Origin of the sequence: Thauera terpenica 58Eu (genome assembly GCF_000443165.1) — a bacterium.
GTDB lineage: Bacteria > Pseudomonadota > Gammaproteobacteria > Burkholderiales > Rhodocyclaceae > Thauera > Thauera terpenica.
In genome coordinates this window covers 1-56328 of record NZ_ATJV01000045.1, presented here as the reverse complement: position 1 = coordinate 56328, position 56328 = coordinate 1, and the positions used below count along the sequence as shown (strand labels likewise).

The window sequence follows — 56328 nt, the reverse complement described above, 5'->3', positions numbered from 1 at the left end:
CTGCGATCGAACAGGCGCACACCCAACACCTGCTCCAGTTCCTTGATGAGACCACTGAGGGCCGACTGCGTGATGTAGAGACTCTCTGCCGCGAGCGTGAAGCTTCCGGTGCGGGTGACGGCGAGAAAGGCGCGTAACTGCCGCAGCGTTACATTCATTGGCTTATCCGATAAGTGGATCTGAAAAAGTCGTTGGAATGATAAAGCGTTTTCCAATCTAATGGCGCTGTCACTTATGCAGCAATAAACAAAACGCACCTCCCCCGTCGGAGAGGCTGCGCAGGATAGAGGAGACCGCAATGACCCCGATCGTAAAAAAAATTCATCACGTGGCGTACCGCTGCAAGGATGCGCTGGAAACCGCGCGCTGGTACGAGAAACACCTGCACATGAAGCTCATCCTGTCGATCGCCGAGGATGCCGTGCCCTCGACCGGTGAGGCTGACCCCTACATGCACATCTTCATGGACGCCGGCATGGGCAACGTGCTTGCCTTCTTTGAACTGCCGACGTGCAAACCCATGGGGTGCGACCAGAACACCCCGGCCTGGACGCAGCATCTCGCCCTCGAGGTGGATTCGATGGAGACGCTGCTCGCCACGAAGGCGCGCCTCGAATCCGAGGGCATCCAGGTCGTCGGCCTCACCGACCACGCACTTTTCCAGTCGATCTACTTCTTTGACCCGAACGGCCATCGTCTCGAGCTGGCCTGCAACACCAACCTGCCCGGCATGCTCGAAGCGCTCGACAAGGTCAAGTGGGAGATGCTCGAGGAGTGGGCCCGGACGAAGAAAGCGCCCAAGCATGCAGCCTGGATGCACGACGGCAGCTACAAGGAGATGTTCAAGTGAAACTCGCCACCCTCAAGCAAGGCGGCCGTGACGGCACCCTGGTCGTCGTCAGCCGTGATCTCAAGCGCTGCGTTCCGGTGCCGTCGATTGCCCGCACCCTGCAGGCCGCACTCGATGAGTGGCAGTCCTGCCAGCCGCAGCTGCGCCAGGTCTACGAGGCCCTGAACAGCGGCGCAGTCGAGTCACAGCCCTTCGATCAGGCCGCCTGCGCCTCGCCGCTACCGCGCGCCTATCAGTGGGCTGACGGCTCGGCCTACATCAACCACGTCGAGCTGGTGCGCAAGGCACGCAACGCCGAAATGCCACCCTCGTTCTACACCGATCCACTGATGTACCAGGGCGGTTCGGACAGCTTCATCGGGCCGCGTGACGCGGTGCTTGCCGACGAGAGCTGGGGTATCGACTTCGAGGCCGAGGTGAGCGTTGTCACCGGTGACGTGCCGATGGGCGCCACCCCCGCCGAGGCGGCAAAGGCCATCCGTCTGGTGATGCTGGTGAACGACGTCAGCCTGCGCAATCTGATTCCCAACGAGCTCGCCAAGGGCTTCGGCTTCTTCCAGTCCAAGCCGGCTTCGGCCTTCAGCCCGGTCGCGGTCACCCCCGACGAGCTCGGCGAGGCCTGGAAGGACGCCAAGGTGCACCTGCCGCTGGTGGTGCACCTGAACGACAAGCTGTTCGGCAAGCCGGAAGCGGGCGTCGACATGACCTTCGACTTCGGCCAGCTCGTCGCCCACGTGGCGAAAACCCGCGAACTGGAGGCGGGCTCGATCATCGGCTCAGGCACTGTCTCCAACAAGCAGGGCGGCCTGTGGGGTTCATCCATCGATCACGGTGGTGTCGGCTACTGCTGTCTTGCTGAGGTGCGCACCTACGAGACGATCGAGCAGGGCAAGCCGAGCACGCCCTTCATGGTCGATGGCGACGTGGTCCGTATCGAGATGTTCGATCGCGACGGCCGCAACGTGTTCGGCACGATCGAGAACCGGGTGGCGGCGCGCAAGGGCTGAGGCAATGAAGCTTTACACCTACTTCCGCAGTTCGGCAGCCTACCGCGTGCGGATCGCCCTCGGCCTCAAGGGGCTGGACTACGAGGCAGTACCGGTTCATCTGGTACGCGACGGCGGCGAGCACCGTCGGCCCGAATATCTGGACCTGAACCCGGCCGGCCTTGTGCCCACTCTGGAAGACGCGGGGCAGGTGCTGACGCAATCGCTCGCCATAATCGAGTATCTGGACGAGACCCATCCCCAGGCGCGGCTGCTGCCCGAGGGAGCGCTCGATCGGGCGCGCGTACGCGAGCTCGCCCACATGATCGCCTGCGACATCCACCCGGTGAATAACCTGCGGGTGCTGCAGTACCTCGGGCACGTGCTTGGAGCGACTGAAGCACAGCGCAATGCGTGGTACCGCCACTGGGTGGGGCTGGGCCTTGCCACCGTGGAGAGCCGACTCGCGCGCGACGCGCGCACCGGGCCATTCTGCCATGGCGACCGACCGGGGCTGGCCGACTGCTGCCTCGTGCCCCAGGTGTTCAACGCGCGGCGCTTCGACTGCGATCTCTCGGCCATGCCGACGGTGTGCGACATCGTCGCCCGCTGCGAGGAGCTTGAGGCGTTTCGACGCGCGGCACCCATGGTGCAGCCCGATGCCGAGTGACAGCTGGCTGACATTTTCTGTAACGGCAGCGGTCCGGGCGCGTCGCAAGCTGCGCCCGGAAGCGGATTGCCATACAAACGAGTTGCATGAATGAAGACTGATCAAGCCCTGTGGACCCCATCGCCCGAGCGCATCGCCTCGGCCAACGTCACCGCCTTCCGCCTGGCGGCGGAGAAGCGCTGGAGCGTTGCGCTGCCCGACTACGCAGCACTCCAGGCTTGGTCGGTGGCGCACCCGGAGCAGTTCTGGGTCAGCGTCTGGGAGATGGGCGAGGTCGTCGGGCACCGTGGCGAGCGCGTGCTGGTCGATGGCGAACGGATGCCCGGCGCGCAGTGGTTCCCCGACGCGAAGCTCAACTTCGCCCGCAACCTGCTGCGCTCGCGCGATGCGCACGATGCGATCGTGTTCTGGGGCGAAGACCGGGTGATGAAGCGCATGAGCCACGGCGAGCTGTACCGCGCCGTCGCCCACTTCGTCGCCGCGCTACGCGAGATGGGTGTGAAGAAGGGCGACCGCGTCGCCGCCTACATGCCCAACATGCCCGAGACCGTGATCGCCATGCTGGCCGCGACGAGCATCGGTGCGATCTTCACCTCGGCCTCGCCCGACTTCGGCGTGCAGGGCGTCCTCGATCGCTTCGGCCAGACCGAGCCCAAGGTGCTGATCGCCTGCGACGGCTACTACTACGGCGGCAAGACCGTCGACGTGCTCGACAAGCTGGGCGAGATCGTCGGTCAGCTGCCCTCGGTCCAGCGGGTGGTCGTCGTGCCCTACGTGCATCACGACCACGATTTGTCGCACGTGCCGCATGCGCGCATGTACGCCGACTTCATCGCCCCCTTCCACTTCGTCGATGACATCGAGTTCGCCGAGCTGCCCTTCGATCATCCGCTCTACATCATGTACTCCTCGGGCACGACGGGCGTACCGAAGTGCATCGTGCATTGCGCCGGCGGCGCGCTGCTGCAGCACCTCAAGGAGCACAAGCTGCACGGCGACGTGAAGCCGGGCGACCGCGTGTTCTACTTCACCACCTGCGGCTGGATGATGTGGAACTGGCTGGTCTCTGCGCTCGCCGCCGAGGCCACGCTGCTGCTCTACGACGGCTCGCCGTTTGCCGGCGACAACCAGATCCTGTTCGACTACGCCGACGCCGAGGCCATGACTCACTTCGGCACATCGGCGAAGTTCATCGACGCTGCCGCCAAGTTCGGCCTCAAGCCGCGCGAGACGCACAAGCTCGACACCGTGCGCGCGATGATGAGCACCGGCAGCCCGCTGGTGCCCGAAGGCTTCGACTACGTCTATCGCGACATCAAGGCCGACCTGCAGCTGTCGTCGATCTCGGGCGGCACCGACATCATCTCCTGCTTCGTGCTCGGCAGCCCGGTGCTGCCGGTGTGGCGCGGCGAGATCCAGTGCCGCGGCCTCGGGCTGGCGGTGGACGTCTGGGACGACGACGGCCGTCCGGTGCGCGGCGAGAAGGGCGAACTGGTGTGCACCAAGCCCTTCCCGGCGATGCCGTCCGGCTTCTGGAACGACGCCGACGGCAGCAAATACCAAGCCGCCTACTTCGATCGCTTCCCCAAGGTCTGGTGCCATGGCGACTTCTGCGAGATCACCGCGCACGGCGGGCTGGTGATCTACGGCCGCTCGGACGCCACGTTGAACCCAGGCGGGGTACGCATCGGCACCGCGGAGATCTATCGCCAGGTCGAGAAGCTGCATGAAGTGGTCGAAAGCCTGGTAATCGGCCAGGACTGGCCACCGCAGAACCCCAACGACGTGCGCGTGGTGCTGTTCGTGAAGCTGCGCGACGGGCTGGTGCTTGACGACGACTTGGTCAAACGGATCAAGCAGACCATCCGCGACAACACCACACCGCGCCATGTGCCGGCGAAGGTGCTGCAGGTGGCGGACATCCCTCGCACCAAGAGCGGCAAGATCGTCGAACTGGCGGTGCGTAATGTCGTGCATGGCCGTCCGGTGAAGAACCGGGAGGCGCTGGCCAACCCCGAGGCGCTGGCGCACTTTTGCGATCGTGCAGAGCTTGCCGGGTGAGGTGCTGCCGGCAACGTGCAGTGCGCTGCCGGAACCCACGGAGAAAGACATGTTTTTCGATCGTATGACTCGCGTGGTCACGCGAATGCTGGAGGTGGTGATCGTCGTCAGCCTTGCGCTGATGGCGATACTCGTTTTCGGCAATGTAGTCCTGCGCTACGGGTTCGACTCCGGGCTGGCGGTGTCGGACGAGCTCGCCCGCCTGCTGTTCGTGTGGGTGATCTTCCTCGGCGCCATCCTCGCTTCGCGGGAGCATGCCCATATCGGCCTCGATGCCTTGGTGCGCAGGCTGTCACCGTTCTGGAAGAAGGTCTTCATCTGCCTCTCCGGCACGCTGATGCTCGGCTGCTGCGCGCTGTTCGTGATCGGGGGGTGGTCGCAGACAGTCATCAACCTCGACAACACCTACCCGGTGCTCGGCATCTCCTACGCGTGGCTCTACGCGGCGGCCGTGGTGTTCGGGATCGGCATGGCGATCAGCATCGCCTACAACGTCTTCGATGCGGTGACGCGCCCGCATACCCCCGCGGAACTTGTCCTCATCCGCGATATGGAGGATCGCATCGGCGAGGAGATGGTCTTGCTGGCCGACGCGGCCGAAGCCTTCGAACACAACAAGCGCAAGGAGAACTCGAAATGACCGCAGCCGTATTCCTGAGCGGTCTGCTCGGAGCGATGCTCCTGGGCATGCCGATCGCCTTCGCCGTGCTGATCAGCGCCGTGCTGCTGATGCTCTTTCTCGGCGAATTCGATCCACAGGTCGTCGCCCAGAACGCGATTGGCGGTGCCGACAACTTCGTCCTGATGGCCGTACCCTTCTTCATCCTCGCCGGCGAGTTCATGAACGCGGGCGGCCTGTCGCGCCGGATCGTGGACATGGCGATGGCCTTCGTCGGCCATCTGCGTGGCGGCCTCGGCTATGTCGCCATCCTCGCTGCGCTGGTGCTCGCCAGCCTGTCCGGTTCGGCGGTCGCCGACACCGCAGCGCTCGGCGCCCTGCTGGTGCCGATGATGCGTGAAGCGGGCTACAACACCGAGCGCGCCTGCGGCCTCATCGCCGCCGGTGGCATCATCGCACCGGTGATCCCACCCTCGATCGGCTTCCTGCTGTTCGGCGTGGTCGCCAACGTCTCCATCACCCAGCTGTTCATGGCCGGCATCGTGCCGGGCGCGATGATGGCGATCTCGCTGGTGGCGGCATGGTGGTGGGTGTCGCGCCGCGATTCGTTCAACCCGGCGCCCAGGATGCCGTGGATCGGGCGCATCGGTGTTCTCGGCCGCGGGGTGTGGGCGCTGATGATGCCGGTGATCATCATCGGGGGTCTGAAGATGGGGGTGTTCACCCCCACGGAGGCCGCGGTCGTCGCCGCCTTCTACGCGCTCTTCGTCGGCGTGTTCGTCTATCGCGAGCTGAACCTGAAGTCGATCTATCACTGCCTGCTGATCGCAGCACGCACGTCGGCGGTGGTGCTGATCCTGGTGGCGATGGCGATGGTGGCGTCCTACATGATCACGATCGCGGACGTTCCGGGTCAGATCGGTGCCTGGCTCGAGCCGATTGCCGACCGCCCCGGGATGCTGGTCTCTGCGATGCTGCTGATCGCGTTCGGGCTGGGAATGGTGCTCGATTTCATCCCGATTGTCCTCGTCCTGACCCCGGTGTTCATGCCGATCATCCGGGCTGCAGGCGTGGATCCGGTCTATTTCGGTGTCGTATTCATCATGACCGTTGCGATCGGCATGATCACCCCGCCGGTAGGTGTGGTGCTCAACGTGATCGCCTCCATCGGCAAGGTCTCCATGGAGCGTGCGGTGCGCGGCGTGCTGCCCTTCCTCGCCGCCGAGGCCCTGATCGTGATCCTGCTGCTGCTGTTCCCTGCATTTGTCACCGTGCCCGCAGGCTGGTGGCGCTGATTCAAACCGTGTCGTTATCGTCGTTCCAGAAGGAGGAGACTTCCATGAAAAGCAATCTGAAAACCACAATCCTTGCCGCCGCGATGGCGTGCAGCGTCATGCTGACCGGCCCCGCCGCTGCGCAGGAAATCACCGCCAAATTCTCCGTCACACTACCGGAGGCTTCGCATCAGGGCCAGGGCGTGGCCAAGTTCGTCCAGCTCGTCAAGGAGCGCAGCCAGGGCCGCATCGAGATCAAGCCCTACTACAACGCTGCCCTCGGTAACGACGTGCAGGTCACCTCGGCCCTGCAGGGCGGGAGCATCCAGTTTGTGGTGCCGCAGACCACGACACTGACGGGCATGATCAAGGAGTTTGAGGTGCTTGATTATCCCTTCCTGTTCGACAGCGAGCAGGAGGCCGAGGCGGTGCTGGATGGTGCCGTCGGGCAGCGCCTGCTGGACACCTTGCCGGAGAAGGGCCTGGTGGGCCTGGCATTCTGGGAAAACGGCTTCTTCAACTTCACCAATTCGCGTCATCCGATCGCGAAGCTGGAAGACTTCAACGATCTCAAGCTGCGTGCCGTGCAGGCCAAGATCTCGCAGGAATCGATCAAGACACTGGGCGCGACGCCGGTCCCGCTCGCGGTGCCCGAACTCTTTACCGCGCTCGAAACGCGCACGGTCGACGGCCAAGGCACACCTGCAACCGTCACCACCGCCCTGCGTCTCGATGAGGTGCAGAAGTACCTATCGAAGACGCGCCACACCTATGGCGCATTCATCCCGCTGGTCAGCAAGAAGTTCTGGGACAAACTGTCCGAGGACGACCGCAAGCTGCTGTTGCAGGCTGCAATCGATGCGCGCACGTATCAACGCGGTGTGGCGCGAGATCAGGACAGAGACGCGCTCGCGAGGATGGCCGCCAAGGGGGTCGCGATCAACGAAGTGAGTCCCGCGGAGCGTACCCGCATGCGCGAAGCATCCAAGCCGATCTGGGATGCGTTCGCACAAGGCAGCATGGTGGAGGTCTTGCAGGCCACCCAGGCTGAAATCGCCAAGGTCCGTAAGTAAGGGCCAGTAAGGGCCTGCACACGCCGCGCGGGGGCATCGCTTCGCCGATGCCCCCGCGCGGCGTTCACCCCGGATCCTTGATCGGGCTGAGGGAAGAGGCGATGGCCTGAATGACGGGCTGGAAGCGCTCGTCCACATCTCGCAGCCAGCTCAGGTTCACTTCGTATTTTGGCAGCCCTTCACGCAGGCGAATGGCACGTACGCTGCCCGGCTCGATCGTTTTCAGCAGGCATGGATGGGGTACGAGACAGAATAGGTCGCTACTCGCCACGAGGGTGAGCAGGATGTGATAGTCGTGACACTGCACGACCACCCGTGGGGGCGGCAGCTTGCGGACCTGGTGGGCTTCCTCGATCACATGGCCGACCGTGCCCGGATTACCCGCGACGGCCCAGCGCGCGTCGCAGATGTCCTCGAGCGTGGTCAGGGCGGGCACGGGATGCCCGGCACGCACATAGACCGTCGGCTCGCTGGTGTGCAGTTTTCGCCATTGCAGATCGGCCGTGGCTTCCCTGCGCCCATGGGGCGCGATGATGAGGTGCAGGTCGCGCTGCCTGAGGCGGCTCATCAACTCGGGCGCGCTGCCGCTGATCAGCTGCAGGAATCCCTCCGGGCGGTGTGCATGCCAGACCTTCTCGATGCTGGGACCGTACAGGAGGGCGGATGCTGGCGCGAGACCAATGCGCAAAGCTGCACCGTCCGTAGTCGAGTGGTCGTCGCGCGCGTCACCGGGAGTCTCCCTGAGGGCGTCCAGTTCGGCCTGGAATCGGGTGGCCGCGTGCACGACCCGATAGGCCTGTACGTTCGGCACGAACCTGTGACCGCTCCTCTCGAACAGTCTTACCCCTAGCGTCCTCTGCAATTCGGTGATCGCCTTCGACACCGCTGGCTGGCTGACGCCTGCTTGGCGCGCGGCGGCGACGAAAGTGCCGTGCTCGAGAATGAGCTCGAGATACCTCAGCTGGGTTCTGAGCATAACCAAGACGTTATGAATAGGATCAGCAAATTATTGCACTCCATAAGTCCGAATAATACCTTTCCATTCGGGCACCGTCAGATCAAAAGCCCACCCCGACACCCCGGAGAGAGAGAGAGAGAGACATGCTGCGTAAATTCATTACCACCACCCTGATGGCCGCCGCCATCACCGCCGTTCCGGCTCAGGCCGAGACCAAGCTCCTTTTCAACGTCTTCGTCCCGCCCGGACACTTCATGCACGAAGTGCTCAAGGGGTGGGCGCAGGACGTCGAGAAGGTGACCGAGAGCCGCGTCGATATCGAGTTCGCAGCCGGCAGCCTGGCGCCTCCGCCGCAGCAGCTGCAGGGGGTCGCATCCGGCGTGTTCGATGTCGCCTTCGCGATCAACCCCACGATCAAGAGCAAGGCGCCTTTGCTCGAAGTGTCCTCGCTGCCCTGGCTGGTGAGCGATGCGGAGGCTGCCTCGGTCGCCGCCTGGCGCATTTACGAGAAGCACTTCGCCTCCAGGAACCAGTTTCCTGATGTGCATCTGCTGTCGGTTTTCAACTTTTCCGGCGGACAGCTCTACAGCACGACGGACACGCCGATCAATTCGCTTGACGAGTTGAAGAGTCGCAAGATGTGGGCCCTCTACGGCGAATCGGCAGACCTGCTGAAGAACCTCGGGATCAGCCCAATCACCAGCCCCGCCGTACAGGTCAGCGAGTCGGTTTCGCGCGGTGTGGTCAATGGGTACTTCGGCCTGATCCTCGAGAGCGTGATCGACTTCAAGACTGCGCCATACACCAAGTCGATCACGCTGTTTCCGCTTGGTGTGACCTCGTCGGGCTTCTCGATGTTCATCAACAAACGCAAGTGGGGCTCGATCAGCGAGGCAGACCGCAACGCGATCATGAAGCTCTCGGGCGAGGCACTGGCGCAGCGCGTAGGCAAGGCGTCGAAGGCGGCATCTGCAGCAGCGCTGTCGCAGCTGAAGGCGGATGGAATTCAGGTCATCGAAGCCGATCCCCAGTTCTACGCCGAGCTCGAGCGTGCCGCCACGCCTTCGTACGAGCAGTTCGAGCGCACTGCCGAGAAGGCGGGGCTCGATGGCAAGGCCGTGCTCGCCGACTTCCGCAAGGAATACGACGCCCTCGCCAAGTAACGGTCGCGCACGCAGCGCCTTTGTCGGTCGAGCGCCTCAGGCGCTGTCGTGCGTCACATCCGAACTCGTTACCGCTCTGGAGGTTTCTCATGTCGCCCCATTCATGGGCACGTCCGCTCTATCGCATCGGACAGGTCGTGGGCACGCTGGCCGTCATCACGATTGCGTTGCTGACCGCCGCCGACGTCGTTCTGCGCTATTTCTTCAACGCCGCTATTTTTGGCGCAGCCGAAGTCGCAAATGCCCTGCTGGCCGTGCTGGTCGGCGCGGGCCTCATCATCGTCGCAGCCCAGCGCCTGCATATCTGTGTCGACCTTTTCGACGCCCCGCTGCGGAGGCGTCTTCCCAAACTTTATCCGCGCTGGATCTTCGGCGCCGAGCTGCTCGGCACCGCCGCGCTCGCAACGCTGCTGGTCCAGCACGCCATGCACACCATCGACTTCGGTGAGCTCACCCCGGTACTCGAGTTCCCGATCGGCTGGGTCTTCGCCCTGGTTGCGCTACTCGTGATCATGGCGCTGGCCGTCCTCCTCAGTGGCTGGCGTGACGAGAAAATGCATCAGGGGGAAGAAAAATGACTGCAGCACTGATTGGCTTTGCGATCCTCATTGCCCTCAGCTTCACCGGGATGCCGCTTGCCTTTGCCACCTTGCTGACGGGTTTCGTGGGCTTCGGCCTGATGCGCGACTGGGATTCGGCGGTCGCAATGTCCGGGCAGCAGATCGGCGAGATGATCGTCAACCCTAATCTCGTGGTTGTGCCGATCTTCATTCTCATGGGCGAGCTCATCCGCCGCGGCGGAATCGCGGACGAACTCTACGAGTTTGGCAACGCGCTCGTCGGACGGCTGCGTGGCGGCCTGGCGATGTCCACCGTGCTGGCCTGCGGTGCATTTTCCACGGTCTGTGGCAGTTCGGTGGCCACTGCGGCGACCATGACCAAGGTCGCGATGCCGCCGATGCGCCGCTACGGCTACCACGACAGTCTGTCGGCGGGCACAGTTGCCGCAGGCGGCACGCTGGGCATCCTGATTCCGCCCAGCATTCCGATGGTCATCTACTGCATCTTCGCGCGTGAGGACATCGGGCGCATGTTCATCGCCGGGATCGTGCCAGGCGCGCTGATGATGACTGCCTTCATGGTGACCATCGCCCTGTGGGCACGACTTCGGCCCGGGGTGGCGCCGGTTGGCGCTGCGATGAGCTGGACCCAGCGCATCGCAGCGTTCAAGAAGACGTGGGCTTTCGTGGTGTTGTTCCTGGTCGTGCTGGGCGGCATCTATCTCGGCGTCTTCACCGCGACTGAGGCTGCGAGTGTCGGTGCCATCGGCGCGTATCTGTTCGCCCTCGCGCGCGGGTCGATGCGCAGCGGCAGGGAGTATCTCGACGTGATCGGCGGCGCGGTCGGCATCAGCGCGGCGATCTTCGCCATCGCGTCCTGTGCCCTGGTGTTTTCGCAGTTCATCAACGTCACGGGGATGCCCTTCGCGCTGATGGAGCTGGTCAACGGCTGGGAGCTTTCGGGTATCCAGCTGGTGCTCGCGATCGGCGCCCTGTGCATCCTGCTCGGCATGGTGTTCGAGGCGCTGGGCATTCTGGTGCTGATCGTGCCGATGTTCCTGCCCACGCTGCAGGCACAGGGCGTGGACATGATCTGGTTCGGTGTCGTGGTGATCATCCTGATCGAACTCGGCCTGATCACTCCCCCGGTTGGTGTCAACGTGTTCACGGTCAAGGCTGCGCGCCCGGACCTCAAGCTCGGCGACGTATTCGCCGGTGTCACGCCCTTCGTGCTGGCCATGCTGGTCACCGCGGCACTCATCCTCATCTGGCCGGAGATCGTCGTCGGCCTCCCCAACCTGATGCGATAAGAGACAAGACATGCGTCCCAACTTCCTGATCTTCATCACCGACCAGCATCGCGCGGATCATCTCGGCTGCTATGGCAATCCGATCGTGCGCACGCCCAATATCGATGCGCTGGCCCGAGGTGGCGTGTGCTTCGATCGCGCCTACGTGGCCACGCCGGTCTGCATGCCGAACCGGGGTTCGATCATGACTTCACGCATGCCCTCGATTCATGGTGCGCGCAGCAACGGTGTGCCGCTGCCACTGGAGGCGGTGACCTTCGCCGACCTGCTGGGGGAGTTCGGTTACCGCACCGCGCTCGTGGGCAAGAGCCACCTGCAGAACATGGAAGACGCGCCGCCGCTGCTCAAGACGCCCGAATCCCGGGCCGGCACGCAGAGGTCCGGCACCTTCCCCGAGGCGCGTCGCAGCACGATCGACGACCCGGCGTACTGCCAGGAGCTGAAGGCGAGCTGGGCCGATCCGGCTCACCGCCTGACCTTGCCGTATTACGGTTTCCAGGAGGTCGTCCTCTGCAACAGCCACGCCGACGAGTGCTTCGGTGACTGGTTGCGCTGGCTGCAGCGCGAACATCCCGAGCTTGCGCAGCGGCTCGGGCGCGAGCATGGCGTGCGCGATCCCGACTTCGTCTCGCCGCAGGCCTGGCGCACCCACCTCGATGAGTTCCAGTACCCGACGCACTTCATCGCCGATCAGTCGCAGAAGTGGATTCGTGATCATGTCGCCAACCATCCGGACCAGCCCTTCGCGCTGATGTGCTCCTTTCCCGATCCGCACCACCCATGGACGCCGCCGGGGCGCTACTGGGACATGTATCGCCCGGAGGACATGCCGCTATCCCCCAGTTTGCTACCCGCAGAGGAGCACCCCCCCCATGTACGCTGGCTGATGGATGAGCGCAACCGGGGGGCGGCCAAGGTCGACGGACAGCGTCTGTTCATGGCCACCCCGCGCGAGATCCAGGAGATGTCGGCGCTGACTTACGGCATGATCACCAACATCGACGACCGCATCGGCATGGTGATGGAGACGCTGCGCGAGTGCGGCGCCGACCGCAACACGGTGGTGATCTTCACCTCGGACCACGGCGATCTGCTCGGCGACCATGGCATCGTCCTCAAGGGGCCGCTGCATTACCAGGGGCTGGTGCGCGTGCCCTTCATCTGGCGCGAACCCGACGGGGACGGGGCCGATGCTCAGGTGAGGCGCGACGACCTCGTGTCCTCGCTCGATCTGCCCGCGTCGATCCTGACCCGGGCCGGTATCGCCTCCCCCAACGGAAGCCAGGGCAAACCCTTGTTCGACCCGGTCGGCGCGCCGCTCGGCTCCGGTCGCGATGCCGTGCTCATCGAGGAGAACCAGCAGCGCGCATACCTCGGGTTCGAGACGCCCGTGAAGGTGCGGACCCTGATCACCGAGCGCCATCGTCTGAGCGTGTTCGGCGATGCGCAGTGGGGCGAACTCTACGACCTGCAACAGGATCCGCACGAGCTCGACAACCTGTGGGACGCACCGGCTGCAATCGGGATCAAGGCGGAGTTGCTGCAACGACTGGTGTGCGCCTTGATGGAGCACGCCGATAGCAGCCCCAGCCCCACCCGGATCGCCTGATCGAGCACTGACGAATCCTTGTCTGCGACGCTGTGCGGACGATCAATCGAGCGCAATGCGCCTCGATGGTCCGTACGGCGGCGGAGCGGGACCCTCCCGATGAGCCATTTCTCGCCTCGCATGCTGATTCCCGCCGGAGACCCCTGGTGGCGCGATCTCTCTTTGCAGACCCTGCGTGCGGACCTGTTCGCCGGCCTGCTCGGGGCCTTGCTCGTGCTGCCCCAAGGCGTCGCATTCGCGCGCCTGGCGGGCCTGCCGCCGGAGTACGGCATCTATTCGGCCTTGCTGCCCTGCGTGGTGGCCGCCCTCATGGGTTCGAGCCGCCATGTGGTGTCGGGCCCGACCAATGCCAATTCCCTCGCGCTGTTCGCCATGCTCTCGCCGCTGGCGAGTCCTGGCAGCCCAGACTACATCCAGCTTGTTCTTGCGACGACCTTGATGGTCGGTGTTATCCAGTTGCTGGTCGCGGTCTTCCGCCTTGGCGTGCTGGCCGACTTCATCGCACCGTCGGTACTCGTCGGCTTCACGGCAGGTGCGGCCTGTCTGATTGCCTATCACGCGGGGCTCGATCTGCATGCCCTCGCAAGCCGGCACGCTGCCGTATGGCCAGAGTTGGCGGTTGCGGCACTCACGCTGGCGATCACCTTCGCAGTCGCACGTCTGCGTCCGCGATGGCCGGCGATGCTGCTCGGGCTGGTCGGAGGCTATGTGCTGGCGACCGCGATCGAGGCGCGGGGAGGGGTTGGGGTCAGTCAGATGGGTTCGATCCCGGCGATCCTGCCCGCATTGAGTCTGCCTGGCTTCGATCTGGCACATTTCGGCGACCTGGTCGGCATCGCGCTGGCCTTGTCGGTGGTGGCGATGGCCCAGTCCGTCTCGATCGCCAAGGCCATCGCCGATCGATCTGGCGACCACATCGACCCGAATCGCGAATTCTTCGGCCAGGGCCTGGCGAACCTGGCGGCGAGCTTCACGTCTTCCTATCTGGCGTGCGGCTCCTTGAACCGCTCGATGCCCAACTTCGAGGCAGGCGCCCGCACCCCCCTTGCTGCGGTCACCTCGTCGGTGGCGCTCCTGGCGCTGGTCGCCGCGAGCGCTTCGCTGCTGGAACGCATCCCGATGGCGGCCATCGCTGCCCTCTTGCTCTACGTCTCCTGGACATTGATCGACATCCGGAAAATACGCGAGATTGCCGGGTTCGGACGCCAGGAGGCGACTTGTCTGCTCACCACCTGGCTTGCGGTGCTGCTGATCCGAATCGAACTGGCGATCCTGATCGGCATCGGCCTTTCCCTGCTTTTCTATCTGTACCAGACCTCGCGGCCTGCGATGCGTGTCCTTGTTCCCTTCGGCGCAGAGCGACGCTTCACGCCGATCCCGGAAGTCGGCGCGCACGTAGAGGAATGCCCGCAGCTCAAGCTCGTTCGGATGGAAGGCTCCGTCTATTTCGGTGCGGCTCGCCATGTCGGCGAGGTGCTGCGCCGCTATCGGGAGAGCAGTCCGGGGCAGAAGCATCTCCTGATCATGGCCAAGAGCATGAACTTCCTTGACCAGGCGGGCGAAGCCCTGTGGCGGAAGGAGTTCACGCAGCGGCATGCCCTCGGTGGTGGCTTGTACTTCCACCGCCCCCGCGCGCGGGTCATGGAGGCATGGAGACGTGGCCATTCGTTGGAACGTCTCGAGAACAGTCATATCTTCTGGCGCAAGAGTCATGCTTTGGCAGAGATCGTTCCGCGGCTCGACCAGGCCGTTTGCGCCAGATGCGCGGTGAAACTGTTTGCAGAATGTCCGAAGTAAGATGACGCATCAAGGCAAGACGGTGGAGGGGGTGAGCACGCCCTGACTCAGCCGGCGGCTGGATTTCCCTCTCGCCGGGTCGGGCATGAGCGCAGCGGTGAAGGTCGCGACAACGTAGGGCTCCAGGCGCAAGCGAGCGCTCGCCATGATCAGGGTGTGTGAAGTGATGAAACCAGGGAGGTCGTGATGAAATCAGAAATGGATTCGGCTCCAATCGGGAGCTTTTCGGGATGTCATTCGGGCATCATCGAGCATATGGATACTTTTGCCCGCTTGCCCGCATTGATGAAGCCGGCCGAAGAGGCTCGCAGCATCGCGGCGAGCATGCAGCAGTTTTTCCGCGACATCGTGTTAACTCACCATCAGGAGGAAGAGCGTGAGCTCTTCACCGCTGTGATGGCTAGTGCAGCACACGGCGAGGAGTTGGAGCTGGTTCGCGCGATCGTTACCCGACTGACCTCCGAGCATCGCGAGCTCGAGCGTTGTTGGGCCAGTCTTGAACCACAAATGAAGAAGGTCGCACGTGGCGAACTGGTCAAGGTCGATACGCAGGCGATCGAACAGCTCACTGCCGGTTACAAAGCCCATGCGGATTACGAGGAGCAGGAGTTCCTGCCGCTTGCGGAAAGGATCCTCGGACGGAACGCGAATCACATGGCGGCCTTGGGCATGTCGCTTCACATGCGTCGGTCGAGCAAGCGTGTCGTGGGGTATATCTGAAAGAAACAGCGCGCGGCAAAACCAGTACTCGGCGTGCAGGTAGCGCCAGAGACACGTCAGCGGAACTGGCGGTCGTTGGTGGGCCGCCCGACGGTGACGTAATCGTCGGCAGGAAACAGCTCGACCTAGCCTCCCGCCGGAAGACCTCCGCCGGGAGCTCCTGTCCCGTCAGCCACTCCCAAAGATGGCAGACCCGCCGGATGTGCGCGCCGTTGGGCGCCTCGTTCAACCAGGCCAGCAAGTCCTGCGGCGGAAGGTGCTCGAACAAGGCGTCGATCGCCTCGAGATTCACGCCCTCGTGGCACAGGGCAAACTCGAGATGGCCGACAAGCATATCCTCGATGGCGACGCCGCGCAGGAAGAGGACGCGGTCCGCCGAACCCTCGCGCCGATTGACCGAGCTCGTCATGGACATCCTGCGCCATGGGCACCACGTTGAGGTACTCACACCCGAGAGCCTTGCTGGTGCGAGTGCTCGACGAAATCGCGCGGATGGCGCGGCATTACAGCGAATGAAACTGGCACTGGCGGGCGCAATCACTGGGTCCGGCCATCGCCATGCTCAGTCCAAGTCATCAAAGGCGTGAAGCACCACAGACGACTGGAGTCACTGACGTGTGGTTTGATCCGCTTTTGTATGACAATCAATCCGACCGGCCATCCAACAAGGGCAAAGCAAACAAATGCCAGAACAAATCGACTCGACTCAACAACCGGCCGCTCGCCCAGCGGGCCTGTGGATCCTGATCCCCCTCGCGGCGCTGACCTTGGGCGGGCTTGGCGTGGTCTGGATGCAACTTGATCGCCAAGCCGATCGCATGCATCAGCTCGAGGAAGAGCACGCTGTCGTGGCACAAGCCAGCGGTGCGCACTTGAGCAATTTGGATGCGGCAGTTCGGCAGACGAACCTCACCATTGAGCAGCAAGGCTCGCTCCTTAGCCGTATCGTGGGCACTGTCGTGCCCGTACGGATCCCCGAAAGCACTGAAAATGAACTGGTTCGAATCGAATCCAAGCTCTCCGAGACCGACATGCTCACGGCGTCAAAAGATGACGCGGCTACGCTCACCCGTGAGTTCACCACGCTGATAAGCAGTTTGCCGCCCTGGATACAGGCCGAACTGCTTCCACGCATCGTGCCTGTTCGCTGGCAACTGGCGGCACTGCTGCTGATACATCGCGAGCTTCCGGACGACGCCGACGACCTGCTGGATCTTGCGGAGGAACTTGCCATCCACGCCTCAAACCATCCGCAGGCAACCCCTGATGTGCTGTTGGAGCGACTGCAGACGCAAGCAAAAAACGTCACGACCAAGACAGCCGAGGTCGAGGAAAGATCAGCGCTCGAACGGGCTAGTAAGGCCGCGTCCGGTGAGGGCGATCCTTCGGCCTCCCTCGTTGAACTCGAAACATTGGCAGACACCCCCGAGCGAAAGCAGCTACAGCAAGAGTTACGTCTTGCTGTTCTACGTAAGGAGGCGAACAGGATCGAAGAAGACGCTGCCCTGTTGCCCCGTCTAGCGGATCCTGAACTCAAGGCGCGGCTTGCAACCACAATTCACTCGGCAATCCAGAATCTGCGAATCACCGCATCGGCATTGAATATCGAGCCCCCGGAGTTGACCGAACAGCTTTCGAGACTCGCCGCACATGCCGAGGATCAGATTCAAGCGTACCAAGCAGACACCGCCCAAAAGAATGCTGCGCGGCTGCGCGACTACCAACGCTGGGCTCTCGAGCAGATTCGCAGCGTCCCCGCCCTCGACAAGCTTGAGTCGGGCCGCGTAGCCAAGATCGCGAGTGCAATCGACCGTAACAATCCGCTTTCCCAAGCACGCGACGACGCCAACAACGGTGCGCGGGACGAACTCGTGAAGCTCCTGATCGAGCACTTATCCATCGTTGATTTGCGCCTGCTGGATACAGCCGTTAGCGAATGGTACTCGAAGGTTTTCACAGATCAATTTGGGAAGCTTGATGAAGCTCGACAGATCAGGGTGGTCGAGGGCTTTGCGAACTCCATCAAGCATCCTTTGGAGAATCTGCAGTGAAACCTTCACTCGTCCTGCTCGTCGGGATGCTCCTCGCGCACGGAGACGCTGCCGCGCAGGTGGCCTCAACTGCCATTGGAGATCGAGTGGGCAACTACGCCTCGATCAGGACTTGGCATGAGCAGTACCTGGCAACATCACCCACACAGCAAGGTCGTGTCGAGGCAGTACGTCAGATTGTCCGCTCCGGCTCGCTCGGCGATCGCGGACTGCAGCGGATCTTTCATAATTTCGAAGGCCGCATGGCGATCGACCCCTCCATACCCGGTGTCGAGAAGACGGCCAGACTGCTCGCCTCGTCGAACCGCGCTCAGGTCAAGGGCCACACCCGCGAGCTTCTGTACGCCATCGGAATACATAACGACGGTCGCAACAGTCTGATCGAGATGGGCCGGAAGCTCGACCGCCCATGGGGCAAGACTGATGCCGACATCGTCTTGCGCAACCATCGCACGGGACTGTACGGCCGTATCGAGGTGAAGAACTACTCGCTTCGGTCGCAAATTACCAACGAGGCCAAGCTCAAGGCCCAGATGGGCAAGATGGCCCGTGAAGCGCGCCTGACTGGACAGCCCCAGTTCTGGATCAACCGCCACGGCATCACACCACAGCTTCGCCGTTACGCAGCGCAGTCGGGCATCCTGACGCTGGACAAGGTCGGGACTGGACAGCGACTGCCGGCCGGCACGCAATCGTTCGAGCAGGCGCTCGCCAAGATGGATGCGCGTTTCATGCGTGTCGCGCAAGGGCGGGCGATGGTCGGCGGGACCATGATTGGCTTTGGTGTCGGTCTGCTCACCGCATCGCTGCGAGAAACGTGGACCGCCGTCCAAGGTCTTTCCGACCCCAAGCATTCGGCGGATTGGAGCCGGTTGGGCAGTGCGGGAAGCTATAGCGTTGCCGGCACCGGGATGATCGTCTCCGGCAGCGCCCTCAGCTTCGCTCCTCGTTTCGCCGAGGCGACCCAAGGCCGTCTCTACGCCTTTGGAAAACTTGGAGGCGCATTCTCGGTCGCTGCATTGGGCGCTGGCGTTGCCATCGACATCAGCCGGTACCGTAGCGGCGCGATCTCCTCCGTGGAGTTCTGGCGCAGGGCTGCTCATGCATCCAGTGTCGTAGCCGGCGGTACAATGGGAGCCTGGCTGGGCAGCAGCATCACGGCAGTTGCAACAGCAAACCCGGCACTTGCTGCAGCAGGTGGTATCGCCGGCAGCTTCTTGGGGGCGAGCATCATGACCTATGCCGGAGGCGCGGTTCTCGACCACAAGATGGAGGCTGCAAGGCGACACCACGACCAAGCCTTCGGAGACTCGGTCTATCATCGCTACGGCTTGGCTTCGACCCTCCCGGATACGAGCACCTGATCAGCGCTTGGGTGGCCTGCACCCGGTACCATATTTGAGGGGTGCCAAAGCAGCAAACCAAGCGCGCCGCTGATGAACTCATGCTGCCACGCCACTTTGCCGGTACAACGCCGTCAGCACCTCGCGCAGCACTGGCGGGCGAGGAAGGCCGCGAACGCCGTCGCGTCGGCCCTCTTTGGCCCTTCCGGGTGATCGAGCCTTCGTCGATGTCCGTCAGTCCAGATCCTGACCGGCGTGGCGTTCCGGTCGAGGACCTGTTTCACGGGCATGGGGTCCTTTCTCGCATTTCTTGTCGATAGGCAATACCCACGCTCGGCTAACCAAGCACCGTCACCTCGTCCCGAAGCTCAAACACGCAGTCGGGCCAGCTCTGCGCCCGGAGCACAGCCACAAACACCTGCAGGCGCGCGTTGATCGGCTCGGCCGCAGGATCGGCCTGAATGACCTTCAACGCCGCGCCCGCTGCCACGCGTTGCGCCAAGGCCTCGAGCCGACCCAGCGTGCCGGTGTCCGATAGCAGCGCTTCGTGCACATCGCGCTGCGCCATCGCCTGGACGAAGCAGGCGACCACCAAGGCCTCGCCCTCCCCTTCAGCGAGCACGAACTCCAGCCAGTCGAGCACCGCCGCACCGACACCGATTCGGCGCAGTTCGGCATGACCTTGGGGCCATTCGGCCTGCGGGTGACTGCGCAGCCACTGTGTCAGGCCCAGCGGAGTGAGACCTGTGTAATGCGGTTCGGCACACCAGTAACGCGGATCGTCCCGGGGTGGCTGCCCGGCGTCCTGGTTCGCGCTTCGGCGCAGGAAAGCCGGGATGTCATAGGTACCAGCCTTGTTGGCCGTATCGCCGCGATCCGCACGCCGACCCGAGCGCAGGACCACGGGCGCATCGAAGGGATCGTCGAAGTCGAGATACGCACCGCTTGCCGCAGCCGGCGAGCCGTAGTGCTCGGGCGCCTCATTCACGGTGAGCGGCGCCATGCAGGGGTCGATGCAGAAATCGAGACTGCCGAGCCCACCAAAGCCGGCGGGCAGCATCGAGGGCACCTTCACGAGATCGGGCATGTCCGCCGGCTTGCCGGCTTCGGCACGCGTCTCGACGAGCAAGAAATGCGTCAGCGGGCTGACCAGCTGATACGCGACGGCCAGTTCCAGCGCCTGACGCGAGTGGGCACCCTCACCGGCGAACAGGGTTTCGATCTGCGCGGCAACGGCCATACGGTTGAGCGCCGAATCATGCTCGACAGCAGTCAGGCTGGCCTCGCCCAGCAACTCGGGCGCCATGGCATGCGCACGTCTGCCGACCAGACGCACCGTCCCATCCGGCACCTGCGCGAAGCGTGCCCACGCCGTCACCGCGTCACCGTCGAACACCGAGCCAGGTAACGCGCTCATCCACACGGGCTTCACACCGGCCGGCCACGCGAGCTCCAGGGACGCCATACGCTGCGAGCGCAGGCGCGCAAACATGCGCAGAACGGCCGACTGCACGGCCTCTCCCGGTGCGACGAAGTCACAGGCCCCGGCGGTCTCCTCGGCCAGGCGGCGCAGCACACCCTCGGCCGATGCGCTGCCGATACCGACGACGAACACCCGGTGGCCCAGCGCGCGCGCCTTCGCCACCGTGCGCTCGATGGCGTGGATCTGGCCATCCGTGATGAGCAGCAGATCGACCGGCGCAGCCCCCTCCTCAGCACCGAGGCTTACCGCTGCATCGCCGGCCAGGGCCAGCGTGGAATCCAGCGCCTTCTCCATCTCGGTACCACCCAGGTCAGCCTGCAAGCCTGCCGTCCAGCGCTGCCCGGCCAGCCGGGTCGCGGCGCTCGTGCGCCACAGGGCGCGCGAGCGGTGCTCAACGGTGTTGCCGAAGCGTGACAGCGAGAAGCGCTCGCCTTCGCGCAGGCCGGCGACGATGGCCTGCAGCGCACGTCGCGCGGTGGCGATGCTGTCGCCCTGCATCGAGCCGGAGCAGTCCACCAGTATCTTCACTGCGAGCGGATGTTCCGCCGCTGGCACGCGCGGGCAGAAGCTCGTCAGCACGCTGACCGCGCCGGGCTGCACCGTGTCCTGCGCGCACAAGGCAAGCGAATCCTGCACGACCTCATCGAGCACGAGGATGAAGTCGCGATCCAGCTGGCCGTCGCGCGCAAGCGACACGACCATCGCCGACGTCTCGCCCTCACCTTTCAGGCGCATCGACAGCGGATGGCTCGGCGAGCCGATGCGGGCGCGTGCGAGGGCGCCTTCGATGCGCAGGCTGAGCTCGAACGGGTACGCCACCATCAGGTCATGCTCGACCACCTGGTGCGGCTTCAAGCCCGCATCGGCCACCGGATCGCCATAACGCGGGGCGATCACCGTGGGCACCACCAGGCGCAGGCCCTGCTGCTCGAACTGGAGCACCTGAGCGTAGCGTAGCCGCAGCACACAGGTCTCCCCGGGTGCAAGGTTGCCCAGGTTCACTGTGTAGCTACCATCCAAATTCTGCTCGAGCAGGATGGCGGTGTTGCCTTCGGCAATTGCGTCCTCGTAGCCCTGCTCCGCCTGCTTTCGCTCCACGACCGCACCGGACAGGCGGCGATCGCCAATCAGGACATCGACCCCGAGCAGGACGGCCGCCCAAGGCAGCGGGAAGGTGTAGATCAGCTCGACATGGCGATCGAAGGGGTTGGCAAAGCGCTGCTCAAGGCTCGCCTCAAACAGCGTGCTGCGCAAGCTGCCTTCAAAGCGGGCGCCCTTGAGCGTCAGTGCCTCACCCGCGCGCGTCTCGAGCCGTGCCGATTGCTGCTTCATCATGATTCTCTCGCCTGTCGTTCGTTCTTGTTCGTGCTTGCCGGATCTGCCTGCAAAGCACCATCTTCTTCGCCCTGCGCCACCTTGAAGGCAGTCATCACGCCCTTGATGAACTGCCGCACCGCCTCAGGACTCAGCCCCGCCCGCTGCGGATCGATGACGACCTCGATACCGTCGGCTACGCTCAGATGACTGCACACCGACACGCTGCCGATAGCGCGTTCGCGCGGCGGCACCGGCGGCTGACCACCATGCAGCAACTCGCGGATGCGCTCGAGGGACACCCCTGCTGCCGTCCACTTCTTGATCAGCAGCAGCTGCTCGAGGTGCGTGCTCCCGTAGCGGGCCGCCCGGGTTTCGCCCTGCGGGCGGTCGACCAGGCCGATCTGCACGTAGTAACGCACCGTGCGGGGCGGCAGGTCAGCCAGGACGCAGAGCTCGGCGAGCGGGTAGCCGGGCGGCGGGTTATCGGGTGTAACTGTGCGGGCCTTATTCATGCAGTAATTTTATACACTTTTGGTGTTCATATTCAAGCATGAGAACGGACCGACGCACGCTTGATATCCTGTCGTCCGGATCGAGGCGCGGAACATTCCGAGCGTCCCGACGAACGAAGGTACGTGAACGACACTCGAGCATCCCTGACGAAAAACGATGAGCAATCCTGATCAAACCACCCGCAGACTCGGACGGCGCATGGGCTTCCTGGCGACCCTGGCTTTCCTCGGCTTCGGCTGGGTGACGTTCGATGGCGCAATCACCAAGCGCGAGGACCCCAATCACGCGCTGACCGTGGCGCCCGGCGTTGACGAGTGGGTGCTTCGCCGCAATCGCAGCGGACACTACTTCTCCCCTGGGCTCATCAATGGCCAGCCTGTGCGCTTCCTGCTCGATACCGGCGCGACGCACACCTCCGTGCCGGCGCACCTGGCCCAAAGCCTCGGCTTGCGCCCCGGCGCCCCGTCGACGGCGTCGACGGCCAACGGGACCGTGACGGTGCGCGCAACCAGAATCGACGCCCTGGATATCGGGCCATTTCGCTTCGCGGGCGCACCGGCGCATCTGAACCCCGGGATGCGCGACGATGATGTGCTGCTCGGCATGAGCGTGCTCAAGCACCTCGAGTTCACCCAGCGCGGCGATGTGCTGGTGCTCAGAAAACCCGCTGGGTAGTCGCGCCAGGCTTCACGTCGCCCCCGCCGTCTCACCCCTGGGTTGACAGCCCCCGCCCTCCTCCGCTTTAATCCAGTCATCGCGCCGATTTGAGAACACAGCTTGCGGGCGCGTAATAAATGCAGCTAAAGCGGCCATCCAAGACCCGCTGAGCCCGCATGGCCATCGGGTCTTTTGTTTTTTGCAGCACAACACGGGCGCCCAGCGCCCAACCGCCGGCATTAACGACAACTTGCCGGGGCGGATGACAAATACCGGCTAAAGCGTCACCGCCTCTTCGCCCCCGCGAGGCCGGTCACGCCGGCTCAACAGGGGGCGAGGAGCACCACCATGATCAGCACGCAATCCACGGGCGACCGGCGCCTGACCCCCAGCCAGAGCGAAGCGCTCGGCAAGTTCGTCCCCAACCCCTTCCCGCCTGCGCGTACCGGCACGCCCGTGCGCCAGCCGACGAGCGAGCCGCTGCCGATACGGCCAAGTTGGCTGGGCTGGCGTTGAGCCGGGTCACACGAGGAGGACATCATCATGTGGCCCTACGCAAGCCGTGGCTCCCGCTTCATGGGTGAGGTCAACGAGATCAGCCCCAGCACGCTCGAGGCGGAGGATTTCATCACCAATGCGGTGTCGATCAAGCTCTGGCTTCCCGAGAAGCTGGTCGCAGCCATCGATGTGCTCTGCGAGCAGCACGACGCAAGCCGCCCGGACGTGCTGCGCTGGATCCTCTTCGAGCACGTATTCGGTCGGCTGGAGCTCACGCACCTGAAGCGTCGAATGAGCGCGCGGCTCAAGCTCGAACTGCAGGACCTGGCCGACGCCGCAAGGCAACCGCTCTCCGATTACCTCCGCGCGGTGCTCGCCCGTCACCTGCTCGCCGAACGCTTCTTCCGAGAGTGGCAGGCGACGCTCGCCAAGGCCAACGCCGAGGCAGCCCGGCACGAGTCGGACACCGTCGTCGCGCGCTAGCGCATGGCCACCCACCCGAGCGCGGCCGAGCGCAGTTTGCGGGGAATTTCTCCCGCAGCCTCGGCCCGCCGGGTAGTCTTTCACCCATGCCGCAACGGCATCCCGTCCCCGATTTAGCCCCACTTGCGGGGGACGTTAAAGGCATACCGCTAAAGAGGGCGCTTCGTTTCGTTTCGGAGGCGTTTCACGTGTCTCATCCCCTTCCCGACCCGCTGCCCATCGGCAGCCTTGCGCTCACCCTCAAGCGCACCGATCCGCGCAACGCCGGCCTGGCGGTCGAGATCCTCGCGCATGTCGGTGCGGCGCCCGAATGGCGTATCGAAGACGGCTACCGCGTGCGCCGCATTGACGGCCAGCCGATCCCGTCCTCGATCACGCCCAGTGCATGTCGGACGTAAGTACCAAACCATTACGTGGATCGTCATCAGCCGCTTCGCTGAACGGACGGATGTGTGCGCTCGGGGCGAGGGCGAGGTCGATCTCGCCGTGCCGGCCCTCACCATGATGTGCGGTCTGCCATGCAACACTGTGGAAGACCTCATAGCCTTCAGGCAGCGACTGCTGCAGACGGTCGAGGACATCAAGCTCGCGATAGCGTCCGGCATCGTGCCGAAGGGTATCCAGAGCCGGGGATATTTGCGCCATCGGGGCGGAATCGCTGCCTGGGCGCCCCGTCGACGGCCAACGGCAGCGTGACGGCGCACGCAACGAAAACCGACGCCCTGGAGATCGGGCCATTTCGCTGCGCGGGCGCGCCGGCGCATCTGAGCCGCGGGAGGCGCGACGATGATGCGCTGCTCGGCATGAGCGTGCTCAAGCACCTCGAATTCACCGCGCGCGGTGAGGTGCTGGTGCTCAGAATGCAGTCCGGCTGGCGCTCAGCGCCGCGCCTGCGCGCGCAGCATGTCCTTGAGCTCCGCGAGCTCTGCCCGCAACACGCGCATCTCCGCGTGCAGGTCGGCCTCGATGTGCTCACGCGCGTCGTCCACCGCGCTCACAGTGAGCTCGGTTTCCGCGCTGGCGAAGCTTTGCATCGCGCTCACGATCACACCGATGAACAGATTGAGCATCGTGAACGTCGCGACCAGGATGAAGGGAATGAAGAACAGCCACGCATACGGGAACACCTCCATGAGCGGGCGCACGATGCCCATCGACCAGCTCTCGAGCGTCATGACCTGAAACAGGGTGTACAGCGAGCCGCCCAGGGTGCCGAACCAGTCTGGAAACTGTTCGCCGAAAATCTGCGTCGCGATCACGCCGAACACGTAGTACACGAGCAAGAGCACCATCGCAATCGAGCCCAGACCGGGCAGCGCGGCCAGGAGCCCGCCGACCACGCGACGCATGGACGGCACCATGGTCAGCACGCGCAGCACCCGCAGCACGCGCAAGGCGCGCAGCACGGCAAACGGGCCGCTGGCCGGCACGAGCGCGATCGCGACCACGGCGAAGTCGAACACGCTCCACGGATCGCGGAAGAACGCAGTGCGCCAGGCAATCAGCCGCAGGCCGATCTCCAGCACGAACACGGACAGCATCGCCTGATCGAGCAGTTGCAGCCAGGCGCCATGGCGCGCCATCAGCGCGTCCGAGGTCTCCAGGCCCAGCACCACCGCGTTGAGCACGATCAGGGTGAGGATGGTGCCGCGCACGTCCGCGCGCTCGAGAAAGCGCTGCAAGGCGGTGGGTTTTTGCGCCGTCAGGCCATGGCTATCGAACACTGTCCGCTCCGTATCAGATGAAGCAGACTGTTCAGGCACCGCGCACCATCGACAGCACGCTGGTCGCATCGAGCGTCCTCGCCTTGGCCTGGATATCGGGCAGATAGCGGGCACTGAGGCCTTGGGCATCCTGCACCGTGCGCGCGTAGGTGTCCTTGAGCATCTGCGTGGACAAGCTGCGCCCGCCTGCGTAGTAGCGCTTTGCGACCTGACCCAGGGCGTAGGTGGTGGCAAAGCTCATGCCCGTACTCACCGCTTGCTGGCCGACGCCACGCAGCAAGCCGCCACCCAGTTTGCCCAGCAGTCCACCCAGCAACTTGCGCCCGGCCTGCTCCAGATACTGCGAGCTCAGGCCGACGCCGGCGGTGGCCAGGAAGTCCTTGATGTGCCCACGATCGAGTTCGAAGCCGTATTCCTTGCCGATGCGCCACACCAGCTTCATCTGCAAGGGGATGATCGCCATCGTCGACAGGGTCTCGGGCAGCAGCTCAAGCGCGCCGTTGACGATGGCCGCATTGAGGATGGCGTCGTCGAGTGCGGCCTCGTCCACCGCTGCATGCGCCGCGATTGCCGGGCCGGCGGCCTGCCCACTGCTCACCGGCAGCCCGGCGATCGCCTGTGCTTCGGACACAAAGGCTGCCGCTGCGCTGGCGTCGAGGCCGAGCGCGACCCTGGTCTCGGCCAGGAAGCGCTGCTCTGCATCCGAGAGCGTGCCGTCCGCGTCGCACACACACACCGCCATCTCGTAGCCGAGCTGTTTCGCCTCGGCGCTGCGCAGTCGTTCGATCACATCGGCCAGAGTGACGCGCTTCAAGAGCACGTCCTGGTACAGCGTCGACAGCTGACCCACCTCGTCTTGCGAGAAACCCTGTGCGACGCGCTTGATCTCGTCGCGCTCGCGCGCGTGCTTTTCGCCATCGGCAAACGACGCCAACAGACACAGCGTGAGGATTGCTCGGGTTTCGTCTGGCTGCATGCTCATTTCTCTCTTCCTTCAATTACCAGTTGCATCTGCCCGGCCGGGACACAATGAACAGGCTCGGGCGGACGCCCGGCGCGGGCGTCACAAGTCAGCCGCTGTTGCCTACTTTACCGATGCGCGCGCCGCATCCGCCCTGGCCTTGGCTTCATCGGCCATGCGCTGCAGGTCCTGCGCCTCCTTTTCGGCAGCCGCAGCCTCGGCTTCCTTGGCCTTGGCAGCTTCCTGGTCTGGCGACAGAGCGCCTGCCAGCGCGTTGCCGGCCATGGAGCCCACCACACCACCAACTACCGCGGCACCCAGCGTCCTCCCCATGCTGGAGCCCGCGGCAGCGGGCGCAGCGGCGGCAGGGGCAGCGGCGGCAGGGGTAGCAGGCGCGACCGGCGCTTTCGCGGCAGGAGCGGGGGCCGCACTCGGCGTCCTGCTGATGCTGGAAGGTTTGGACTTGGTGCCACCCAGACGCTTGGCGTGTGCCAGTGAGGGAAGCGCCAGCGCGGTGATGGTCAAGGCAATCACGGCAACGGCAGTGGAGCGGGAGGAAGTATTACGCATGGCGATGTCCTGGAATCAGAAGAAATTGAACGGCTTTTGTTCGGGCGTGCAGCATAAGACCCCAAATGCATCGAAAAAAGAAGAAAATAAGTGAATCTGATTCCATCAAAATCTGAATATGAGCCTGAGCTTCAACCACCGGCATCTGTATTACTTCTGGGTCGTGGCCAAGGAGGGCAGCATGACGCGCGCTGCCGAGCGACTGGACATGGCGATACAGACCGTGAGCGCTCAGGTGCGCGAGCTCGAGCGCGACCTCGGCTGCCAGTTGCTGCGCCCCGCAGGACGAGGACTGGCCTTGACCGAAGCCGGCATGGTGGCCTTGCAGCAGGCAGAGCAGATCTTCCAGCTCTCCCAGGCCCTGCCCGAGCAGGTGCTTGCCACCGTCCAGGCGCCCTCGGCGCGGCTGGCAGTGGGCATTGCCGACGGGCTGCCCAAGCTCGAAGTGTGGCGTTTGCTGCGGCCGGTGCTGGGTGTGGCCAACCTGCGCCTGGTGTGCGACGACGGAGAGATGGCCGATCTGCTGGCGGATCTGGTCTTGCACAAGCTTGACGTGGTGCTGACCGACCACCCCGCGCAGTCCAGCTCACCGCTCAAGGTGCACAGCCACTCGCTGGGAAGCTCGGACATCGGCTGGTACGGCTCGCCACATTGGTGGGAGGTCGCGCACGCAGACTTTCCGGCCTCGCTTCAGCACGTGCCCTTGTTGCTGCCCACCACGCATTCGGTCGTGCGCAGCCAGCTCGACCGCTGGCTGGTCCAGAACGGGCTACGCCCACAGGTGGTGGGAGAGATCGAGGACAGCGCCTTACTGGAGACCTTCGGCAGCACCGACCTGGGGGTGTTTCCTGCGGCGCTGGTAGCAGAGAAGGAACTGCTCAAGCGCAGCCAGGTCAGGCTGATTGGCGCCTGCGAGGGCGTGCAGGAGCACTATTACGCGATCAGTACCGAGCGTAAGGTGATGCACCCCCTGGTGCAGCAGATCCTCAAGCGAACGTGATGCACAGGTTTTTTTCCCACGCCTTGCAAAACCGTGAAGGAGGGTCGGAACAACCTCTTACCCAGCGTGCCCGGTATCATTCGAGCACCAAGCAACCCCAAGGCCAAGTATGCCCATCGTCCTGAGCGAGCACGTCCTCTCCGAGCTGGAGTCCTTGCTTGCCGAAGTCAAACACGAGATCGCCAAGCGCGAAGCTGCCCTCGCGTCGAGCGCGACGCCGGAGACTTCCAGCGCGACCGGTACGACCGAAGTCGGTAGCGTGGCAGCGCCCGCCCCCCTGCCCGACGCGGTGGCGGACGCCAATGACACGCCCGCCGCAGCCCCGCCCGCGGCAAGATCAGGCACCCTCAAGAGACCCCCGCGTACGCCTGCCGAGCCTGCTGCCGAGCCCGTTCCCGTTCCCGCGCCACCAGGCGTGGCTGCCGAGGACGCTAGTGCCGGCACGAGCGAAATCGCAAGCTCGCCCGCAGCCGCCCCTCTGCCCGCTGAGCCTGAGCCTGCTGCGATCGACGCTACCCCGACGCCCGAGATTCGTTACGTTCATCCCGCCAGTCGCACCCTGACCTGGACTGGCGAAGGCAGCACGCCCGAATGGATCACGGCGTATCTGGCGCACGGCGGCTCCTGGACCGCAATGGAGAACGCGGCGGAAAAACTCGCTGCCAGTCATAGACGTGACATCCGGCTGATGACGCGCACGCCGCCCGCCCAGCGCAAACGCTGAGCGCCCGCGCACGCAAGGAAGCGATCGCCGCGTCTCCGGCCACGGCCTCACAGGGCCCTCAGTTTCTCGGCGACACGGTGGGGAACACCCCCACCCGCCTCATAAAGAGGCAGGCCCCGAAAGCCCTTCACCTGCAAGGGCTGCGCCTGCTTATCCACAGGCCAGCCCACAAGCCTGTCCCCATCGGCTGGGGAAAACCCTAGCCCATCTCCAGGCTCACCACCAAACCATGACCCCTCCCCACGCCCTGCCCCCATCCGACGCCAATCCCGCACCCGACCCCACGACGGCGCCCGACGCAAACCCGACCGCAGCCGCGGCTGAATCCACCTCGGCGCCGCAGATGATGGCCGTCGAAGAAGCGAGCGCCATTCGTGAAAGTCGTCTGTGGCACGACAATGGCTGGATGGCGCGGGTGATCAAGAACGAAGATGACGACGGCTGGGCAGTCGAAATGCTCATGGACGGGGAACCGGAGCCGGCACTGGTCGGACCGTGGACCATGGGGCGTGACAAGAAGAACCCCAAGCCGCTCGACCAGACCGCCTTCAACACCCTGATCAAGACCGCGACCGAAGTCTTGCAGCGCCATGCCCAGCAGGCCCACGCAGCGCTGCACAAGCGCCTCACGGTTTATGCGCTCGAGCGTGAATGGGACATCCGCCTCGACATCACGCCCGACGAATACGAACCCTATGCCATCCTCAGCGCGCTGGATGCCCTGGGTGAAGAGGTGGCGCAGGTGCGCGTCCGCCCTGACTTCCGCCTGACGAGCACGAGCGCGAGCAACTGGATCAAGGACGACTTCCGGCGCCCGCAGCGCGACGAGGACTGAGGCGGCGACACGGGCTGCGCCTGCTCACAGCGTATCATTCGGCCTGTCTTCCACATCGCACCGCGCTCATGGCCGCCCCCTCCCTTGCCCTCACCGCTGCCCCGCACGCACGAGCACTGCTGCCGCTACTGCTGCTCGTCGGCCTGATGTTGCCGGTGACCGCCATGGTGCCGGTGCTGTCGGTCTTCACCGCACAGCGGTTTGAAGGGCTGGGCCAGTTCGGCAGTCACTTCTTCATGTCGATCAACATGATCGGGGCCCTGCTCGGCGCCCCGATCGCCGGCTTGCTGTCGGACCGACTCGGTCGGCGCAAGGTGCTGGTCGTCGTCGCCTTGAGCGTCAACGGGCTGACGCTGCTCGGCATCGCCTACGCTTATCGACATCTCGACAGCTACGCCATCTTGCTGGCGCTGCGCCTGATCGAAGGCTTTGCCCATATGTCGGCGCTGTCGCTGTTGATGGCCCTGGGTGCGGATCAGGTGGGTCGCACCGGATTGGGTGCGCGCATGGGCGCGATCGGCGCCGCGATCAGCATTGGCGTCGCCATGGGCGCGCCGCTCGGCGGTGTGATCGGGGGCATCGATCCACTCTGGGTGCCCCTGGGTGGCGGGCTGTTGTCACTGGCGCTGGCGGTGATCGGCGCGGCCGGACTGCAGGATTCGACGACGGCGCGCGCGCGCCTGGCGATCGGCGAAATTCTCGCCACCCTGAGCAAACGCCGCGAATTGCTCATCCCCCTGGCCTTCTCCTTCGCTGATCGGCTCACCGTGGGCTTCATCGTGTCCACGCTATCGCTCTACCTCGGGCTCACCCTCGGCTTCGACGCGCGCGCAATCGGTGCGGCCATGGCCGCCTTCCTCATTCCCTTCTCACTGCTGACCTGGCCGGCCGGCCACCTGTCACGGCACTGGGACCCGCTGCTGATGATGGTGGTGGGGAGCATCCTCTACGGCGTCTTTCTTGGCGCGCTGGCCTTCGTGCCGGCGCACTGGGTGGTGGCGACGATGGCGGCGGGCGGCGTGATTGCCGCGCTGATGTACGCGCCCTCGCTGGTGCTGGCCGCGCACTATGGCGGCGAAGAATGCCGCGCCAGCGCGCTCGCGGCCTTCAACATGGCAGGCTCGCTCGGCTTTGCGTGCGGGCCGCTCATCAGCAGCCTGCTGCTGGCCTTCTATGCCGGCTTCACCGCCCATCCTCATGTACCGGTGTTTGTCAGCATCGGCGCCGTCGAGGTTGGGCTGGCGCTCTATGTCTATCACATCGCTCGCAGTGGCCGTCTGCGAACACCTGCCGTACTGGATTCGCAATGAAACTCGCACGCCTGTGGCAACCACGCAATCCCGCGTTCTGGATGATGCTTGTGCTCAACCTGTTGTCGTCGCTACTGGCCTGGGTGCTGCGCAGCTACACCTTGATACCGCTGGTGATGGCGGTGGTCGCAGGCCTGGCGCTGATGAACGCCTGGATCGGCATTCGCCTCGCGCTCAGCCTGATGCGCGAGGAGCCCGAGGCGGACTGAGGGACACAAGCCCACCAGCGCGCAGCGCGCGGCCGCCGGGCGCATGGCGTTTCAGCGCTGCACGCCGTCGAGCGCCACCCGCAGCGCCTCGTCCCGGGCATAGATGTCGGGGCGGAACTGAAGACGACCTTGCTCATCAAGTCCGGCGCTGGCGTAGTGCAGCAGCACTGGAATCTGGCGTGCCACTGGCAAGGTACGCGTCTTGCCGGTGGCGAGCGCCTGCTCCAGCGCCTCCGGCCCCCAGCGCTCGGGATCGTCAAGCAGAAGCACCGCAAGCTCATTGGGCTTCTCGACACGAACACAACCCGAACTGAGGGCACGCGTGTCGCGCCTGAACAGGGAGGGCGCGTTGGTGTCATGCAGGTAGATGGCATACGGATTGGCCAGTGAGAACTTGATCCGACCCAGCGAGCCGTCTGCGCCCGAGTCCTGCACGACCCGGTACGGAAGGCCGTGCTGGCGCGCCGCCTTCCAGTCGATGTGCTGCGCATCCACGCTCGCGCCTGAACGATCGACGATCTGCATGCGATGTTTGACGAGGTAATCCGGATTGCGCACCACACCCGGGACAACGTCCTCACGCAGGATGGTGGGCGGCACCACCCACTTTGGATTCAGCACCAGGTGCTGCACGCTGTCGAGCAGGGCGGGCGTTTTTCGCGTCGGCTTGCCGACCACGATGCGCGCCGACCATGCGAGCTGCCCACCAAGATGAAGACGGAGTCGGTAGCCGGTGAGGTCCACCAGCATGTGGTCGCCCTGCATGTCTTGCGCCACCCAGCGCAGCCGCTCCAGATTGACACGAAGCTGCGCCACACGCTGTGCCGGGCTGATGTTGAGCGCGTCGACGGTCTGCTTCCCCAGCGCCGCATCCACCGCGAGGCCGGCGCGCTGCTGAAAGCGCCGCACCGCCTCGACCAGCACCGGGTCGTAATGCGAGGCATCGGTGGTGTCGGCGAGGCTGGCCAGGCCTGTCGTGCGGCTGTTGGCCGGGGCGGGAGGGTGCTCGCCCGTGGCGCTCGAGCCCGGAGCGTTCGAGGCCAACGCCCGTAGCGCGCGCTCCTCCGCGGCCAGACGTGCACGCACGGCCGCAATGCGCGGATCGCGTGCGTCGGGGCGCAAGGTCGGGCCGCTTGCCACCTTGGGCCAGTCACCCCATGTCGCGAGCATGCGGTAGTGCTTGAGCGCAGCCTGCAGCTCGCGGTACAGATCCAGATCGGGCGCCTGCGCCTGCACCGCGGCGTTCAGCGCAGGCGCCTCAAGCACCTGCGCCAGACGCGCGGCCTGCTCCAGTGGTCGCGCCGGAGCGGAGAAATTCCAGTCGGCGTAGAGCGTGCGGGGATTGAGCCTGCCATGACGAAGCTGCTGCAGCAGGCGCGCGAGGGTGTCGGTGAACAACAGCTCGCGCTCCACCTGACGTTCGGGCGGCAGGTCTGCAAAGCGATACAAGGCCTCGGTGCGCAAGCGCTCCAGCGCAAAATCAGCCGCATCCAGGCCGTGCTCATCCAGAGTCCTCACCGCCTCGATCAGCCCATGCAGTTTTTCCTGCTGCGTCCATGCCGGGCGAAAGCCGCGCTGCAGATAGAACAGCAGTGCAGGATCCTCCACCCCGTGCAAACTCATCGTCAGCCGATTCTCGAGCAGGGCTGGCAGCACGCCATTGGCAGCACTGATGCCATCCGCACTCCGGGAAAGGCGCGAGTCAAGGCCAGAATCAGCGCCCACAGCCTGGGCAGGCAGAGGCGCGCTGCTCAGCAGCGCTGCCAGCAAGGCCGCTGCCGTTACAACTGTTTTGCCCCAATCGAGGCCGAGCTCGGTTAGCATGCCGCCTTCAAGTGCTTGTACGGACTGAATATTATTCATGATCAAGATATCCCGCCCTCATGCTGCCCCGCAGCGTCGCCTGTTTCTGAAGGGGCTTTCTGCCCTGCCGCTGGCCTTGCCCTTTGCTTCCGCACATGCCGCAAGCGGCCTCCACCTGGCCTTCCGCCACACCCATACGGATGAACGCCTCGAAACGAGCTATCGAAACCGTAATGGCTATATAGACCCCGCCCTCCAGCGCTTGAACTGGCTATTGCGCGACTTCCGAACCGGCGAGGTCGCGCGCATGGACCCCAGACTCTACGACATCCTGCACGCATTGAACGTGAGCTGTGGCGGGGGCACGTTTGAAATCATCTCTGGCTTCCGCTCGTCCAGGACCAACAGCATGCTGCGCCGCACCGGCGGCGGTGGCGTGGCCAAGCGCAGCCTGCACATGGATGGCAAGGCGATCGACATCCGCCTGCTCGGCTGCAATACGGCGCGCCTGCGCGATGCCGCCATCGCACTGGGCGCAGGCGGCGTTGGTTATTACCCGGAGTCGGACTTCCTGCATATCGACACCGGTACGGTGCGCAGCTGGGGCTCGAAGTCGGCCTGAGAGGCGGACACTGAAAGCGGGACTGCGGTGCGCCCACGGCAAGGCCTCAAGGTTTTCAGCTGTTGACACCTATGACCGGACGCATAGCGTCCGGTTTCATCGCGTGTGCAGCGCGCCTCAAGCGCTCAGCACCAGCGCCCACACCAGCACGGCATTGAGCAGCGCAATCATCACCGCCGCGCTGCCAATGTCCTTCGCGCGCTTTGCCAGCGGATGGCGATCCAGCGAGATGCGGTCGACGGTGGCTTCGATCGCCGAGTTGATGAGCTCGACAATCAGCACCAGCAATACACAGCCGATCAGCAGCGCGCGCTCCACCGCGCCCTCGCCCAACCAGATCGCGAGCGGGACCAGGACCAGCGCCAGCAGCACCTCCTGACGGAATGCGTCTTCGTGACGGTAAGCGGCGTGCAGACCGGCACACGAATAGTGAAACGCATTCCACACCCTGCGCAGGCCAGTCTTGCCTTTGAACGGGCTTTCCATCGATCGCGTCCGGGTTGTTTTTTGAAAGGATGGCGATCATTACACGAAAGCGGCGCGATGCGGATTGCAGCACGCGCTGTTTGGTCGCACGCTATAGGGCTCGTACCCTTCACCCCATGCCGACATGAAGCCGCCACAGGCGCAATCGACCAATCCCGCACTCGACTTCCTGCTGCGCCGCCTGCGTCAGCGTGGCGACTTCCCCGCCTTGTCGGAGTCAGTGGTTGCGATCAACCGCGTCGCCGCGAGCGAATCCGAGACGGTGGGCACGCTGTCGAACCTGATCCTGCGTGACGTCGCCCTCACCAACAAGCTGTTGCGGCTGGTCAATTCGGCCCACTACCGCCCTGCCAGCGGCGGCCAGATCAGCACCGTGTCGCGCGCGGTGATCGTGCTCGGCTTCGACACCGTACGCAGCATCGCCATCACCATCCTGCTGTTCGAACATCTACCGAACAAGACCGACGCCGAACAGCTGCGCGAGGAGTTTCTGCGCGCCTGCCTCGCTGGTCTGTTCGCGCGCGAGCTCGCCACACAGCTGCGCACGCGCGAGCTCGAACAGGCCTATATCTGCTCGGTGCTGCACAGCCTGGGTCGACTGCTGTCGCAGTACTTCTTCCCCGAGGAAAGCGCAGACATCCGCCAGGTGATGAAGCAGCACGACTGCCACGAGGATGTCGCCGCACAGCGCGTGCTCGGCGTCAGCTTCGAGGAGTTGGGGATCGGGCTCGCGCGCAGCTGGGGATTTCCGTCACTGATCCTGGAGAGCATGCGCAAGCTGCCACCGAGCAAGGTGCACAAGGCCAACACCCAGGAAGAACGCCTGCGCGTGCTGTCGGCCTGCGCCAACGAACACTGCGATGCCCTCTTCCACCTGCCGCCCGCCGAGCGCGAGCGGGCAATGGACGCGATCGTCAGCCGCTTTGCCGAGGCGCTACCGATCGATGCCGCACAGGTGCGCGAGCACATGGAGAGCGCAATCGACGAAGCACACGCCTTTGCGCGCATCATCAGAGTGGACCTGCAACAAACACAGCTCGGCCGCCATCTTGCCGACTACCTCGGCAACACCGCACCCAGCACTACAGCCGAGGAAGAGCCCGGTGCGATGCCCCGCGGGGTCGCGCTCGAACAAAGACTCAGCGCCGAGCCCACGCCAGCGGGACAAAAACCCGCGGACGCTCAGGGCGTGCTGAGCGCAGGCATCCAGGACATCAGCAATACCCTGGTCGAGGAGTTCAAGCTCAACGATGTGTTGCGCATCATCCTCGAGACCATGTACCGCGCCATGGGCTTCAAGCGTGTGCTGCTGTGTGTGCGGGACGCACGCAACAATACGATGAACGGTCGTTTCGGCTTCGGCCCGGGCGCCACCGAGCTTGCCGGACAGCTGCAGTTCAGCCTCGCGGCACAACCGGACAACGTCTTCAACGTGGCCACGGCGAAAGGGGTGGACATCCTCATTTCCGATATCGACGACCCCGCCATCGCCATGCGCGTGCCCGACTGGTACCGCAAGTCCGTGCACTCACGCACCTTCGTGCTGCTCCCGCTCACCATCAAGGGCAAGCCGGTGGCGATGATCTACGCCGACAAGGAGCGTCCGGGTGCAATCGAGATCAGCGAGCAGGAACTCGCCTTGCTGCGAACCCTGCGCAATCAGGCCGTGCTTGCGATCAAGCAGGCCGGCTGAAGCCCGCCTCGGCTGACTCTCCCGCGTCAAGCGCTGGCACCACTCAGCCCGGGTCCAGCCGCAGCACGCGCCCTTCGCTCTCGTCAAGCAACCACAGATGGCCGTCCGGCCCCTGGCGCACGTCGCGAATTCGTCTGCCCAGCTCAAGGCGCTCTTCGTGCACCACCGTGCTGCCGTCCACCACCAGACGCACCAGCATCTGATACTTCAGCGCACCCAAGAACAGGTTGCCCCTCCACTGCGGGAACAGCTCAGCGGTGTAGAAGGCCATCCCGGACGGGGCGATCGACGGCGTCCACTGCGTGAGCGGCGCCTCGACATCGGCGCGCGCCGTGCCTTCACCAATCTTGGTGCCGATCACGTATTCACGCCCGAAGGTGATCACGGGCCAGCCATAGTTGCGCCCCGGCAGCACACGGTTGAGCTCGTCACCGCCCTGCGGGCCGTGCTCGTGTGCCCACAGCTCGCCAGTGGCCGGATGCAGCGCCGCGCCCTGCACGTTGCGATGGCCGTACGACCAGATCTCGGGACTCGCGCCCGCCTGCTGCAGGAAGGGGTTGTCTGCCGGCACGCTGCCATCCATGTCGATACGCACGATCTTGCCCAGGTGGCTGTCGAGCGCCTGCGCCCGCTCGCGCGGATGAAAGCGATCACCCAGGGTCACAAAGAGGTTTCCAGCGCGATCGAACACCAGGCGTGAGCCCCAGTGATGCTTGCCCGCAGGGTCTTCGTTCTGGCTGAAGATCAGCTTCACATCCTCAAGCTTGAGTGCCGCAACATCAAGCCGGGCGCGCGCCACCGCGGTACGGGCACCTGTCGGCGTCGGCTGCGCATAAGAGAACACGATGCGCTGGTCAGTCGCGAAGTCCGGGCTCAGGGCGACATCAAGCAGCCCGCCCTGACCCTCAGCATGCACGGCCGGCACACCCGCCAGCGGCGCGGACAACGTGCCGTCGCGAGCTGCAATGCGCATGCGCCCGGGGCGCTCGGTCAGCAGCAGCCGCCCGTCGGGGAGGAACGCAATCGACCAGGGCTTGTCAAGACCTCGCACGACTTCGGTCAGCCGCACGGGGCCCGCTTCAGTGCGGAGCACGACGTCCGCCGCCCCCACCGCCATCGACGCCAGCGCCGCAAGGGCGAGCGCGAGCGACGAAACCAGACCACGAACCCCATTCATCTGCCCATCCTCCTTCCTGTGCGCATCAAAACGCGCGGCGTTCAACGCCCATCGTCAAATGCACGTGTCGCCATGAGTCAAGCGTCACGAAACGTCACCAAGCGTCCTCTTTGATCAACGATTCGTGCAAAATCTCGCCTCGTTCCACTCGGACTGCCCATGCCTTCTTCCGTTCGCACGATCTTTCGCATCCTCTTCTGCACCCTCCTTCTTGCCGTGTTCTGGCTCGCGCTGATGCCCGCGCCCAACATCGCGAAACTGGTGTCGTGGCAGGACAAGATCGAACACGCGCTGGCCTTCGCCACCCTGGCGCTGCTGGCGTATGCCGGCTGGCCACGCCATCCGCTGCGCATTGCCGCCGGTCTGCTGCTCTACGGCGCGGCGATGGAGCTTGCGCAAAGCCAGACCCGTCATCGCTTCGGCGACCCGTGGGACTGGGTGGCAGACGCGGTCGGCCTGCTCGTGCTGGTGCCGCTGGTCATGCGCGGCTACGCCGACTCAGCGCGCATCTGAGCGGCCCCTGCCACGGTGGTTTTACCCCGCCCGGTGGTGGCGCTCGTCAGGTCCTGAGCCTGTTGTTATCATCACCGCCTTTCCAATCAGGCGTTTGCGTGTCGAACGCGGATGAATCGTGCCATGACTGAGCCCCGCCACACCCTCGAGCTCCTCGCCCCGGCGAAGACCGCCGACTTCGGCATCGAAGCCATCAAGCACGGCGCAGACGCGGTGTATATCGGCGGCCCGGCCTTCGGTGCGCGCTCGGCAGCGGACAACTCGGTGGCGGACATTGCGCGCCTGGTGGCGCACGCGCACCGCTATCACGCCGAAGTCTTCGTCGCCACCAACACCATCCTGTTCGACACCGAGCTGGAACCAGCGCGCGAGCTGATCTGGCAGCTTTACGACGCCGGGGTGGACGCGCTCATCGTGCAGGACATGGGGCTGCTCGAGCTCGACCTGCCGCCCATCCAGCTTCACGCCAGCACCCAGACCGACATCCGCGACGCCAGCAAGGCGCGCTTCCTGCAAGATGTGGGCTTCTCCCAGATCGTGCTGGCACGCGAGCTGTCACTGGCCGAGGTCAGGAAGATCGCCGCTGCCACCACCTGCCAGCTCGAATACTTTGTCCATGGCGCGCTGTGCGTGGCCTTCTCCGGCCAGTGCTACATCAGCCACGCCCACACCGGCCGCAGCGCCAACCGCGGCGAATGCTCGCAGGCCTGTCGCCTGCCCTACGACCTCAAGGACAAGGACGGCAACACCCTCGCCAGCCAACAGCACATGCTGTCGATGAAGGACAACAACCAGAGCGCCAACCTGCGCGCGCTGGCAGCTGCAGGCATCAGCTCGTTCAAGATCGAGGGCCGCTACAAGGATCTGTCCTACGTCAAGAACATCACCGCGCACTACCGCCGACTGCTCGACGAGATCATCGAGCACCCTGAGACCGGGGGCAGCGCATACCAGCGCGCATCCAGCGGGCGCACGATCTTCCTGTTCGAGCCGCAGGCGGACAAGACCTTCAACCGTGGCTATACCGATTACTTTGCCAACGATCGCCAGCACGGCATCGAAGCCTTCGAGTCGCCCAAGTTCATCGGCGAGCCGATCGGCCGCGTGACGAAGATCGACGCCAAGGCACGCCGGTTCTTCGAGATCGAACGCAGCGCCCCCATCCACAACGCCGATGGCCTCACCTGGTACACGCCCAGGGGCGAGCTCACCGGCCTGCGGGTCAACCGTGCCGAAGCCAATGCCGGCGGCGAAGGCGTGGATCGCATCTTTACGTCCGACCCGCTGCCGGCCGAGCTGGTGCCGGGCACTTCGGTGTTCCGCAATCATGACCACGAATTCGAGCGCGCACTGGAGAAGAAATCTGCCGAGCGCCGCATCCGCGTCGATGCACGCCTGCACCATGGCGCGGGCGCAGAGGGCAGCCCTCTTGCGCTCACCCTGACCGACGAGGACGGCGTGAGCGCCACCGCCACCCTGGCCGGCGCCTTCCAGCCGGCACAAAACGCGGAGCGTGCGCAGGCAACGCTACACGAGCACATCGCCAGGCTCGGCAACAGCATTTTCACCCTCGGCGAACTGGTCCTCGACCTGCCTGCCCTGCCCTTTCTGCCCGCCAGCCAGCTCAATGCGCTGCGCCGCGACGCGGTCGAGCAGCTCGAAACGGCGCGCCTCAAGGCCTACGCCCGCCCGCCGCGCGCCGCCGCAGTCGAGCCGCCAGTCGCCTACCCGCAGGACGCGCTGAGCTATCTCGCCAACGTGCTCAACGACAAGGCACGGGCGTTTTACGCCCGCCACGGCGTCACCCTTGTCGATGCCGCCTTCGAGGAAAACCGCGAAACCGACAACGTCTCGCTGATGATCACCAAACACTGCCTGCGCTACAGCTTCAACCTGTGCCCGAAGGAAGTGAAAGGCATCCGCCCCGATCCGATGCAGCTGGTCAATGGCAACGAAACGCTGACCTTGCGCTTTGACTGCAAACGCTGCGAGATGCATGTCGAGGGCGCGATGAAACCGCACATCGCCAGGATGCGCGATAGCGTGGTGGCGCAGAAGGTGAACTTCTTCCCGTCCCCCCCGGGCAAGGAAGGCACCGCCACACCGACTTCTTGAAGAACGGCCTCTTGAGGGTCAGATTGTCCGAGCTCGGGTGACAGGGGCGCCTACGCCTGCTGGATATGCTGCAAGCCTTGTTTGTAAAGATTCCAGGCCAACAAGCCCGCGGCAAGGTTACCCAGCAGCACGCCGATATACAGGCCGCTCATGTCTGCAATGCTGGCGCCAACCCAGAGTGCCGGCAGGTAGCACACGAACAGACGCAAAGTGGAAATCCAGACCGCGCGCATCGGCATGCCCAGCGCGTTGCACACTGAAACCATCAGCATGCACACACCCAGCGCGGCATAGCTGATCGGCACCCAAAGCATGTAGCTCAGCAGATACAGTTCGGATTCCTGGTCTGGGGCCAGGGCGGGTGCGATCAACCAGCGCGTGGCCATCCAGAACAAGGCGATGGTCAATTGCAAGCCGATCACAAAGCGCACTGCAATCAGCACCAGGCTGTGTACGCGTTCGAGTTGCCTGGCGCCGAACAAACGCCCCACCATGGGCGGCAGAGCCATGGTCAGCGCCAGTACGATGACGATGGAAAACAGCTCCAGGCGGCTGCCCAGCGCCCACGCAGCAATGGCTGAGCCACCAAAGCCGGCGACCAGGCGCGTGGCCAGCAATGAGGCGGTGCCTGGCATCAACTGGCTGAGCATGGCGGGCGCACTGGTTTTGGCAATATCAAGCAGTGCGGGGGCAATCGCCAGCTTGCCTGGATCAAAGGCCAGCCAATGGTGCTTCAATATCCGTGAATACATGATCGCGGCGCCCACCAGGCAGGCAACAATGGTGGCATAGGCCGCACCGGGCAAGCCCAGGCCAAAGGTGAAAATGAACAATGGGTCGAGCAACATGTTGAGGATGCTGGTCAACACCATCGTCAAACCCGGCAAGCGGGTATCCCCATGCGCGCGTGAAATGCTGTTGGCAAAATACAAGAACGCGCCCAGCCATGCACTGGTAAGCCAGGGCAGCCAATAGCTTTCGGTGTAGGGCAATAACTCGGCGTCAGCACCGAGGGCATCAAGCAAGGGGGTGCGCAGCAACCAGATCAAGGTACATAAAATCAGCGAGACAGAGCAACCGGCGAGCACCACAAGGCCGCCCATGTATTTGGCGTGCTCTGCCTTGCCCGCGCCGATCGCCCGCGAAATCAGCGCGGTTGCGGCAATACCGATGCCAATCTGCACGCCAATCAGCAGTTGCTGCAGAGGCAGCGTAAAGCCCAGGGCCGCAAGCGGCTGCATGCCCAGCATGCTGATGAAGATGCTGTCGACCAACTGAAAACTCATCAGCGCCACAGCACCAAAGAGCATCGGCCAGGTCATGCTGAACAAGGCCCGAGACAATGATTGACCAGCCAGATATTGTTTTTGCATGGCGCCGTTGACAACTTGCAGTGGACGACAGGGCAAGCCCTGGTGAGGACCTGCCCTGAACAGTGATCCGGGTTGAAGCCGACCGGATCGCCCGCCTAGCCGGCCTCGGCCGCCCGACAGGCGGCGGCAGTGAACAACACGTCGGTAGAGGAGTTGAGCGCGGTCTCGAAGGAGTCCTGCACCACGCTGATGACGAAACCGATCGCCACCACCTGCATCGCCACATCGGTGCCGATGCCAAACAGGTTGCACGCCATCGGGATCAGCAGCAGCGAACCACCCGCCACACCCGACACGCCGCACGCCGCCAGCGAGGCCACGACGCACAGCAGCAAGGTGGTCGGCAGATCGACGCTGATCCCCAGCGTGTGCACCGCGGCCAAGGTCATCACCGCGATGGTGATGGCCGCGCCCGCCATGTTGATCGTCGCCCCCAGGGGGATCGAGATCGCGTAGGTGTCCGCGTGCAGATTGAGGCGCTTGCACAACTGCAGGTTGATCGGAATGTTGGCCGCCGAGCTGCGGGTGAAGAAGGCGGTCAGCGCGCTCTCGCGCAGGCAGGTAAACACGAGCGGATAGGGATTGCGACGTGTCACCCAGAACACCAGCAGCGGATTGAGCACCAGCGCCACGACCACCATGCTGCCAACAATCACCAGCAACAACTGCCCATAGCCGAGCAGCGCGCCCATCCCGGATTCGGCGAGCGTGCCCGCCACCAGTCCGAAGATGCCCAGCGGGGCGAAACGAATCACCCAGCGCACGATCTGTGACACCGCCGCCGCGAGGTCGGACAGCACGCTCTTTGTGGCCTCTCCTGCATGACGCAAGCCAACGCCAAGCGCAATGGCCCAGGCCAGGATGCCGATGAAGTTGGCTTCGATCAGCGCCTTGAAGGGATTCGAGACCGCGCTCAGCAGCAGATTCTTGAGCACGCCGATGATGCCGCCCGGGGGCGTGCCAAGCACCTGCGGCGCATCGAGAACCAGCGTGGTCGGAAAGCTGAAGCTGGCAATCACCGCCACCAGCGATGCGCCGAGAGTGCCGGCGAAATACAGCAGCAGCACAGGTCGGATGTGGGTGGGCTGGCCGCTCTTGTGACTGGCGATGGCGGCCGCCACGAGCACGAACACCAGCACGGGCGCAACGGCTTTGAGCGCCGATACGAAGACATCACCCAGCAAGCTCGCCGAGCGTGCGAGCTCGGGTGCAAGTACGGCGAGCACGATGCCGCACACAAGGGCGAAGGTGATCTGCGAGATGAGGCTGCCCTGCAGAACATGGCGGATGACTGGATTACGGCTTGAAGCTTGGGTCATGATCTTGCTCGGGATGATGTTCTGAAAAAGTCGATTCATGGCGCGCGCCCACGTCCGGGGTGTCAGCCCTGGCGTACGACCAAGGTAAAATTTGTACGGATCCGTGAAACAGCTCACACCGGCTCTGGCACCATGTGGCGAACACTGTGGGCGCGAGGGTCGAGTTTCGCTCAACGCAGCCGTAAACACGCATGAAGACCCGATTCACGGGTCATGCAGCAGAGGTCACTATGTCTACCCAACCCCTCCTCGTCGTCGAGGGCTCACGTCGAACCCCAAGGGCCGCAACACGCTACGACATCGTCAAGCGCTCGATCAACCGGGCCATCGAAGCCGGATATGGCATCGGCCAGAGCGTGCACATCGGCCATATAGCGGGCCATGTCGTAGGCTACAACATCGCTCACCATGGCCGCTTCTGTGGCTCGCTCTATCCACTGCTGGTCAGGACCGAATACGGTGTGACCAAGTGTCGTCTGTGCGAGGTTGCGACCGCCTGAAGGCTGCTGCGCCTGCGGCTCAGCGCAGCTGCAGCGGCGTGCTGCGTGGCACGGGCACGGCGGTGACGTTGTTCTGCGGGCTGCCTTCGATCAGCTTGTCGCTGTAGACGAGGTAGACCAAGGTATTGCGCTTGACATCGGCCATGCGCACGATGCGCACTTTCTTGAACAGGATCGATGCGCTCTGCGAGAACACCTCCTCCTGTTGACGCAGGGGTTCGAGCAGGGTGATCTCACCCACCTGACGGCAGGCCACCGACGCATCGGACGTATCCTCGGCGAGGCCCAGCGAGCCCTTGATGCCGCCCGTGCGTGCGCGCGAGACGTAGCACGACACGCCCTCCACCTTGGGGTCATCGAACACCTCCACCACCACCTGGTGGTTGCGGCCGATGAACTTGAACACGGTGTCGACCGCACCCACGGTCTCGGCCTGCACACCCAGCGGCAGGGCGAGCGCTGCGCCCAGAGCGCACGAAATGATCTTCTTCAAAACCCGGTCTCCTTGATCAAGGGCCGCAAGTATCGCATTGGCCGACCCGACTTACGCAGCATCAAGGCAATCAATGCGGCGTGAGCGCGATAATCCACCCCTCCAGCACCGCACTTTCCTGTCTGCCATGTCGCAAGCCGGCACCCTCCCTGCTATTCCGTCCCCAGCGCCCGCTGCCAGCGGCCGCATCCCCGGCAGCAAGGCCATGTGGGTCGGCATTTTCTGCGAGGTCACCGAGTTTGCGCTCATGTTCGCGGTGTACTTCGTCGCCCGTGCCCACCACCCGGAGATCTTTCGCAACGGACCGGCGCAGCTGTCGCTGCTGGCCGGTACCGGCTACACCTTGATGCTGCTCACCAGCGGCTGGTGTGTGGCACGCGCCCTGCACGCGATGCGTGCCTCCAGGCAGCGCGCCTGCCTGCAGTGGATGATGGGCGCCTTCGTGTTCGGCCTCGGCTACCCGGTGATCAAACTCTTCGAAGTGCGCTGGAACCTGGCCCACGGCCTGAACGGTGACGCCGGCGTCTTCATCGTCACCTACTACTATCTCAGCTTCAACCACCTGATCCACGTGTTCTGGGGCCTGCTCGGCATGATCTGGGTGATGCTGCGCACCGGCACCGGATCGTACTCGGCCGAAGAGCATTCCGGCCTCGAGTCCTTCGCGGTGTACTGGCACACCACCGACATCATCTGGCTGATGATCTTCCCGCTGTTCTACGTTCTGCGCTGACCAGAGAGGCGAGCCGATGAACGAAACCCGTAAACTCGATCTGGCCTGGCTCAGCCTGGTGCTGCTCAGCGTAGGCGGTGCCGCCCTGGGTGGACAGCCCGACGCGGGCTTCATGATCACGGTGCTGGTGGCACTGGTGATGGGCATCAAGGTGAGAATCGTCTGTGACCGCTTCCTTGAGCTGCCCACGGCAACCCGGCGCATCCGTCAGCTGATGTACGCCTTTTGCTATGGCATGCCGATTCTCGTCATCCTCACCAGCGCCTTCGGCGACGCCCTCGCTCGACTCACGGCCAAACTCATCATCTGAAGCCATCTGCGCCCGGGCGCATGAACACGGCTTCAACCTGAAGTCAGGCGTTCGTAGAGTTTGACCGCGGTGTCGACATGGCGCAGCAGCCGATCCGCCTCCGCGACCACCGCGCGGATCTGCTGGCCGGGCCGGGTGTGCGAAATCTCGGGCGTCAAGGTGCTCATGAACTGCTGCCACTGCCTGCCCACCTCCTGCAGCTGGGCCGAAAGCTCGGGAAGATTGCGTCCGTCCTGGCTCAACTCCTGCAGATTGCGCTCGAACTCTTCGACGGCCGCCGTGATCTCGCCCTGGATGCCTTCGGGTTGCCCCACCCAGTCCCGCAGCAGGAACAGCTTCGCAATGCGCTGCGACAGCATGCGGTTGCGCCCGGCAACGTTGACGTAATGCACCTCAGGCAGGGCAAACAGTTGCCCCGCTGCACGCGTCAGGCGGTCGGCAGCCTCAAACAAGGCCTCACTGGCGTTGAGCACCCACTCGGCCCGTGCAGGCGCAGCCCCCTCTTCGGCCAGCGCAGCTTGAAAGTCCGGCCAGGCGCTGGTCAGGGCATGACGATGCAGCGCGAGGCTCGCGGGCAGATCAAGCGTGCCAAGTCGCGTCAGGCCACGCTCGAGCTCCACCACCAGCGCACGCAGCCGAACCGCCGCTCTCTCTGCCGACACCTCTGCAGCGAGCATGGCCCACGCCACCGCCATGCGTTGCGACAGTACCCTGAAGCGCCCGCACAGATTGACCAGCGCGCCCGGCGTGATGCCCATGCGGGGCGGTTCGGACTTCAACCTGGCCTTGCGCGCGAAGCGCAGGCGCCGGCTGGAGTCGCCGATGCCGGTATCGAGCAGCGCGGCATGCTGGATGTGCACCTTGCGCCCCTCGACCACCACCAGACCTTGGTCACTGAGTTGGCGCAAGCTGCGTGAAAAAGACTCGGGCGTCATGCCGATGCGGGCGGCGATGATCTTCTTGCTCGCGCTGAAGACGAGCGTCGTCTCCCCGGCGAGGCCGACCTCCTCGCCGAGTTGTTCAAGCAGATAATCAAGGATGCGCTGGGCGCCGGTGCTACTCGAATGGTGGCCGGTGACATCGAATTCGATCGCGCACTGGCGCCGCGCCAGCGCTTGCAGGATGCGCCAGCTCAGCTTGCGGTCTTGCTCGGCGACGGCGCGCAGGCGGCGGATGTCGATCGCAGCCACGATGCTGTGGGTGATGACACGACACGATGCGCGGTAATGGGTGGCACCGAACAACTCCCCCAGACCAAGCACCCGTGGCGCCTGGGCAATCTCCAGCACCTTGGTGCTGCCCCCGGGCAATACATGTTCGCGCATGGCGCTGCCGGTTGCCAGCACAAAGGCTTCGCGAATGGGCTCATCGGCGCCGTAAAGAACGCCCTGGGCCGGCAGCTCAAGCACACGGCTGGCGGCGGCCAGCTCATCGACGAGTGTTCGCGGCAGGCCCGAGAACAGCGGCTCTGCCGTGATCAACTCGCGCTGAGCTCGGTGGGCGTCCCTTGCTGGGGCAATCACTTCAACAATACCTCGTGTCTTTGATGCGGCATGCTAAGCCATGCGGACCGGCAGTTCAAAGCCCTTCCCTGCCGGGCTTGAACGCGGCTTCACGGTAAGTTCTGCTGCCTGTCATGCGCCTTGGATTTTCCAGTCGGCGCGACCGTCTCCAGTCGCGGCTCAGCGCCTCGAGCTTACGCCTGCTGTGATCAACGGCAAGGATTTCCCACCCTCGCCGCTCCAAACCGGAAACCCAGCGCGTCGCCCGCCTTGTCGGGGACGCCCGCCTTGTCGGGGACGCTCACCAGTGCGGCGGAATTTCGTCCTCCGGGCGGTTTGCTGCACCGGGCTGGATGGTCTTCAGTTGCTGGGCCAGATGGCGCACCTGCTCACGCAGCAGGTCGAGCTCCTGCTGCTGGCGCCAGGCGCTGCGGTTCAACTCGTCGAGCTGGTCCTCGGCCGACATCATCTTGGTTTCGAGCACATCGAGGCGATCTTTCATGGGGCGTCCGGTGGCGGTTGAGGGGCGCGATTCTAGCCGCAGGCCGGCGCAGCGTGCCGTGCGAGCGCCCAGCCCACATGCTCGCGCACGAGCGCAGAGGGGTGCTCGAGGCGCGACTGCAGCGCCGCCAGCACCTCGGGCGCAGACGGCGCGTTGCCCAGCGCCACCGCAATGTTGCGCAGCCAGCGCTCGTAGCCGATGCGATGGATCGGACTGCCCGCGGTGCGCTCGGCAAAGTCGGCTTCGCTCCAGGCGAAGAGCGCGGCAAGGGCGGCGCTGTCAAGGCCATGGCGGGGCGCGAAGTCGCCCTCTGCAGTCAAACGTGCGAAGCGGTTCCACGGACACACGAGCTGGCAGTCGTCACAGCCGTAGATCCGATTCCCCAGCAGGGGACGCAGATCCTCCGGGATCGCGCCCTTGAGCTCGATGGTGAGATAGGAAATGCAGCGCCGTGCATCGACCTGATACGGCGCAACGATGGCCGCGGTCGGGCAGGCGTCGATACAGGCGGTGCAGCGCCCGCAGTGCGCCTCGGCCGGGGCGTCGAGCGGCAGGGGCAGATCGGTGAAGATCTCACCGAGGAAGAAGTAGGAGCCAGCGTTGCGCTCGAGCAACAAAGTGTGCTTGCCTCGCCAGCCCAGTCCGCTGCGGCTGGCGAGCTCGACTTCAAGTACAGGCGCGGAGTCGGTGAACACCCTGAAGGCATGGGGGACGGCAGTCGCGATGCGCTCCGCCAGTTGCTGCAGGCGCTTGCGCAACACCTTGTGATAATCGCGTCCCAGCGCATAACGCGACACGTAGGCAAGGCTGCCATCGGCCAGCACCGCCTGTGCATCGGCCGCAGCAGGCCAGTAATCGAGGCGCGCGCTGATCACCCGCCGCGTGCCGGGCACGAGCTCCGCGGCGCGGGCGCGCTTCATGCCGTGGCGCAACATATAATCCATCTCGCCATGAAAACCGGCCTCCAGCCAGGCGGCCAGGCCGGGTTCGGCCGTGCTGAGATCGATATCGGCCACACCAATCGCACCGAAGCCCAGTTCGAGCGCCCACTCGCGGATGCGTGCGAGCAAGGCCACGCCATCGATTGCGACGCCATCCGCGTCCGAGAAACTGTCTGCCGCCATCAACGATGAGGATTCCATGATCGAGTTGCTCAATGCCGCCAAAGTCCAGGCCAGCGATGATAACGACGTCCGTCTGTGCGCGCACTTGCCGGCCGAAGCAGACACCGAAGCGCTTGGCGCTGCGCTGGCGCCGCTGCTGCGGCCGCGCCTCAACATCTGGCTGCTGGGCAATCTCGGCATGGGCAAGACCACCCTCACCCGCGGCCTGCTGCGCGCACTGGGTCATGAAGGCAAGGTGAAGAGCCCCACTTACACCTTGATTGAACCTTACGTTGTTTCTAGATTAAACTTATATCACTTTGATTTTTATCGCTTCAACTCGCCCGAAGAATACCTTGACGCAGGCCTGGATGAGTATTTCGCCGACCAGGGCGTGTGCATTGTGGAATGGCCACAGAAAGCCCTTCCCCATTTGCCGTCGCCCGATCTCGAAATCCAGCTTGAAGTGCGGGACGGAGGGCGCTTTGTGGAGATCTACGGACACACCGATGCGGGGCGAACATGCGTGACAGAACTGATGAAAGCACTGCGGGCCATCGGCCCGACGCTGACTGCGGACTAGCTCCGGCCGTCACCCGCGGCGTCGACCGTCGCGGCCTGCTCAAGTTCGCCGGTGCCACGCTGGCGCTGATGTTGAGCCCCGTGGGCCATGCGGCGTCGGCGAGCCTGCTCGCGGTGCGCGTCTGGCCCTCACCGGAATACACCCGCATCACCCTCGAAGGATCAACCAAGCTGCGCTACAGCCACATGCTGGTGCCGGACCCCGATCGCCTGGTGATCGATCTCGAGGGCGTGCAGCTCGACAGCGTGCTGCAATCCCTGCCCTCCAAGGTCATGGGGTCCGATCCCTATATCCGCCTGATCCGCGCCGGGCAGAATCGCCCTGGCGTGGTGCGCGTGGTGGTCGAACTCAAGGCCGCGATCAATCCCCAGATGTTTGCGCTCGCGCCAGTGGGCAATTACGGCCATCGCCTGGTGCTCGACCTGCACCCGAGCGAAGAGCACGACCCGCTGCTGGCGCTGATCATGAAGGATTCGCCGTTTGACGCCGCCGCCGGCGACAGCGGCCAGGCCAGCAGCGCGAACGCGCGCACCTTGCCCACCGAGCGCAGCACCACCGCGCGCACGGAACCAAACGTGAATCGGCTGTTCACCGTCGTCCTCGACCCCGGCCACGGCGGCGAGGACCCGGGCGCGGTCGGCGCTGCGGGCAGCCACGAGAAGAACGTCACGCTCTCGATCGCGCGCCGCCTGAAGCGCAAGATCGACGCCGAGCCCAACATGCGCGCGGTGCTGACGCGCGACGGCGACTACTTCGTGCCGCTGGGCCAGCGCGTCATCCGTGCCCGGCGCGTGCGTGCGGACCTGTTCGTGTCGATCCACGCCGACGCCTTCGTCAAACCCGAGGCCAACGGCAGCTCGGTGTATGTGCTGTCCGAGCGCGGCGCCTCCAGCACGGCCGCACGCTGGCTGGCGCAAAAGGAGAATGATGCCGACCTTATCGGCGGCATCAACCTGGCGCACCAGGACGGGCATATCGCCCGCACCCTGCTCGACCTGTCGCAAACAGCGACGATCAACGACAGCCTCAAACTGGGCCGCGCCATGCTGGGCGAAATCGGTGGCATCAACCGCCTGCACAAGTCGGATGTGGAGCAGGCCGGCTTTGCGGTGCTGAAGGCGCCGGACATCCCCTCGGTGCTGGTCGAGACCGCCTTCATCAGCAACCCCAGCGAAGAGCGCCGCCTCAACGACGAGGCCTATCAGGACAAGATGGCCACCGCCCTGATGCGTGGCATCAAGCGCTACTTCGACACCAACCCGCCTGAGCGCTCCACCCGCATCGCGCAACTGGGCTGAGCACAGCGCCAGCGGTGGGCCGGCAGCGCGCCCGCAAGGCCGCGCTTTGCCGTTATAATTGCCGCTTTTTTCAGGCGCCTTATGCGGGTTTTTCGCGGGATTCCCGAGCGAGCCGACACCGCCACGGTGCTCACCATCGGCAATTTCGATGGCGTTCATCTCGGTCATCAGGCCCTGCTCAAGCTGCTCACCGACAAGGCGCGCGTACTCGGCCTGCCGGCGGTCGTGCTCACCTTCGAGCCCCACCCGCGCGAGTACTTCAGCCCGGCCGACGCGCCCGCACGCCTCGCCTCACTGCGTGAAAAGCTGTTGCTGCTCGATGCCGCCGGCGTTGACCGCGCTTACGTGTGCCGCTTCGACGCCCGCCGCGCGGCGCAAAGCGCTCACGCCTTCATCGAGGACACGCTGGTACGCGGCCTCGGCGTGCGCCACCTGTATGTCGGTGACGACTTCTGCTTCGGCGCCCGCCGCCAGGGCGACTTCGCCATGCTGCAGGACGCGGGCAAGCACTACGGTTTCGACGTCGAATCCATGCCCACCCTCGGCCTGCACAATGAGCGCGTGTCAAGTTCAGCGGTGCGCGACGCCCTGGCCAGCGGTGACCTGGCGCACGCGGCGCACCTGCTCGGGCGCCCTTACAGCATCGCCGGCCGTGTCAGCCATGGTGACAAGATCGGTCGCCAGCTCGGCTTTCCGACCGCCAACATCCAGATGAAACATCGCCGCCCTGCCCTCACCGGCGTGTATGCGGTCAGCGTCGAGGGCCTGGCCGAAGATCGCGTCGTCGGTGTTGCCAATATCGGCGTGCGGCCCACCGCCACCTCCAACGGTCGCGCACGGCTGGAAGTTCATCTCTTCAACTGGACGCAGGAGTGCTACGGCGCTCACATCCGTGTCCATTTCCTGCACAAGCTGAGGGCCGAGCGCAAGTTTGAATCGCTTGACGCCTTGCGCGCTCAAATCGCCCGCGACGCCGAGATCGCACGCCACTGGTTTGCCGATCAGCCCGAGCTTGGCGATCTTCACCAGGGCTGACGTGCCCTCGCAGCCCGCGCCCAAGCGCACCCCGGTGCGCCCGACCGAACCTACAAGACCCCACGCTCCCGCCATGGCCGACTACCGCAAGACGCTCAACCTGCCCGACACCCCTTTCCCGATGCGCGGCGACCTGCCCAAGCGCGAGCCGCAGTGGATCGCGAACTGGCAGCAGCACAAGCTCTACCAGCGCATCCGCAAGCACAGCGCGGGGCGACCCAAGTTCGTGCTCCACGACGGCCCGCCCTATGCCAACGGCAACCTGCACATCGGTCACGCGCTCAACAAGATCCTCAAGGACATCATCGTGCGCTCGAAGACGCTGGCCGGCTTCGACGCACCTTACGTGCCAGGCTGGGACTGTCACGGCCTGCCGATCGAGCACAAGGTCGAGGTCACTCACGGCAAGAACCTGCCCGCGGACAAGGTCAGGGAGCTGTGCCGCGCCTATGCCAGCGAGCAGGTCGAGATCCAGAAGGCCGAGTTCATCCGCCTGGGCGTGCTCGGCGACTGGGACAATCCCTATCGCACGATGGACTTTGCCAACGAAGCCAATGAGATCCGCGCGCTCGCGGAGATGACCGCGAACGGCTACGTGTTCAAGGGCCTGAAGCCGGTGAACTGGTGCTTCGACTGTGGTTCGGCGCTGGCAGAAGCAGAGGTCGAATATGCCGACAAGCCCTCACCGACCATCGACGTCGCGTTCACGGTGTCCAACACCGACGCGCACGGACAGAAGCTGGCCGCAGCCTTCGGCCTCGCCAGGCTGGAGCAGCCCGCCGCTGCGGTGATCTGGACCACCACCCCGTGGACCATTCCGGCCAACCAGGCGCTCAACGTCCATCCCGAATTCGATTACGCGCTCGTCGAGCTCGCGCTGAAGGACGGCGGCACCCGCCTGCTGGTGCTCGCCAGCGCACTCGTCGACTCCGCCCTGCAGCGTTACCAGCTCGCAGGCCGGGTGCTCGCCACCACCAAGGGTGCGGCGCTCGAGCACATCGAATTTCGCCACCCGCTTTATGACCGCCCCTCACCGGTCTACCTCGCCGATTACGTCGGCATCGACGCCGGCACCGGCATCGTGCACTCCTCGCCCGCGCATGGCGTCGAGGACTTCAGCGCATGGCATGCCTATGGCCGCAGCAACGAGGAGATCCTGTCGCTGGTGATGAGCGGCGGGCAGTACGTGGCCGACCTGCCCTTCTTCGGCGGCATGAACATCTGGAAGGCGAACCCGGCGATCGTCGACAAGCTCGCCGAGGTCGGCGCGCTGCTGTCGCACGACAAGATCATCCACAGCTACATGCACTGCTGGCGCCACAAGACCCCGCTCGTCTATCGGGCGACGGCGCAGTGGTTCGTCGGCATGGACAAGACCGCGGCTGACGGCTCCACCCTGCGCGAGCGCGCACTGCGTGCGATCGAGGCCACCAAGTTCTACCCCGGCTGGGGCCAGGCGCGGCTGCACGCGATGATCGCCAACCGGCCGGACTGGTGCATCTCGCGCCAGCGCAACTGGGGTGTGCCGATCCCCTTCTTCCTGCACAAGGAAAGCGGTGAGCTGCATCCGCGCACCGTCGAGCTGATGGAGGCCGTCGCCCAGCGCGTCGAGCGTGAAGGCATCGAGGCCTGGTTCAAGCTCGATGCGGCCGAGTTGCTCGGCGACGATGCTGCCCACTACGAAAAGATCAGTGACACCCTCGATGTGTGGTTCGACTCCGGCACCACCCACAAGCACGTGCTGCGCGGCTCGCACAATGATGGCCACCCCGAGGGCCCGCGCGCCGACATGTATCTGGAAGGTTCGGACCAGCATCGCGGCTGGTTCCATTCCTCGCTGCTCACCGGCTGCGCCATCGACGGCCACGCACCCTACCGCAGCCTGCTCACCCACGGCTTCGCCGTAGACGGCGCGGGGCGCAAGATGAGCAAGTCGCTCGGCAACGTGGTGGTGCCGCAGGAAGTCAGCGGCAAGCTCGGCGCCGAGATCCTGCGTCTGTGGGTGGCGTCGACCGACTACTCGGGCGAACTGTCGATCTCCAAGGAGATCCTCGACCGTGTGGTCGAGGTCTATCGCCGCATCCGCAACACCTTGCGCTTCCTGCTCGCCAACACGGCGGACTTCGACATCGCCCAGCACGCGGTTCCGCTCGAGCACTGGCTGGACATCGACCGCTACGCGCTCGCCTTCACCCGCGAGCTCGCGCACCAGGCCGAGGCCGACTACGCGAAGATGGAGTTCCACCGCATCGTGCAGGCGCTGCAGGTGTTCTGCGCCGAAGACCTCGGCGCCTTCTACCTCGACATCCTCAAGGACCGCCTGTACACCACCGCCGCCGACAGCCTGCCGCGCCGCGCGGCGCAGACCGTGCTGTGGCACATCACCCAGACCTTGCTCAAATTGATGGCGCCGATCCTGTCCTTCACCGCCGAGGAGGCCTGGGCGGTGCTGAACCCGAGCGCCCCGGGCGCAGAGCCCGACAGCGTGATGCTGCACAGCTTCCACGCCCTGCCCGCGCAGGAAGGCGAAGCCGGCATGGTGGCACGCTGGGAAACCATCCGCGCCGTGCGCTCCGAAGCGCTCAAGGTGATCGAGGCCTTGCGCACCGAGGGCAAGGTCGGCTCTTCGCTGCAGGCCGAGCTCAGCCTGGCACTGAGCGCCGACAAACATGCGGCACTGGGCAGCCTGGGCGAGGACTTGCGCTTCGTCACCATGACTTCGGCCACCCGCCTGTGTGAAGTCAATGACGCGGAAGAAGAGCACATCGTCGCCACGCCGAGCGCGGCACCCAAGTGCGAGCGCTGCTGGCATTACGTTGAATCCGTCGGCCACCATGCCGAACATGCCGGCCTGTGCGCACGCTGCGTGGACAACCTGTTCGGTGGCGGCGAAACCCGCACGCATGCCTGAGGTCTTGCCGGTGTCCCGCGCTGCGGCGCGCCCCGCTCTCCTCGCCATGGCGCCGTGGATCGCGTTCGCGATCGTGGTTGCGGTGCTCGATCAGCTCAGCAAGCAATGGGTGCTCGACAGCCTGAGCTATGGCCAGCGCGTGCCGGTAACGAACTTCTTTGATCTGGTGCTGGTGTTCAACCCCGGCGCAGCCTTCAGCTTTCTCGCCGATCATGACGGCTGGCAGCGCTGGTTCTTCACCGCTCTGGCGACGCTCATCTGCGGCTGGCTGCTGACCCTGATTTACCGCCATCGCGACGAAACGCTGCTACCTGCGGCCTTTGCGCTGATCATCGGCGGTGCCGTGGGCAACGTCTACGATCGCCTGGTGCATGGCGCGGTCGTGGACTTCCTGCACTTTCACTACGCCGGCCACAGCTGGCCGGCGTTCAATCTGGCCGACTCGGCCATTACCGTCGGCGTGGTGCTGATGCTGTGGGGACAGTTCCGCCACGACCGCCAGCCGCCCCTGGAGAAGTCATCGTGAGCCAGATCGTCCAAGCCAACAGCCTCGTCACCCTGCATTACCGCATCTCCTTGCCCAATGGCCAGCCGCTGATCAGCACCTTCGAGGCCACGCCGGCCACATTGCAGCTGGGTGTGGGCGAGATGCTGCCGGCGATGGAGCAATTGCTCATCGGCCTGACCCCTGGCGTGCGCCACGTGTTCGAGCTCGAAGCCGAGCAAGGCTTCGGACCCCATCGTGCGGAGCTGGTCGAGCGCGTCAAACGCGAACACATGCCCGATGAGGAGATCGAAGCCATGAGCATCATGGAATTCACCGCCCCCGATGGTTCGCGTTATTCCGGGCTCGTGCGCGAGATCGACGAGCAGTCGGCCCTGGTCGACTTCAACCACCCCCTCGCCGGCAAATCCATCCGCTTCGAGGTGGACGTGATCGGCGTGTCCTGAGCCCGGCACCCAACAGAGAACAGACATGAGCGACAAGGAAATCCTGCTGGCCAACCCACGCGGCTTTTGCGCCGGCGTCGAACGTGCGATCGAGATCGTCGAGCGCGCGCTGCAGCGTTTTGGCGCGCCGATCTACGTGCGCCATGAGGTGGTGCACAACAAGTTCGTGGTGGACGATCTGCGCAACAAGGGCGCGGTCTTCGTCGAGGAGCTCGACGAAGTCCCGACCGGCAACACGGTGATCTTCTCCGCCCACGGTGTGTCGCTGGCGGTGCGTGACGAGGCCGAAAAACGCGGCCTGCGCGTGTTCGATGCCACCTGCCCGCTGGTGACCAAGGTTCATGTCGAGGTCAGCCGCATGCGTGAGCAGGGCCGCGAGATCATCATGATCGGCCACAAGGGCCACCCGGAAGTCGAAGGCACAATGGGCCAGGTCGGGACCGGCATCCACCTCGTCGAGACCCCGGAGGATGTCGCCCACCTGCAGATTGCCGATCCGGAGTTGCTCGCCTACGTCACCCAGACCACCTTGTCGGTGGACGACGCGGCAACGATCGTGGACGCCCTGCGGCAGCGCTTTCCGACCATCGCCGGGCCGAAGAAGGACGACATCTGCTACGCCACGCAGAACCGCCAGGACGCGGTCAAGTTCATGACGCCCTACGCCGACGTGGTGTTCGTGGTGGGCTCGAAGAACAGCTCCAACTCCAACCGCTTGCGCGAGGTTGCCGAACTGCGCGGCGTGCCGGCCTACCTCATCGACAACGCCGCAGGCATCGAACCGACCTGGCTCGAGGGCAAGCGTCGCATTGGCGTGACGGCGGGCGCATCCGCACCGGAAATCCTGGTCGCGGAAGTGATCGCCCGCCTCAAGGAGTTGAGTCAGGGAGCGGTACGTGAGCTCGATGGCGTACCCGAGAAGGTCACCTTTCCCTTGCCACGCGAACTGCAGGACAGGAACTGAGCTCGGACACGCGCCCTGCGCCGTGCGCGGGGCGTCATTGCCGAGCGCCCGCTCAGATGTGCGGCGCCAGGATGCGGCGATAGAACTCGTGGAAGTGCTGCATGCCATCCTCGTAAGGTGACTGGTAGGGGCCGACTTCGTTGCGCCCCTCCTTCATCAGCGCCAGGCGACCACGATCCATGCGCTCGGCAATGTCGTCGTCCTCGATTGCCGTCTCCATGTAGGCCGCCTGCGCGGCTTCAACGAAGGCGCGCTCGAATGCGACGATGTCCTCCGGATAGTAGAACTCCACCACATTGCGGGTCTTGTTCACCGCGACCGGAACCAGCGTGCTCACCACCAGCACATGGGGATACCACTCCACCATGACGTTGGGGTAGTAGGTGAGCCAGATCGCACCCTGCGCTGGCTTGTCATCCCCGCAATAATCGAGCACCGCCTTGTGCCAGCGTGCATAGGTCGGTGAACCCGGCCTGGCGAGCGAGGTGATGCCCACCTGCTGCACCGAATACCAGTCGCCGAACTGCCATGACAAATCCTCGCAGGTGACGAAATTACCCAGACCAGGATGAAAAGGCCCGACGTGATAGTCCTCGAGATAGACCTCGATGAAGGTCTTCCAGTTGTAGTTGCACTCATGGATGTCGACGCGATCGAGCTTGTAGCCGGAGAAATCCAGCGCGCTTGCCAGCCTCATGCCATCCAGATCCGCACTGGCTGAGCGCGGCCCCTTGAACAGCAGGCCATGCCAGCTCTCGAGCGCATCACGCTGCAATGCGAGGCAGGGTTTTTGAGCAAAATGCGGCGCACCGATCAGTTCGCCCTGCGGATCATAAGTCCAGCGGTGCACCGGGCACACGACATGCTCGGTGCTGCCGCTGCCTTGCAACATGATCGCCTGGCGATGACGACAGACATTCGACATCTGATGGGCGTTGGTGCAATAAAATGTCATCCATCCCGGCGGCGCCGGACTTCCTGACGGTTTGAGGTCGAGCATGGCAGCGCGAGCGA

At 64.5% G+C, this 56328-nt stretch carries 57 protein-coding genes and 1 riboswitch (1 of these 58 only partly in view); of the genes, 39 read left to right on the top strand and 18 right to left on the bottom strand.

Annotated features, from left to right (window positions below):
• Positions 1-158: the 5' end (the start) of a LysR family transcriptional regulator gene (locus tag M622_RS26140; RefSeq protein WP_021248547.1), read on the bottom strand. The gene continues 769 nt to the left of window position 1, outside the view; only the first 158 of its 927 coding nucleotides appear in the window; it begins with the start codon at positions 156-158; its stop codon lies off the left edge, out of view.
• A 140-nt stretch (positions 159-298) separates the two neighbouring features.
• Here M622_RS26140 and M622_RS26135 point away from each other — a divergent pair, with 140 nt between their 5' ends.
• The 7 genes from M622_RS26135 to M622_RS26105 all read left to right on the top strand — a co-directional run bounded on the left by M622_RS26135 (position 299) and on the right by M622_RS26105 (position 7533).
• Positions 299-850, top strand: a complete 552-nt coding sequence (locus tag M622_RS26135; RefSeq protein WP_021248546.1) for a VOC family protein — start codon at positions 299-301, stop codon at positions 848-850.
• Complete coding sequence (locus M622_RS26130) at positions 847-1857, top strand: fumarylacetoacetate hydrolase family protein (protein WP_021248545.1); 1011 nt, start codon at positions 847-849, stop codon at positions 1855-1857. Before M622_RS26135 ends, M622_RS26130 begins: the two co-directional genes overlap by 4 nt.
• A gap of 4 nt (positions 1858-1861) precedes the next feature.
• Positions 1862-2506 (top strand): maleylacetoacetate isomerase, encoded by a 645-nt coding sequence (gene maiA, locus M622_RS26125; RefSeq protein WP_021248544.1) that lies wholly within the window; start codon positions 1862-1864, stop codon positions 2504-2506.
• Between the two features lie 90 nt (positions 2507-2596).
• Positions 2597-4567, top strand: a complete 1971-nt coding sequence (locus M622_RS26120) for an acetoacetate--CoA ligase (RefSeq protein ID WP_021248543.1) — start codon at positions 2597-2599, stop codon at positions 4565-4567.
• A 49-nt stretch (positions 4568-4616) separates the two neighbouring features.
• Positions 4617-5207, top strand: coding sequence for a TRAP transporter small permease (locus M622_RS26115; protein WP_021248542.1), 591 nt, complete (start codon positions 4617-4619; stop codon positions 5205-5207).
• On the top strand, positions 5204-6481 hold the full coding sequence (locus M622_RS26110; RefSeq protein ID WP_021248541.1) for a TRAP transporter large permease: 1278 nt from the start codon (positions 5204-5206) through the stop codon (positions 6479-6481). The genes M622_RS26115 and M622_RS26110 overlap by 4 nt, the downstream gene beginning before the upstream one ends.
• Positions 6472-7533 (top strand): DctP family TRAP transporter solute-binding subunit, encoded by a 1062-nt coding sequence (locus M622_RS26105; RefSeq protein WP_157281956.1) that lies wholly within the window; start codon positions 6472-6474, stop codon positions 7531-7533. The genes M622_RS26110 and M622_RS26105 overlap by 10 nt, the downstream gene beginning before the upstream one ends.
• Before the next feature lie 64 nt (positions 7534-7597).
• Here the strand turns inward: M622_RS26105 and M622_RS26100 are convergent, their stop codons facing one another.
• A complete protein-coding gene (locus M622_RS26100) occupies positions 7598-8509 on the bottom strand; it encodes a LysR family transcriptional regulator (protein ID WP_021248539.1) in 912 nt (303 codons plus the stop codon).
• 125 nt (positions 8510-8634) lie between these two features.
• Here M622_RS26100 and dctP point away from each other — a divergent pair, with 125 nt between their 5' ends.
• From dctP to M622_RS26060, 9 genes are all read left to right on the top strand, one after another.
• Complete coding sequence (gene dctP, locus M622_RS26095) at positions 8635-9654, top strand: TRAP transporter substrate-binding protein DctP (RefSeq protein ID WP_021248538.1); 1020 nt, start codon at positions 8635-8637, stop codon at positions 9652-9654.
• 137 nt (positions 9655-9791) lie between these two features.
• Positions 9792-10232 (top strand): TRAP transporter small permease, encoded by a 441-nt coding sequence (locus tag M622_RS39290; RefSeq protein WP_157281953.1) that lies wholly within the window; start codon positions 9792-9794, stop codon positions 10230-10232.
• Positions 10229-11524 carry a TRAP transporter large permease gene (locus M622_RS26090; RefSeq protein WP_021248536.1) on the top strand — a complete coding sequence of 432 codons (1296 nt, stop codon included), beginning with the start codon at positions 10229-10231 and terminating at the stop codon, positions 11522-11524. The genes M622_RS39290 and M622_RS26090 overlap by 4 nt, the downstream gene beginning before the upstream one ends.
• A 10-nt stretch (positions 11525-11534) precedes the next feature.
• On the top strand, positions 11535-13133 hold the full coding sequence (locus tag M622_RS26085; protein ID WP_021248535.1) for a sulfatase family protein: 1599 nt from the start codon (positions 11535-11537) through the stop codon (positions 13131-13133).
• A gap of 120 nt (positions 13134-13253) precedes the next feature.
• The gene (locus tag M622_RS26080) at positions 13254-14930 is read left to right on the top strand and encodes a SulP family inorganic anion transporter (protein ID WP_021248534.1); all 1677 of its coding nucleotides are present in this window, start codon (positions 13254-13256) and stop codon (positions 14928-14930) included.
• 186 nt (positions 14931-15116) lie between these two features.
• On the top strand, positions 15117-15650 hold the full coding sequence (locus M622_RS26075) for a hemerythrin domain-containing protein (protein WP_031346470.1): 534 nt from the start codon (positions 15117-15119) through the stop codon (positions 15648-15650).
• A gap of 184 nt (positions 15651-15834) precedes the next feature.
• On the top strand, positions 15835-16089 hold the full coding sequence (locus M622_RS40015; RefSeq protein WP_021248532.1) for a hypothetical protein: 255 nt from the start codon (positions 15835-15837) through the stop codon (positions 16087-16089).
• Positions 16090-16333: 244 nt separating this feature from the next.
• The gene (locus M622_RS26065) at positions 16334-17701 is read left to right on the top strand and encodes a hypothetical protein (RefSeq protein ID WP_021248531.1); all 1368 of its coding nucleotides are present in this window, start codon (positions 16334-16336) and stop codon (positions 17699-17701) included.
• Positions 17698-19065: a hypothetical protein gene (locus M622_RS26060; RefSeq protein ID WP_021248530.1), complete on the top strand. Its 1368-nt coding sequence runs from the start codon at positions 17698-17700 to the stop codon at positions 19063-19065. The genes M622_RS26065 and M622_RS26060 overlap by 4 nt, the downstream gene beginning before the upstream one ends.
• A gap of 316 nt (positions 19066-19381) precedes the next feature.
• Here the strand turns inward: M622_RS26060 and M622_RS26055 are convergent, their stop codons facing one another.
• Both M622_RS26055 and M622_RS26050 read right to left on the bottom strand, forming a co-directional pair.
• Complete coding sequence (locus M622_RS26055) at positions 19382-21862, bottom strand: VIT and vWA domain-containing protein (protein WP_021248529.1); 2481 nt, start codon at positions 21860-21862, stop codon at positions 19382-19384.
• Positions 21859-22356, bottom strand: coding sequence for a helix-turn-helix domain-containing protein (locus tag M622_RS26050; RefSeq protein WP_021248528.1), 498 nt, complete (start codon positions 22354-22356; stop codon positions 21859-21861). The genes M622_RS26055 and M622_RS26050 overlap by 4 nt, the downstream gene beginning before the upstream one ends.
• A 199-nt stretch (positions 22357-22555) precedes the next feature.
• Between M622_RS26050 and M622_RS26045 the strand changes: the two genes are divergently transcribed.
• From M622_RS26045 to M622_RS39285, 4 genes are all read left to right on the top strand, one after another.
• On the top strand, positions 22556-23032 hold the full coding sequence (locus M622_RS26045) for a retropepsin-like aspartic protease family protein (RefSeq protein WP_021248527.1): 477 nt from the start codon (positions 22556-22558) through the stop codon (positions 23030-23032).
• Between the two features lie 71 nt (positions 23033-23103).
• A riboswitch (SAM riboswitch) is annotated at positions 23104-23182 on the top strand.
• A 180-nt stretch (positions 23183-23362) separates the two neighbouring features.
• Positions 23363-23530: a hypothetical protein gene (locus tag M622_RS40285; protein WP_021248526.1), complete on the top strand. Its 168-nt coding sequence runs from the start codon at positions 23363-23365 to the stop codon at positions 23528-23530.
• A gap of 27 nt (positions 23531-23557) precedes the next feature.
• Positions 23558-23995: a hypothetical protein gene (locus M622_RS26040; protein WP_021248525.1), complete on the top strand. Its 438-nt coding sequence runs from the start codon at positions 23558-23560 to the stop codon at positions 23993-23995.
• 188 nt (positions 23996-24183) lie between these two features.
• A complete protein-coding gene (locus M622_RS39285; protein ID WP_021248524.1) occupies positions 24184-24393 on the top strand; it encodes a hypothetical protein in 210 nt (69 codons plus the stop codon).
• Here M622_RS39285 and M622_RS39610 read toward each other — a convergent pair.
• From M622_RS39610 to M622_RS26015, 4 genes are all read right to left on the bottom strand, one after another.
• Positions 24368-24640, bottom strand: a complete 273-nt coding sequence (locus M622_RS39610) for an HNH endonuclease (protein ID WP_245543040.1) — start codon at positions 24638-24640, stop codon at positions 24368-24370. The genes M622_RS39285 and M622_RS39610 overlap by 26 nt on opposite strands.
• Positions 24641-24873: 233 nt before the next feature.
• The gene (locus M622_RS26025; RefSeq protein ID WP_021248522.1) at positions 24874-25719 is read right to left on the bottom strand and encodes an ion transporter; all 846 of its coding nucleotides are present in this window, start codon (positions 25717-25719) and stop codon (positions 24874-24876) included.
• A 31-nt stretch (positions 25720-25750) separates the two neighbouring features.
• Entirely contained in the window at positions 25751-26701 is a 951-nt protein-coding gene (locus tag M622_RS26020; RefSeq protein ID WP_021248521.1) for a YcjF family protein, read from the bottom strand.
• Positions 26702-26803: 102 nt separating this feature from the next.
• On the bottom strand, positions 26804-27250 hold the full coding sequence (locus M622_RS26015; RefSeq protein WP_021248520.1) for a hypothetical protein: 447 nt from the start codon (positions 27248-27250) through the stop codon (positions 26804-26806).
• Between the two features lie 118 nt (positions 27251-27368).
• Between M622_RS26015 and M622_RS26010 the strand changes: the two genes are divergently transcribed.
• The 5 genes from M622_RS26010 to M622_RS25995 all read left to right on the top strand — a co-directional run bounded on the left by M622_RS26010 (position 27369) and on the right by M622_RS25995 (position 31328).
• Positions 27369-28250, top strand: a complete 882-nt coding sequence (locus tag M622_RS26010) for a LysR family transcriptional regulator (protein WP_021248519.1) — start codon at positions 27369-27371, stop codon at positions 28248-28250.
• A gap of 109 nt (positions 28251-28359) precedes the next feature.
• Positions 28360-28974: an H-NS family nucleoid-associated regulatory protein gene (locus M622_RS40485; RefSeq protein WP_021248518.1), complete on the top strand. Its 615-nt coding sequence runs from the start codon at positions 28360-28362 to the stop codon at positions 28972-28974.
• Between the two features lie 229 nt (positions 28975-29203).
• Positions 29204-29809 carry a hypothetical protein gene (locus M622_RS26005; protein WP_084520679.1) on the top strand — a complete coding sequence of 202 codons (606 nt, stop codon included), beginning with the start codon at positions 29204-29206 and terminating at the stop codon, positions 29807-29809.
• Positions 29810-29877: 68 nt separating this feature from the next.
• On the top strand, positions 29878-31119 hold the full coding sequence (locus M622_RS26000; RefSeq protein ID WP_021248516.1) for an MFS transporter: 1242 nt from the start codon (positions 29878-29880) through the stop codon (positions 31117-31119).
• On the top strand, positions 31116-31328 hold the full coding sequence (locus M622_RS25995; RefSeq protein ID WP_021248515.1) for a hypothetical protein: 213 nt from the start codon (positions 31116-31118) through the stop codon (positions 31326-31328). Before M622_RS26000 ends, M622_RS25995 begins: the two co-directional genes overlap by 4 nt.
• 51 nt (positions 31329-31379) lie before the next feature.
• Here the strand turns inward: M622_RS25995 and M622_RS25990 are convergent, their stop codons facing one another.
• Positions 31380-33191, bottom strand: coding sequence for a L,D-transpeptidase family protein (locus M622_RS25990; protein ID WP_031346459.1), 1812 nt, complete (start codon positions 33189-33191; stop codon positions 31380-31382).
• On the opposite strand from M622_RS25990, the gene M622_RS25985 reads away from it, so the two are divergent.
• Entirely contained in the window at positions 33190-33753 is a 564-nt protein-coding gene (locus M622_RS25985; protein ID WP_021248513.1) for a YcbK family protein, read from the top strand. The two genes, M622_RS25990 and M622_RS25985, sit on opposite strands and share 2 nt — an antisense overlap.
• A 117-nt stretch (positions 33754-33870) precedes the next feature.
• On the opposite strand, the gene M622_RS25980 is transcribed toward M622_RS25985, so the two are convergent.
• Entirely contained in the window at positions 33871-34239 is a 369-nt protein-coding gene (locus M622_RS25980; protein WP_021248512.1) for a diacylglycerol kinase, read from the bottom strand.
• A gap of 124 nt (positions 34240-34363) precedes the next feature.
• Here M622_RS25980 and M622_RS25975 point away from each other — a divergent pair, with 124 nt between their 5' ends.
• A complete protein-coding gene (locus M622_RS25975) occupies positions 34364-35932 on the top strand; it encodes an HDOD domain-containing protein (RefSeq protein WP_021248511.1) in 1569 nt (522 codons plus the stop codon).
• A gap of 43 nt (positions 35933-35975) precedes the next feature.
• Here M622_RS25975 and M622_RS25970 read toward each other — a convergent pair whose 3' ends face one another.
• Positions 35976-37109, bottom strand: a complete 1134-nt coding sequence (locus M622_RS25970) for a PQQ-dependent sugar dehydrogenase (RefSeq protein ID WP_021248510.1) — start codon at positions 37107-37109, stop codon at positions 35976-35978.
• Positions 37110-37268: 159 nt separating this feature from the next.
• On the opposite strand from M622_RS25970, the gene M622_RS25965 reads away from it, so the two are divergent.
• Positions 37269-37622, top strand: coding sequence for a VanZ family protein (locus tag M622_RS25965; protein WP_021248509.1), 354 nt, complete (start codon positions 37269-37271; stop codon positions 37620-37622).
• 123 nt (positions 37623-37745) lie between these two features.
• A complete protein-coding gene (locus M622_RS25960) occupies positions 37746-39737 on the top strand; it encodes a peptidase U32 family protein (RefSeq protein WP_031346458.1) in 1992 nt (663 codons plus the stop codon).
• 50 nt (positions 39738-39787) lie between these two features.
• On the opposite strand, the gene M622_RS25955 is transcribed toward M622_RS25960, so the two are convergent.
• Positions 39788-41047 carry an MATE family efflux transporter gene (locus tag M622_RS25955; protein WP_217995299.1) on the bottom strand — a complete coding sequence of 420 codons (1260 nt, stop codon included), beginning with the start codon at positions 41045-41047 and terminating at the stop codon, positions 39788-39790.
• A gap of 158 nt (positions 41048-41205) precedes the next feature.
• Positions 41206-42429, bottom strand: a complete 1224-nt coding sequence (sstT, locus tag M622_RS25950) for a serine/threonine transporter SstT (protein ID WP_031346455.1) — start codon at positions 42427-42429, stop codon at positions 41206-41208.
• A gap of 230 nt (positions 42430-42659) precedes the next feature.
• Here sstT and M622_RS25945 point away from each other — a divergent pair, with 230 nt between their 5' ends.
• Positions 42660-42929 (top strand): hypothetical protein, encoded by a 270-nt coding sequence (locus tag M622_RS25945; protein WP_021248505.1) that lies wholly within the window; start codon positions 42660-42662, stop codon positions 42927-42929.
• A 19-nt stretch (positions 42930-42948) separates the two neighbouring features.
• Here M622_RS25945 and M622_RS25940 read toward each other — a convergent pair whose 3' ends face one another.
• On the bottom strand, positions 42949-43422 hold the full coding sequence (locus M622_RS25940) for a CreA family protein (RefSeq protein ID WP_021248504.1): 474 nt from the start codon (positions 43420-43422) through the stop codon (positions 42949-42951).
• A 205-nt stretch (positions 43423-43627) separates the two neighbouring features.
• On the opposite strand from M622_RS25940, the gene M622_RS25935 reads away from it, so the two are divergent.
• Complete coding sequence (locus M622_RS25935; protein ID WP_021248503.1) at positions 43628-44155, top strand: cytochrome c oxidase subunit 3 family protein; 528 nt, start codon at positions 43628-43630, stop codon at positions 44153-44155.
• Positions 44156-44171: 16 nt separating this feature from the next.
• Complete coding sequence (locus M622_RS25930; RefSeq protein WP_021248502.1) at positions 44172-44465, top strand: hypothetical protein; 294 nt, start codon at positions 44172-44174, stop codon at positions 44463-44465.
• 32 nt (positions 44466-44497) lie between these two features.
• On the opposite strand, the gene M622_RS25925 is transcribed toward M622_RS25930, so the two are convergent.
• From M622_RS25925 to queG, 3 genes are all read right to left on the bottom strand, one after another.
• On the bottom strand, positions 44498-45988 hold the full coding sequence (locus M622_RS25925) for a type IV pili methyl-accepting chemotaxis transducer N-terminal domain-containing protein (protein ID WP_031346453.1): 1491 nt from the start codon (positions 45986-45988) through the stop codon (positions 44498-44500).
• Positions 45989-46268: 280 nt separating this feature from the next.
• The gene (locus M622_RS25920) at positions 46269-46469 is read right to left on the bottom strand and encodes a SlyX family protein (RefSeq protein WP_021248500.1); all 201 of its coding nucleotides are present in this window, start codon (positions 46467-46469) and stop codon (positions 46269-46271) included.
• Between the two features lie 32 nt (positions 46470-46501).
• Complete coding sequence (gene queG, locus M622_RS25915) at positions 46502-47593, bottom strand: tRNA epoxyqueuosine(34) reductase QueG (RefSeq protein ID WP_040830515.1); 1092 nt, start codon at positions 47591-47593, stop codon at positions 46502-46504.
• A gap of 16 nt (positions 47594-47609) precedes the next feature.
• Here queG and tsaE point away from each other — a divergent pair, with 16 nt between their 5' ends.
• From tsaE to ispH, 7 genes are all read left to right on the top strand, one after another.
• Complete coding sequence (tsaE, locus tag M622_RS25910; RefSeq protein ID WP_021248498.1) at positions 47610-48155, top strand: tRNA (adenosine(37)-N6)-threonylcarbamoyltransferase complex ATPase subunit type 1 TsaE; 546 nt, start codon at positions 47610-47612, stop codon at positions 48153-48155.
• Positions 48095-49453 (top strand): N-acetylmuramoyl-L-alanine amidase, encoded by a 1359-nt coding sequence (locus M622_RS25905; protein ID WP_021248497.1) that lies wholly within the window; start codon positions 48095-48097, stop codon positions 49451-49453. The genes tsaE and M622_RS25905 overlap by 61 nt, the downstream gene beginning before the upstream one ends.
• Positions 49454-49534: 81 nt before the next feature.
• Entirely contained in the window at positions 49535-50488 is a 954-nt protein-coding gene (locus M622_RS25900; RefSeq protein WP_021248496.1) for a bifunctional riboflavin kinase/FAD synthetase, read from the top strand.
• A 73-nt stretch (positions 50489-50561) separates the two neighbouring features.
• Positions 50562-53399, top strand: a complete 2838-nt coding sequence (ileS, locus tag M622_RS25895) for an isoleucine--tRNA ligase (RefSeq protein ID WP_021248495.1) — start codon at positions 50562-50564, stop codon at positions 53397-53399.
• Positions 53392-53925: a signal peptidase II gene (lspA, locus tag M622_RS25890; RefSeq protein WP_021248494.1), complete on the top strand. Its 534-nt coding sequence runs from the start codon at positions 53392-53394 to the stop codon at positions 53923-53925. Before ileS ends, lspA begins: the two co-directional genes overlap by 8 nt.
• Positions 53922-54350, top strand: a complete 429-nt coding sequence (locus tag M622_RS25885; RefSeq protein WP_021248493.1) for an FKBP-type peptidyl-prolyl cis-trans isomerase — start codon at positions 53922-53924, stop codon at positions 54348-54350. Before lspA ends, M622_RS25885 begins: the two co-directional genes overlap by 4 nt.
• Before the next feature lie 25 nt (positions 54351-54375).
• Entirely contained in the window at positions 54376-55314 is a 939-nt protein-coding gene (ispH, locus tag M622_RS25880; RefSeq protein WP_021248492.1) for a 4-hydroxy-3-methylbut-2-enyl diphosphate reductase, read from the top strand.
• Between the two features lie 52 nt (positions 55315-55366).
• On the opposite strand, the gene M622_RS25875 is transcribed toward ispH, so the two are convergent.
• On the bottom strand, positions 55367-56328 hold a 962-nt coding region (locus tag M622_RS25875; protein WP_157281950.1), incomplete at its 5' end, for an aromatic ring-hydroxylating oxygenase subunit alpha.

Excerpts from the sequence above, each read along its gene's own strand:
- maiA (WP_021248544.1), top strand. The coding sequence starts at position 1,862 with ATGAAGCTTTACACCTACTTCCGCAGTTCGGCAGCCTACCGCGTGCGG.
- M622_RS25930 (WP_021248502.1), top strand. The coding sequence starts at position 44,172 with ATGAACGAAACCCGTAAACTCGATCTGGCCTGGCTCAGCCTGGTGCTG.
- M622_RS26020 (WP_021248521.1), bottom strand. The coding sequence starts at position 26,701 with ATGAGCATGCAGCCAGACGAAACCCGAGCAATCCTCACGCTGTGTCTG.
- M622_RS26120 (WP_021248543.1), top strand. The coding sequence starts at position 2,597 with ATGAAGACTGATCAAGCCCTGTGGACCCCATCGCCCGAGCGCATCGCC.
- M622_RS25905 (WP_021248497.1), top strand. The coding sequence starts at position 48,095 with ATGCGTGACAGAACTGATGAAAGCACTGCGGGCCATCGGCCCGACGCT.
- M622_RS40015 (WP_021248532.1), top strand. The coding sequence starts at position 15,835 with ATGGCAGACCCGCCGGATGTGCGCGCCGTTGGGCGCCTCGTTCAACCA.
- M622_RS39610 (WP_245543040.1), bottom strand. The coding sequence starts at position 24,640 with ATGGCGCAAATATCCCCGGCTCTGGATACCCTTCGGCACGATGCCGGA.
- M622_RS26075 (WP_031346470.1), top strand. The coding sequence starts at position 15,117 with ATGAAATCAGAAATGGATTCGGCTCCAATCGGGAGCTTTTCGGGATGT.
- M622_RS26090 (WP_021248536.1), top strand. The coding sequence starts at position 10,229 with ATGACTGCAGCACTGATTGGCTTTGCGATCCTCATTGCCCTCAGCTTC.
- M622_RS25995 (WP_021248515.1), top strand. The coding sequence starts at position 31,116 with ATGAAACTCGCACGCCTGTGGCAACCACGCAATCCCGCGTTCTGGATG.
- M622_RS26045 (WP_021248527.1), top strand. The coding sequence starts at position 22,556 with ATGGGCTTCCTGGCGACCCTGGCTTTCCTCGGCTTCGGCTGGGTGACG.
- M622_RS25955 (WP_217995299.1), bottom strand. The coding sequence starts at position 41,047 with ATGCTCTTTGGTGCTGTGGCGCTGATGAGTTTTCAGTTGGTCGACAGC.
- M622_RS26040 (WP_021248525.1), top strand. The coding sequence starts at position 23,558 with ATGTGGCCCTACGCAAGCCGTGGCTCCCGCTTCATGGGTGAGGTCAAC.
- M622_RS40285 (WP_021248526.1), top strand. The coding sequence starts at position 23,363 with ATGATCAGCACGCAATCCACGGGCGACCGGCGCCTGACCCCCAGCCAG.
- M622_RS26135 (WP_021248546.1), top strand. The coding sequence starts at position 299 with ATGACCCCGATCGTAAAAAAAATTCATCACGTGGCGTACCGCTGCAAG.
- M622_RS26000 (WP_021248516.1), top strand. The coding sequence starts at position 29,878 with ATGGCCGCCCCCTCCCTTGCCCTCACCGCTGCCCCGCACGCACGAGCA.
- ispH (WP_021248492.1), top strand. The coding sequence starts at position 54,376 with ATGAGCGACAAGGAAATCCTGCTGGCCAACCCACGCGGCTTTTGCGCC.
- dctP (WP_021248538.1), top strand. The coding sequence starts at position 8,635 with ATGCTGCGTAAATTCATTACCACCACCCTGATGGCCGCCGCCATCACC.
- M622_RS40485 (WP_021248518.1), top strand. The coding sequence starts at position 28,360 with ATGCCCATCGTCCTGAGCGAGCACGTCCTCTCCGAGCTGGAGTCCTTG.
- M622_RS26010 (WP_021248519.1), top strand. The coding sequence starts at position 27,369 with ATGAGCCTGAGCTTCAACCACCGGCATCTGTATTACTTCTGGGTCGTG.
- M622_RS26065 (WP_021248531.1), top strand. The coding sequence starts at position 16,334 with ATGCCAGAACAAATCGACTCGACTCAACAACCGGCCGCTCGCCCAGCG.
- M622_RS25960 (WP_031346458.1), top strand. The coding sequence starts at position 37,746 with ATGACTGAGCCCCGCCACACCCTCGAGCTCCTCGCCCCGGCGAAGACC.
- queG (WP_040830515.1), bottom strand. The coding sequence starts at position 47,593 with ATGGCGGCAGACAGTTTCTCGGACGCGGATGGCGTCGCAATCGATGGC.
- M622_RS26055 (WP_021248529.1), bottom strand. The coding sequence starts at position 21,862 with ATGATGAAGCAGCAATCGGCACGGCTCGAGACGCGCGCGGGTGAGGCA.
- M622_RS26050 (WP_021248528.1), bottom strand. The coding sequence starts at position 22,356 with ATGAATAAGGCCCGCACAGTTACACCCGATAACCCGCCGCCCGGCTAC.
- ileS (WP_021248495.1), top strand. The coding sequence starts at position 50,562 with ATGGCCGACTACCGCAAGACGCTCAACCTGCCCGACACCCCTTTCCCG.
- M622_RS25920 (WP_021248500.1), bottom strand. The coding sequence starts at position 46,469 with ATGAAAGATCGCCTCGATGTGCTCGAAACCAAGATGATGTCGGCCGAG.
- tsaE (WP_021248498.1), top strand. The coding sequence starts at position 47,610 with ATGATCGAGTTGCTCAATGCCGCCAAAGTCCAGGCCAGCGATGATAAC.
- M622_RS26015 (WP_021248520.1), bottom strand. The coding sequence starts at position 27,250 with ATGCGTAATACTTCCTCCCGCTCCACTGCCGTTGCCGTGATTGCCTTG.
- M622_RS26085 (WP_021248535.1), top strand. The coding sequence starts at position 11,535 with ATGCGTCCCAACTTCCTGATCTTCATCACCGACCAGCATCGCGCGGAT.
- M622_RS25980 (WP_021248512.1), bottom strand. The coding sequence starts at position 34,239 with ATGGAAAGCCCGTTCAAAGGCAAGACTGGCCTGCGCAGGGTGTGGAAT.
- M622_RS25970 (WP_021248510.1), bottom strand. The coding sequence starts at position 37,109 with ATGAATGGGGTTCGTGGTCTGGTTTCGTCGCTCGCGCTCGCCCTTGCG.
- M622_RS26115 (WP_021248542.1), top strand. The coding sequence starts at position 4,617 with ATGTTTTTCGATCGTATGACTCGCGTGGTCACGCGAATGCTGGAGGTG.
- M622_RS25945 (WP_021248505.1), top strand. The coding sequence starts at position 42,660 with ATGTCTACCCAACCCCTCCTCGTCGTCGAGGGCTCACGTCGAACCCCA.
- sstT (WP_031346455.1), bottom strand. The coding sequence starts at position 42,429 with ATGACCCAAGCTTCAAGCCGTAATCCAGTCATCCGCCATGTTCTGCAG.
- M622_RS25935 (WP_021248503.1), top strand. The coding sequence starts at position 43,628 with ATGTGGGTCGGCATTTTCTGCGAGGTCACCGAGTTTGCGCTCATGTTC.
- lspA (WP_021248494.1), top strand. The coding sequence starts at position 53,392 with ATGCCTGAGGTCTTGCCGGTGTCCCGCGCTGCGGCGCGCCCCGCTCTC.
- M622_RS26080 (WP_021248534.1), top strand. The coding sequence starts at position 13,254 with ATGCTGATTCCCGCCGGAGACCCCTGGTGGCGCGATCTCTCTTTGCAG.
- M622_RS26110 (WP_021248541.1), top strand. The coding sequence starts at position 5,204 with ATGACCGCAGCCGTATTCCTGAGCGGTCTGCTCGGAGCGATGCTCCTG.
- M622_RS25990 (WP_031346459.1), bottom strand. The coding sequence starts at position 33,191 with ATGAATAATATTCAGTCCGTACAAGCACTTGAAGGCGGCATGCTAACC.
- M622_RS25975 (WP_021248511.1), top strand. The coding sequence starts at position 34,364 with ATGAAGCCGCCACAGGCGCAATCGACCAATCCCGCACTCGACTTCCTG.
- M622_RS25985 (WP_021248513.1), top strand. The coding sequence starts at position 33,190 with ATGATCAAGATATCCCGCCCTCATGCTGCCCCGCAGCGTCGCCTGTTT.
- M622_RS25900 (WP_021248496.1), top strand. The coding sequence starts at position 49,535 with ATGCGGGTTTTTCGCGGGATTCCCGAGCGAGCCGACACCGCCACGGTG.
- M622_RS26100 (WP_021248539.1), bottom strand. The coding sequence starts at position 8,509 with ATGCTCAGAACCCAGCTGAGGTATCTCGAGCTCATTCTCGAGCACGGC.
- M622_RS26005 (WP_084520679.1), top strand. The coding sequence starts at position 29,204 with ATGACCCCTCCCCACGCCCTGCCCCCATCCGACGCCAATCCCGCACCC.
- M622_RS25965 (WP_021248509.1), top strand. The coding sequence starts at position 37,269 with ATGCCTTCTTCCGTTCGCACGATCTTTCGCATCCTCTTCTGCACCCTC.